General features: G+C 46.1%; 42 protein-coding genes, 1 rRNA gene and 1 pseudogene. 9 read left to right on the top strand and 35 right to left on the bottom strand.

Features of this window, described 5'->3' with window-relative positions; all coding sequences use genetic code 11:
• From DFR60_RS28880 to DFR60_RS28850, 6 genes are all read right to left on the bottom strand, one after another.
• Positions 1-95 (bottom strand): 16S ribosomal RNA (locus DFR60_RS28880); the annotation flags it as partial.
• Positions 96-730: 635 nt separating this feature from the next.
• Positions 731-2,839 (bottom strand): YARHG domain-containing protein, encoded by a 2,109-nt coding sequence (locus tag DFR60_RS28870; RefSeq protein ID WP_110326582.1) that lies wholly within the window; start codon positions 2,837-2,839, stop codon positions 731-733.
• Positions 2,840-3,169: 330 nt separating this feature from the next.
• A complete protein-coding gene (glnA, locus tag DFR60_RS28865) occupies positions 3,170-4,597 on the bottom strand; it encodes a type I glutamate--ammonia ligase (RefSeq protein ID WP_110326580.1) in 1,428 nt (475 codons plus the stop codon).
• A 169-nt stretch (positions 4,598-4,766) separates the two neighbouring features.
• The gene (locus tag DFR60_RS28860) at positions 4,767-6,734 is read right to left on the bottom strand and encodes a sensor histidine kinase (protein WP_110326578.1); all 1,968 of its coding nucleotides are present in this window, start codon (positions 6,732-6,734) and stop codon (positions 4,767-4,769) included.
• On the bottom strand, positions 6,731-7,411 hold the full coding sequence (locus tag DFR60_RS28855) for a response regulator transcription factor (protein ID WP_110326576.1): 681 nt from the start codon (positions 7,409-7,411) through the stop codon (positions 6,731-6,733). The genes DFR60_RS28860 and DFR60_RS28855 overlap by 4 nt, the downstream gene beginning before the upstream one ends.
• A gap of 63 nt (positions 7,412-7,474) precedes the next feature.
• Positions 7,475-8,491, bottom strand: a complete 1,017-nt coding sequence (locus DFR60_RS28850) for a GGDEF domain-containing protein (protein WP_110326574.1) — start codon at positions 8,489-8,491, stop codon at positions 7,475-7,477.
• A 272-nt stretch (positions 8,492-8,763) separates the two neighbouring features.
• Here DFR60_RS28850 and DFR60_RS28845 point away from each other — a divergent pair, with 272 nt between their 5' ends.
• Both DFR60_RS28845 and DFR60_RS28840 read left to right on the top strand, forming a co-directional pair.
• The gene (locus DFR60_RS28845; protein ID WP_110326572.1) at positions 8,764-9,342 is read left to right on the top strand and encodes a TetR/AcrR family transcriptional regulator; all 579 of its coding nucleotides are present in this window, start codon (positions 8,764-8,766) and stop codon (positions 9,340-9,342) included.
• A 90-nt stretch (positions 9,343-9,432) separates the two neighbouring features.
• Complete coding sequence (locus DFR60_RS28840; protein ID WP_146218638.1) at positions 9,433-10,008, top strand: hypothetical protein; 576 nt, start codon at positions 9,433-9,435, stop codon at positions 10,006-10,008.
• A 167-nt stretch (positions 10,009-10,175) separates the two neighbouring features.
• On the opposite strand, the gene DFR60_RS28835 is transcribed toward DFR60_RS28840, so the two are convergent.
• The 6 genes from DFR60_RS28835 to sufC all read right to left on the bottom strand — a co-directional run bounded on the left by DFR60_RS28835 (position 10,176) and on the right by sufC (position 16,031).
• A complete protein-coding gene (locus DFR60_RS28835; RefSeq protein ID WP_110326568.1) occupies positions 10,176-10,964 on the bottom strand; it encodes a hypothetical protein in 789 nt (262 codons plus the stop codon).
• A 117-nt stretch (positions 10,965-11,081) separates the two neighbouring features.
• Positions 11,082-11,513 (bottom strand): Fe-S cluster assembly sulfur transfer protein SufU, encoded by a 432-nt coding sequence (gene sufU / locus DFR60_RS28830; RefSeq protein ID WP_055656086.1) that lies wholly within the window; start codon positions 11,511-11,513, stop codon positions 11,082-11,084.
• Positions 11,503-12,723, bottom strand: a complete 1,221-nt coding sequence (locus tag DFR60_RS28825) for an aminotransferase class V-fold PLP-dependent enzyme (RefSeq protein WP_110326566.1) — start codon at positions 12,721-12,723, stop codon at positions 11,503-11,505. Before DFR60_RS28825 ends, sufU begins: the two co-directional genes overlap by 11 nt.
• Positions 12,713-13,777, bottom strand: coding sequence for a SufB/SufD family protein (locus DFR60_RS28820; RefSeq protein ID WP_110326564.1), 1,065 nt, complete (start codon positions 13,775-13,777; stop codon positions 12,713-12,715). The genes DFR60_RS28825 and DFR60_RS28820 overlap by 11 nt, the downstream gene beginning before the upstream one ends.
• Positions 13,778-13,797: 20 nt before the next feature.
• On the bottom strand, positions 13,798-15,204 hold the full coding sequence (gene sufB / locus DFR60_RS28815; protein WP_110326562.1) for a Fe-S cluster assembly protein SufB: 1,407 nt from the start codon (positions 15,202-15,204) through the stop codon (positions 13,798-13,800).
• A gap of 71 nt (positions 15,205-15,275) precedes the next feature.
• A complete protein-coding gene (gene sufC, locus DFR60_RS28810; protein WP_110326560.1) occupies positions 15,276-16,031 on the bottom strand; it encodes a Fe-S cluster assembly ATPase SufC in 756 nt (251 codons plus the stop codon).
• 205 nt (positions 16,032-16,236) lie between these two features.
• Between sufC and DFR60_RS28805 the strand changes: the two genes are divergently transcribed.
• The 3 genes from DFR60_RS28805 to DFR60_RS28795 all read left to right on the top strand — a co-directional run bounded on the left by DFR60_RS28805 (position 16,237) and on the right by DFR60_RS28795 (position 17,303).
• Complete coding sequence (locus tag DFR60_RS28805) at positions 16,237-16,656, top strand: RrF2 family transcriptional regulator (RefSeq protein WP_110326558.1); 420 nt, start codon at positions 16,237-16,239, stop codon at positions 16,654-16,656.
• Between the two features lie 121 nt (positions 16,657-16,777).
• A complete protein-coding gene (locus DFR60_RS28800) occupies positions 16,778-16,984 on the top strand; it encodes a class I SAM-dependent methyltransferase (protein WP_110326556.1) in 207 nt (68 codons plus the stop codon).
• A gap of 46 nt (positions 16,985-17,030) precedes the next feature.
• A complete protein-coding gene (locus DFR60_RS28795; protein WP_146218637.1) occupies positions 17,031-17,303 on the top strand; it encodes a hypothetical protein in 273 nt (90 codons plus the stop codon).
• A 157-nt stretch (positions 17,304-17,460) separates the two neighbouring features.
• Here DFR60_RS28795 and DFR60_RS28790 read toward each other — a convergent pair whose 3' ends face one another.
• From DFR60_RS28790 to DFR60_RS28780, 3 genes are all read right to left on the bottom strand, one after another.
• The gene (locus DFR60_RS28790; RefSeq protein WP_002599842.1) at positions 17,461-17,787 is read right to left on the bottom strand and encodes a cupin domain-containing protein; all 327 of its coding nucleotides are present in this window, start codon (positions 17,785-17,787) and stop codon (positions 17,461-17,463) included.
• Between the two features lie 85 nt (positions 17,788-17,872).
• On the bottom strand, positions 17,873-19,846 hold the full coding sequence (locus tag DFR60_RS28785) for an oxidoreductase (protein ID WP_110326553.1): 1,974 nt from the start codon (positions 19,844-19,846) through the stop codon (positions 17,873-17,875).
• A gap of 186 nt (positions 19,847-20,032) precedes the next feature.
• Positions 20,033-20,938, bottom strand: coding sequence for an AraC family transcriptional regulator (locus DFR60_RS28780; protein WP_110326551.1), 906 nt, complete (start codon positions 20,936-20,938; stop codon positions 20,033-20,035).
• A gap of 128 nt (positions 20,939-21,066) precedes the next feature.
• On the opposite strand from DFR60_RS28780, the gene DFR60_RS28775 reads away from it, so the two are divergent.
• Entirely contained in the window at positions 21,067-23,247 is a 2,181-nt protein-coding gene (locus DFR60_RS28775; RefSeq protein WP_110326549.1) for an alpha-L-rhamnosidase, read from the top strand.
• A gap of 112 nt (positions 23,248-23,359) precedes the next feature.
• Here the strand turns inward: DFR60_RS28775 and DFR60_RS28770 are convergent, their stop codons facing one another.
• The 4 genes from DFR60_RS28770 to DFR60_RS28755 all read right to left on the bottom strand — a co-directional run bounded on the left by DFR60_RS28770 (position 23,360) and on the right by DFR60_RS28755 (position 28,817).
• Positions 23,360-25,303, bottom strand: coding sequence for a sensor domain-containing diguanylate cyclase (locus tag DFR60_RS28770; RefSeq protein WP_110326547.1), 1,944 nt, complete (start codon positions 25,301-25,303; stop codon positions 23,360-23,362).
• 161 nt (positions 25,304-25,464) lie between these two features.
• The gene (locus tag DFR60_RS28765; protein ID WP_110326545.1) at positions 25,465-26,268 is read right to left on the bottom strand and encodes a response regulator; all 804 of its coding nucleotides are present in this window, start codon (positions 26,266-26,268) and stop codon (positions 25,465-25,467) included.
• Complete coding sequence (locus DFR60_RS31085; protein WP_243005212.1) at positions 26,249-28,099, bottom strand: histidine kinase; 1,851 nt, start codon at positions 28,097-28,099, stop codon at positions 26,249-26,251. Before DFR60_RS31085 ends, DFR60_RS28765 begins: the two co-directional genes overlap by 20 nt.
• 196 nt (positions 28,100-28,295) lie before the next feature.
• Complete coding sequence (locus DFR60_RS28755) at positions 28,296-28,817, bottom strand: nitroreductase family protein (protein ID WP_110326543.1); 522 nt, start codon at positions 28,815-28,817, stop codon at positions 28,296-28,298.
• 199 nt (positions 28,818-29,016) lie between these two features.
• Here DFR60_RS28755 and DFR60_RS28750 point away from each other — a divergent pair, with 199 nt between their 5' ends.
• Positions 29,017-29,388 (top strand): winged helix-turn-helix transcriptional regulator, encoded by a 372-nt coding sequence (locus tag DFR60_RS28750; protein ID WP_002599848.1) that lies wholly within the window; start codon positions 29,017-29,019, stop codon positions 29,386-29,388.
• Positions 29,389-29,496: 108 nt separating this feature from the next.
• Here DFR60_RS28750 and DFR60_RS28745 read toward each other — a convergent pair whose 3' ends face one another.
• A complete protein-coding gene (locus DFR60_RS28745) occupies positions 29,497-30,114 on the bottom strand; it encodes an L-2-amino-thiazoline-4-carboxylic acid hydrolase (RefSeq protein WP_110326586.1) in 618 nt (205 codons plus the stop codon).
• Between the two features lie 72 nt (positions 30,115-30,186).
• Entirely contained in the window at positions 30,187-30,987 is an 801-nt protein-coding gene (locus tag DFR60_RS28740; protein ID WP_110326541.1) for a class I SAM-dependent methyltransferase, read from the bottom strand.
• Positions 30,988-31,202: 215 nt separating this feature from the next.
• On the opposite strand from DFR60_RS28740, the gene DFR60_RS28735 reads away from it, so the two are divergent.
• Positions 31,203-31,703: an RNA polymerase sigma factor gene (locus DFR60_RS28735; RefSeq protein WP_110326539.1), complete on the top strand. Its 501-nt coding sequence runs from the start codon at positions 31,203-31,205 to the stop codon at positions 31,701-31,703.
• On the top strand, positions 31,693-32,946 hold the full coding sequence (locus tag DFR60_RS28730) for an anti sigma factor C-terminal domain-containing protein (RefSeq protein ID WP_110326537.1): 1,254 nt from the start codon (positions 31,693-31,695) through the stop codon (positions 32,944-32,946). The genes DFR60_RS28735 and DFR60_RS28730 overlap by 11 nt, the downstream gene beginning before the upstream one ends.
• 122 nt (positions 32,947-33,068) lie before the next feature.
• On the opposite strand, the gene DFR60_RS28725 is transcribed toward DFR60_RS28730, so the two are convergent.
• The 14 genes and pseudogenes from DFR60_RS28725 to DFR60_RS28660 form a co-directional block, all read right to left on the bottom strand.
• Positions 33,069-33,332 carry a DUF3795 domain-containing protein gene (locus DFR60_RS28725; protein ID WP_110326535.1) on the bottom strand — a complete coding sequence of 88 codons (264 nt, stop codon included), beginning with the start codon at positions 33,330-33,332 and terminating at the stop codon, positions 33,069-33,071.
• Between the two features lie 55 nt (positions 33,333-33,387).
• A complete protein-coding gene (locus DFR60_RS28720) occupies positions 33,388-34,299 on the bottom strand; it encodes a helix-turn-helix transcriptional regulator (RefSeq protein ID WP_110326533.1) in 912 nt (303 codons plus the stop codon).
• Between the two features lie 58 nt (positions 34,300-34,357).
• Positions 34,358-34,561, bottom strand: a complete 204-nt coding sequence (locus tag DFR60_RS30715; protein ID WP_207659587.1) for a hypothetical protein — start codon at positions 34,559-34,561, stop codon at positions 34,358-34,360.
• Positions 34,562-34,623: 62 nt separating this feature from the next.
• On the bottom strand, positions 34,624-35,121 hold the full coding sequence (locus DFR60_RS28710) for a hypothetical protein (RefSeq protein WP_110326531.1): 498 nt from the start codon (positions 35,119-35,121) through the stop codon (positions 34,624-34,626).
• An 8-nt stretch (positions 35,122-35,129) separates the two neighbouring features.
• On the bottom strand, positions 35,130-35,390 hold the full coding sequence (locus DFR60_RS28705) for a hypothetical protein (protein ID WP_110326529.1): 261 nt from the start codon (positions 35,388-35,390) through the stop codon (positions 35,130-35,132).
• 22 nt (positions 35,391-35,412) lie between these two features.
• Entirely contained in the window at positions 35,413-36,747 is a 1,335-nt protein-coding gene (locus tag DFR60_RS28700; RefSeq protein ID WP_110326527.1) for an RNA-binding domain-containing protein, read from the bottom strand.
• Between the two features lie 119 nt (positions 36,748-36,866).
• Positions 36,867-39,278, bottom strand: coding sequence for an AAA family ATPase (locus DFR60_RS28695; RefSeq protein WP_110326525.1), 2,412 nt, complete (start codon positions 39,276-39,278; stop codon positions 36,867-36,869).
• Positions 39,259-39,897, bottom strand: a complete 639-nt coding sequence (locus DFR60_RS28690; protein WP_110326523.1) for a hypothetical protein — start codon at positions 39,895-39,897, stop codon at positions 39,259-39,261. The genes DFR60_RS28695 and DFR60_RS28690 overlap by 20 nt, the downstream gene beginning before the upstream one ends.
• A complete protein-coding gene (locus DFR60_RS28685; RefSeq protein ID WP_110326521.1) occupies positions 39,894-41,501 on the bottom strand; it encodes a hypothetical protein in 1,608 nt (535 codons plus the stop codon). The genes DFR60_RS28690 and DFR60_RS28685 overlap by 4 nt, the downstream gene beginning before the upstream one ends.
• A 420-nt stretch (positions 41,502-41,921) precedes the next feature.
• Positions 41,922-42,173, bottom strand: a pseudogene (locus tag DFR60_RS28680) (flavodoxin); the annotation flags it as partial.
• A gap of 18 nt (positions 42,174-42,191) precedes the next feature.
• On the bottom strand, positions 42,192-42,704 hold the full coding sequence (locus tag DFR60_RS28675) for a nitroreductase family protein (protein WP_002599856.1): 513 nt from the start codon (positions 42,702-42,704) through the stop codon (positions 42,192-42,194).
• A 148-nt stretch (positions 42,705-42,852) separates the two neighbouring features.
• Entirely contained in the window at positions 42,853-43,725 is an 873-nt protein-coding gene (locus tag DFR60_RS28670; RefSeq protein WP_110326517.1) for a LysR family transcriptional regulator, read from the bottom strand.
• A gap of 65 nt (positions 43,726-43,790) precedes the next feature.
• Positions 43,791-45,437 carry an excinuclease ABC subunit UvrA gene (locus DFR60_RS28665; RefSeq protein ID WP_341458013.1) on the bottom strand — a complete coding sequence of 549 codons (1,647 nt, stop codon included), beginning with the start codon at positions 45,435-45,437 and terminating at the stop codon, positions 43,791-43,793.
• A 244-nt stretch (positions 45,438-45,681) separates the two neighbouring features.
• The coding region (locus DFR60_RS28660; protein WP_110326515.1) for an ISLre2 family transposase at positions 45,682-46,911 on the bottom strand (1,230 nt) is incomplete at its 5' end.

Raw genomic sequence — 46,911 nt, 5'->3', positions numbered from 1 at the left:
CATCCGAAAACTTCCTCTTAATCGCTTCGCTCGACTTGCATGTGTTAAGCACGCCGCCAGCGTTCATCCTGAGCCAGGATCGAACTCTCATGTTATAGTCTTCGACTTAACGAGGTATTTTCGAGTTTAGTCGAAACATACGACTCATTACTTAGTGAGGTTCTTTCGAACTTAGTAATGAGGTCGTTACCCCTTCGTTTGATCCGGGGTCAAAATCAACTAACTAGCTAATTTATTTCCCGTTTTACTTGTTGTTTGGTTCGTATACAATAATTGTATTCGTTCTGAATTTTCTCATTCAAAGCCATCAAACAATGGCTTGTTTTATTAGAATTTTCAGGGTTTTACATACTGTTCAATCTTCTGTTTTCAAAGTGCGTTTGCTGTCGATCTGTGTCAGCAGCAACTTTTATATCTTATCACAGTGATTTATTTTTGTCAACCACTTTTTTCATTTTCTTCAAAACTTTCTCAGCGGTTCCGCTGGAAGATTTTTGGGAAAGTTTGCCGCCGTTTTCAGCGGCGAGGTATATCATATCAAAGCAGCTGACAAAAGTCAACATGTTTTTTATTTTTTTATTTTTATTTTTTTGCTGTTCACTTGTGATCCTCCATAACAGATTGTGTTGAAAATTGTTTCCAAACAATTTCTGCATTATTTATTGCTTTTACCGTTATGCATCAACAGCTTAATCCTCTCATACTCTTAGAATTCTTTCACAACTGCAATTTATCCAAAAATATTCAATCCTTCAAACACATCCATATTCTGCATCTCAGTCCCGTCTGGCTGAATATATATGGAGCCTTCAACTTTAATCCAACCGATTTCTCCGGAGACTTTCTTTTTTAGACAAATCCATTTACGGTTATCCCCTCCCACAATCACAACTATATCTTCTGTCTGAATGATCGGCCCATTAAGACTGCCCTCCTTTTTATCATAAGTCGGAATCTCTATCAACGCCTTCACTTCATTACCATGTTCATAAAACTCTCGTTCTGTTTCCACCATTTTTCCGTCCTGCAATTGATACAGACGTTTCGTCATCCAACATTGCAGATGGATGGTATATTCATATGTATACACACCTTTAGCAGTAATTTGAATATTCCCCGGAAAACCTGGTATTCCCCACGCTTGCTTTATCTTTCCATTTACATAACTATAAGCAGTAATCCAACCATCATCGCCATCAACTCTGTCTCCCACCAGTAACTGTGTTTGTTTTCCATCCAGATTGGCTATGTATAACCAGTTATATACATTATCTTCCCCACGGACGATGCTGCTGTCCACTTGTATCCTGTATCCACTACAATGAATATCTGATTCAGACGTATCACCACTCTGAAATTGGATCTTCTCCTTTATACCATCTCCATCCAAATCATGCCATGATCCGGACACAATCGCAACTGGCAATTCATACTCTTGTCCTGGTTTCTTTCGATAGCCCCTGTTAATTTCATTTTGTACAATCAGCTTTATATTTTCCTTCTCAATGTCACTCAGCAGCTGATCTTCCTTTTCGGCAAACGTCATTGCATCATAACGGGGCAGATACCATGTATTTGAGGAAAATACTGCACTAAGAAACGGGTCCTCAAACATTCGGCCATGCCGCGCGTAGATCAGGTTACGATAAATGGAGAGCTCGGTCTGGCTGTAGTCATACAAACTCAATTCATCAATAAGCTGAGTTGAAGTATTTAGTCCGTACTCCATATCACCACTGACATCAAATCCATTTTCCAGGACTTCGCAGAATCCAGCCTTATCAAATTTATTCCCAGCCAGAATCAGACGGTAATCATTTTCCTCACATTGAGAGTCCCGCCCGGACAAAAACAGCATAATACTTCCATCTTCCAGAGTAATATCTATCCGATCCCGGGATTGGTTGGAGGTTCCCATATATCGGATATCTTCCATGTCTAAAAAAGCTTTAACCTGTGTCAAATCGTTTTTTTCTTCCGGCCAGCCAGTGGCGATAACCACCATATCAAGCGCACCATGCTCTGATTTATCCGCCAGTAATTCAATATATTCTCTGGTTCTCACAGTCTCAGCCAGCTCGCTGTCATCTGCTGAATGAAGATAATAGATTGTTTTCTGCTCTCCTCCTGACTCCATCTCAGAAATGCAGTCTGCCAGCTCCTCCGTCGTCACAGATTTCCCATTGACAGTTAATCCGTTACTGTTCCATCCATCTTCATACTCCAACTCTGCCACTAATACATTATCACGAACAGTCAGGTAACGGGTAAACTTCCCTTCCTGTGAATCCATAAGATAAACTTTACCTTCTTTATACAGAAACGTTGTTTCAGGACTTACATCTGTTCCCGGATTACTAATCCTGCAAGGCCCCATGATATTCATCAGACCCTGTTCTGGTGAATATCCATAGATTACCTGCTGATCAACCACCTGACGCTCCGAATCACCAGCATACGCACAATAAAGTTCTTGTTTTCCATCGCCATCAAAATCAATCAGCCTGATAATTGCAGTTCCATTCATAATCCCACCATTGTCGAAAGGTATACGATCAATTGCACCTTCTCCATGTAATAAGATTAACTGGTCTATAACGTTTAAGTATGCCTTTGCAGCCTCCTTAGTCACCCCATCACCTGTATCCACGTTCCTTTGCCTTATCGTTTCCTCTGCCGTCATTTCAGTCTCGATTGTCTCATGTACTGACTCCCTGAGCTGTGTCATTTCTTCTGGTAATGCATCCGGTGAGTCCGGAATGCCTGTCACTATCGTTTGGCTGCATCCACTAACGCATAAACTCACTGCCAGTAGTATAATAATAGCTTTATTATTCATTTGATTCTCCCACGATTTTTTTCACACACATCAATAAATGGCAACTTTATTTTACAATCAACCTCCATTAATGTTTGATTAGTCAAACCAAAGTTACCTATCATAATTATTAATGGCAATACCGATAGTAGCCCAATGATTTGCTTTCCTCATTCCATCTCCAGCTTTATCTGCTTCTTCTATCATTTATTGAATGCTTTCGGCAATGGAGGGACGAAATACTCCAACACTACTATATAAAAAATCAAAAAGCGGTTCCGGGAAACCCGAAACCGCAGATTTTCACTATAAATCTGGATAACTGAAGCAGCTCCCTGCATCACAATATGATTACAAATCAAAATATCTCTGGAATTCCGCCGGATGGGGAATCTGAGACAGTTCCCGACTCTCTGCTCTTTTCTTCTTAAGCCATATCTCAATCAGGCGCTCCGGGAACACGCCTCCCGCTGTCAGATATTCATGATCGGCCTCCAGGGCATGAAGCGCCTCTTCCAATGTCTTTGGCAGCGATTGGATCTTTGCTTTTTCTTCCTCCGGAAGATCATAGAGATTACAGTCAAATGGCCCCCAGCCATGTTTTTCCGGATCGATCTGATTCTGAATGCCATCGAGTCCCGCCATCAGGATCGCCGCATATGCATAGTAAGGATTCGCTGTTGCATCCGGATTTCTCAGTTCAAACCGTTTGGCCTTCGGAGTCTTTGCATAAGCCGGAATCCTGATCACGGCGCTTCGGTTGGATGTGGCATATCCGATGGTCACCGGTGCTTCGTATCCCGGCACAAGACGCTTAAAGGAGTTTGTGGACGGATTGGTAAATGCACATAAGGATGGGACATGTTTTAACAGTCCTCCTATAAAGTAGTGTGCAGTCTTACTGAGACCGGAATATCCATCCTCATCGTAAAAAACTGGCTCCCCGTCTTTCAACAGCAGCATATGGACATGCATTCCATTGCCGGCTTCTTTGTAAATGGGTTTCGGCATAAAGGTAGCAGTCCTTCCAGCCTGAACCGCGGCGTTATGGATCACGTATTTGATAATCATGGTCTTGTCCGCCATGTCCACCATATCGCCCAGCTCCACCTCGATCTCCATCTGTCCTGAGCCGCCTACCTCATGGTGATGGTATTTCACATCCACTCCCCACTCCTGAAGCATCATACACATTCTGCTTCTTAAAGTATAGGCTGTATCCTGAGGTGCCGCGATATGGTATCCGCCGCCTCCGGGTACTAAAAAGCCTTTGTTATCAGCAGACTCCCTGCCGCTGTTCCAGGCCGCCTGCCTGGTATCCACGGTAAAAGCCATACGCTGCGGCTCCACCATATAGCTGACATTGTCAAATAAATGGAACTCGAATTCCGGCCCAATCAGCATCTGGTCCGCGATTCCCTGTTCCTTCATATATTGAATGGCTCTCAGACTTACATTCCTGGGATACTGGTCAAATGGCTTGTTTTCCTTTCCTATGACACATACGTCTCCGCACATGGTCAGCGTTGGAATCTCTGTAAACGGATCCACCACAGCAGTTTCAGGGTCCGGTATAAATACCATATCACTCTTTTCCACTGGGGCATATCCATAGTTCGAACCATCAAAACCAATTCCCTGCGTAAAAATTTCTTCATCAAACCGTTCAACAGGAATGGTGATGTGTCTCCAACGGCCATTTAAATCCGTCATCTTGAAATCAATCATCCTGATTCCCTTTTCTTCGCAGATGCGCAGAACCTCTGTACTCTTTGACATAGTTTCCCCTCCAAATCAGATTGTCAGCAAAATTTGCCTCTTATGTTGATTCTACCATATTCTGGAGAAATTTTCGCCCTTTTAGACGACTTTTTGCTGCAATATTTTTCGTAGTTTTTTCTATGCCAATTATTCTCTGGCAGCTCCGCATTTCCAGGACAACACATGACTAAAATTTGATCCGAAATGTCGTGCCTTTATTCAGCAGACTCTCTACCTCTACCGTACCTCCCATCGCCTCCACAGCAGTCTTTACGATATATAGTCCCAGCCCGCTGGAACCGTCCTTTTCTCCGCGTTCCGGAGATACCTTGTAAAACCGTTCAAAAATATGTGGAAGATGTTCCGGTGCAATTCCCTCTCCAGTATCAGTTACTGTAAGCTCTGTGCAATCCCTGTTCTGCCGGATTTTAAGTGTAATGCTGCCGCCTGGCGGGGTATGGCGGAGGGCATTATAGACCAGGTTATCGAGAATGCTCCATATTTTATCAGGATCTGCCTCCACTTCTGTCCCCGCCTCCGCTTCTGCATAGAATCCCAGCCCGCTATCCCTTACCAGTTCCGCATATTTGCAGTCCGCATCCCTCATCAGCAGGGAGGCGGATATCCGTTCCATACGGTAAACAGCTGTGCCACTCTCCATTCTTGTCACGTCAAAAAGGTTGTGGATCAAACGCTGGAGATCCAGATTCTTATGATATGCGATCCCAAGGTATTCCGCACGTTCCTGCTCATTAACTACGACCGCATCATCTCCCAGCAGTTCCAGATAGTTGTTAAGCACCGTAAGCGGCGTCTTTAAATCATGAGATATATTGGCGATCATTTCTCTCAGTGCCGCCTGGGAAGCTGCCAATTGCTGATTTGCAACGCAAAGCTGTTCCGTACGCTGTTCCACCAGCTGCTCCAGATTCGCATTAATTCGTTCGGCCTCATTGCGCGCTTCCGCGTAATCTCTGGACAGCATAATACACTGACTAAGAATGAGAAACATGTTCGGCCCAATAGCAGGGACAAATAAATCTCCCTCAAATACGGTCTTTGTAACTGGTGCATAAAAGGTAAAGGTCACCAGACTGAACAGAAAGAGCAGACGATATGGATCGCGGCCAATTTTCCCTGACCGCAGGACCAGAATAACCGAAACTGCATAAGGAATAAGAATCAGGAACAAACTGGCCACGGCAGTTGGGAAGGAGGAACCTGGCCAGCAGATAACAGCAATCGGCAGTGCAAAGCCTGCAGCATAGATAACTCGCAGCCAACGATTTAAGCAGATGGAAAACGCCTGAAGCATAAAAAAACAAATGGACAGTCCGTTGAGGGCGAAGAACAGCAGATACATGCGGGCCGCTACCACTCCAAGCCCTCCCGGCAGAAAATATTGAGCTAAATTATTGGTCTCCATCGCCAGTCTCAGCACTGTAGCCACACAGATAAAACTGAATGTCAGATAAAGCCGTTCCCGGCGTCGGAACGCATATAAAAACAGATGGTAAACACCCATGAGCAGGATTCCGCCTAATGCAGCAGCCACCATAATACGCTGCCATAGAATGTGGTGAAGCAGCACGCTGTCACTTCCTATCCGGATCGGATAGAAAAGGCCGCCATCATACATATGAAAATTGGCGACCTGCACCACCAGTTCCAGAACCCGGTTCTGCGGGACGACCGCCACCAGATCGCTGCGTATGCTGGTTTTCGTCTCCCCGGCGGAAGTCCCCACCTGTCCGGCCCGGTACACTTCTCCGCCATTGGCCCAGATAACAGAGGCAGACGTAATCTCCGGAATATCAAGGAGCAATGGGCGGTCCGATCCGGTACTAATCGTCAGACGGTAAGTACCGTACCCCTGATCCGGATATCCAAGGGTTTTCCATGCATCTGGAAGCGAAACGTATTCCACTCCCTCCGCCCTGCCCTTTTTGAAGTCTTCAGGGGTATAAAGACGGCCAAAGTAAAATTCCCACTCTCCTTTCAGGGCATATATTTCTTTGTTAAAATCCGCGTTTTCGAAATTTATTAACCCTGCCTCCGCCTCCGGACCATCCGCAGTAAAAGGCAGGGACACTGTGAAGAACAAAGTAACACAGATAGATAGTATCAGAAGAAATATTGTGATAAACCGTTTCATAGTCTGGTCCTCACTTCTGCTTTGGTATAAAACTGATAGCCTTCTCCACGCACGGTGTCAATTCTGCCTACAAAATCGCCAACTTCTTCCAACTTCCGTCTCAGCCTGGCAATATAGACGGCCACCGAGTTGGCTGTATCAGGCTTTCCAGATCTCCACACCTCACGGTATATCTCCTCCTGAGTCAGGATCCGGCCCGGATTGCCTAAAAGATACAGAAATAATTCAAACTCCTTCTGAGCCAGCGGGATTACATGATTCCCCACAGTCAGGCTCTGCTGATGATGGTCTATGATAAATCCTTTCATTACACTTCGCCTCACCTGAGCATAGATCCGGGCTGCCAGTTCCTTCAAGCTGTATGGTTTGGTGATATAGTCGTCTCCGCCGGACATCAGCCCCCGTATCTTATCCTCCTCGTCGTCCATACAGCTCAAAAATAGAATCGGCGCTGATGTGAGAGCCCTGACTGCCTTACAGAGTTCAAATCCATTCAGATCCGGAAGCAAAACGTCTAACAGAATACAGTCATAGCTGTTCTGTTTCAGCCGCTCTAGGCCTTCCATCGCGCAGACAGCAGTATCAACCTTATACCCCCGGGCCTCTAAATATTTTTTATTTGTACGAAGAATGTCCGGTTCATCGTCAACGGCCAGCAGCCAATAGGTTTGTTCCATAGATTTCACTCCCTTCTTACGAACCGGCACATTCCGGCACCTGTTGCTCCTGTAGGGTAACGCTCATTGTTTCGGTACAGTCTGCTGCAGAGGATAAAAGCTGAAAAACAGTTTTACATCCGGCCGGTCCGGTACCAGCTTGCGAAATCTCCCCCGAATCCGGTTGGTGATTACTTCCATATCCTTACCAGCAGCCCCCGGTGTCATCACCAGAAACTGGCAGCTGGTATAGTATGTATAGATGTCGTTAAAACGAAGAGAGGACGAAATTCCCTTTTTTAATTGTTCCACAAGGAATTCCCTTTCATCGAGCTTTACGAAAGAACCGTATGCATCTGTCAGGGAAACCAGTATGATCTGAACCCGCAGACCAGTCCGGTCCAGGCTTCTCTCCAGGAAATGATAAATAGACAGAAATGTCTGGTAATCCTGACAGTAGGCTCCCCGGGAAAACACAGGTTCCTTCAGCTGACGGCGGATATACTTCATGTCAAGCGGGGCTTCCATAAGCTCTTCTCTAATTTGAAAGTCCGTTTTATAGTGCTCCATGGATTCTTCATAAAAATTCAGGTATTTTTTGCTTTCTGCCTTACCGAATCTCAAGGCAAGATCCGCACGGCTGTAAAGCGTCTGAAATGTATCACCCGCACGAGCCTGATCCGCTCCCATGGTTAACTTCAGATTATTGCCTACTCCCATTTCCTTTCCTATCTGGAGTGCCCGGCTATAGAGACTCTCCGCCTTGCTAAGCAACATATCTTTTCTGTATTCACCCGGTATAAATACGGCAAATTCGTCTCCTCCCATACGCCCTATGATATCCCTTTTAAAAAAGAGACAGCTAATTGCATGAGCCAGTTTCTGAAGAACTTTGTCTCCGGTCAAATGTCCATATATGTCATTAATGCGCTTAAAATGGTCGATATCCATCATAATAAACGCGCCAGAATTCTTTATTCTAAGTTCCGTCCCTACATTCTCCTCTACGGCTCCTCTGTTGAGGAGCCCTGTCAGGGAGTCTTGAGACACCAGTATTTTCAGACGGTCATTTTCTTCCTGTAACTGATCCATTCTTCTCATTGCTCTCTCCTCCAATCCAATCCTTCGATTGTTCCGGCATCGCATGTCTGGTCCTTTGCTTTCAGCCAGTAATATGAACGATTTTATTCATAATCCCTTAAAAGACGAAATGCGAATGCGTTTACCACGCATTCGCATTTCCTGTATTTATATGGTTATTATAGCAGATTATCGGCAATTCCACAAGAAGAAATATAGAAATAAGCTTGACAGTTTCCATTTACAAGCATATAATTATACTGACCAGTCAGTACAACTTCGGAGGGATCACAATGGCAAGGACAAGCAAAAAAGGCTTAATTATGAAGACTGCAAAACAACTATTTGCTGAAAAAGGGTACGACGCCACAGGCATGGAGGAAATTGCTTCCAATGCCGGGGTACCCAAGTCTCTCATCTACTACCACTTCAAAAGCAAGGAAGATCTGTTAAACGCTGTCATTAAAGAATTTGTTGACGAATACAATGAGATCCTGCATGACAGCCGGGCTGAGGGGATTGAAAAGATATCCGTGTACATGGAATTTCTCAAACAGAATCGGGACTGCGCCAGAATTCTCATGAGCGAGTCTTTAAAAAACGGAAGCAGCCAGACGATCCTGTATCAGGTGCTGGCTCCGTTGATGGAGATCGATGGGGAACAATCATCAGACAATCCGAAAATGGACCATGCCCACTGGCTGACTGAATTCTTCACAAGTATTCTTCCAAGTATACTGTTTGTCTGTTATGAGGAGAGCTGGTGTGATTACTTTGGCATATCGGCCGGTCAAATGGAAGAAGAATATTTTACGGCTTACAGACTGACGCATGGGGCTTATCATGAGCATATCCACAAAGTGAGTAAATGAGAAATGATATAGGACGGGAAACAGAATAAAACCAAAAAGATGAAATCAATTACAAAATAAAATTCAGACATAAACAGGGAGGACACACGAATGAATCAGGAACAAGTCCAAGCATCACAAGGCAGATCCAGATCTATGCATAACATCTTTACAGGTGCATTCAGCCTGCTTCTTTTTATCGGGATTGCGGTATGCGCCATCTGTGATACAGCGATTTCACGATCGTTCACATGGTCGCTATATCCGATCAGTGCGATTGTCTTTACATGGCTGGTATTCATCCCCATGATCAAATTCGGTAAAAAAGGAGTTTGCGGTTCCCTGCTCATGTGCAGTATTTTTATTGTACCGTTTTTGTATGTGCTTCATAGACTGATCAGGGTCAGCGATTTATTTTTTCCAATCAGCATCAATATGGCTTTCATTGGAGTTGTGTATCTGTGGTGTATTTTCTTTCTGTTCAGGGTATTCCGGACACGGAAATTTCTGGCGTCAGGAATAACTCTGATGCTGGTAATTCCTGTCGATCTGTTCGTTGCATTTACTCTTTCCAGATTCATCGCCGAGCCGTTCAATGCATGGCATTTAACAAGTTATTTTACAATTGCAGTAACGGCCATGGTACTTATTATAATTGATTTTTCCAGGAAACGGGAGCGGGAGTAATTATACAAAAAATCGCTGAAGTCTCATGACCTCAGCGATTTTTCTGTTTGAGGAGTTTTTTACAGCCCCTTTTTCATCTATGCTTTTACACCAGCACTCCAGAACATACACTTCATGACCGCTATTCTATGATCAGCAATAACACCGTCCACCAACCGCATTTCTATTTACTGATAAATATTATTGATCTTCCATACACCATTAAAACGATACATCGATAATCCGGAATCCCCGCCCATCTGCACGCCTGCGTCACCGACATTGGTCAGCTTATCCACATCCGTCCGGTCTATGGCATCTCTCAGCTTTTCCGTAAACAGCTTATCTTCGCCCATTGTGGCTAATTCCTGCGGGTTTCTTATTTCTTTTAAATTACCATTTTCCTGGACGATCGTCAAAGGATAGTTGCACAGCTTTGCCATGGTGTCCATATCCTTGTATGAAAATGTCTTCTGGATCGTGACTGCTGCCTCCTTCATGTCTTTTATCGCCAGTCCATTACCAGCCGCGGTATCCAGATAAATACTGTTTACTTTCCATTTCTTCTTGAATTTGTACAGGTTCAGGCCACTGTCTCCCCCCATCTGCGCGCCTGCGTTCCCCTCAGCCTGAAGCTTCGCTGCGTTGGTGGAGGCGATCGCATCCTGCATTTTACTGCTGAAAATCAGTCCGGAGTCCAGTTTCTTAAACGCCGCCTTGTCTTTGATCTCCACCAGGGAACCGTCTCCGTAGACGATGGTCAATGGGAAATTACATAATCCGGCCAGCTTCTCCATATCTTTGTTCTGAAATGCAATCTGCACTGCCTGGGCCGTATCCTGAAGGCCGGACTGGGACTGCCTCGTTCTTGACTTCGCTGCCATCACCACATTTCCCGTAGCCGCAAAGGCCGGGACAGACGGCACTGCTCCTGCAATCGCCACCGCACACATACAAATCACTGCAAATCTTTTCATAATGAATACCTCGTCTTTCTATTTTCTTATTACAAACGATTAGACGTCTGGTATTGGTGAAAAAGTTTCAGCAATTTTCATTTTATGGATAGAAATGGAAAAATCAGATAGATCGGATCAATTCTCCTGTCCCTCCAGTATTTCCTCCAGAGTCCGCCATCCCAGCACCGCGCATTTCACCCGGGCGGGCATATGGGCAATGTCCTGCAGGGCGGCAGCTTCCTCCAGCGCCTCTAAATCCGCCTCCCCTGCCGTGCCCCGAATCATCTGAAAGAAGTTTTCAGCCAGCTTCACGGCCTCTTCCTTTTTCTTTCCGATCACCAGGTCCAGCATCATATCCGCGGAAGCCTGGGAAATCGCGCATCCGTCGCCCACGAAGGATCCATCCTGGATTACTCCGTCCTCCACCTTCAGCTTTAGCCAGATATCATCTCCGCAGCTGGGGTTTACGCCCTCCAGCACCAGATTGGCATCCGGCAGATCGTGCTTGTGAGCCGGACGCAGATTGTGTTCTGTCAAAATCTCATTATAAAAACTTCTATTCTCCATATCCCATCTTCCTCCTGATTCCGGCTGTGCTCTTCAAAAATGCCTCAATCTCCTCACGGGTATTATAAAAATATATGCTGGCTCTGGCAGCAGAATTGACCTTTAAATATTCAAACAACGGCTGGGCACAGTGATGCCCGGCGCGGACGGCAATGCCATCTGCATCCAGAATCGCGCTCACATCGTGAGGGTGAACGCCATCTATGGTAAAGGTCAGGATTCCACAGTGTTCTTCCGGCCGCTCAGATCCCAGGACATGGACGTGCGGTATCTGCTTAAGTCCCTCCAGGGCCATCGTTGTCAATGCCAGTTCCCGGCGATGCACCTCATCAAATCCAACACGTTTCAGATAGCGGATCGCTTCCATAAGCCCCCAGGCTCCCGCCGCGTTGACGGTGCCCGCCTCAAACTTATGAGGCACCGGGGCGAATACGGCCCCTGTTCTGGTGACAGAGTCGATCATCTCCCCTCCGGTGAGGAAGGGCGGCATCTCCTCCAGCAGTTCCCGTCTCCCGTACAGCACACCGATGCCCATGGGCCCCATGAGCTTATGGCCTGAGAAAGCCAGAAAATCCACACCTGATTCCTGTACATCGATCGGCATATGGGGGGCGCTCTGTGCTGCATCCACGACCACGACAGCCCCTCGCTCCCTGGCCATGGCCGCGATCTGGCGTATGGGGTTCTCACACCCCAGCACATTGGACACATGGGCCACAGCGACCAGCCTGGTACGGTCAGTAAATGCCGCCTCCAGACGTTCCTGCGTAATCCGGCCGTCCGCCTCGCACTCCAGAAATCGTAAAACCGCTCCCGTCTTTTCAGCAGCCATCTGCCAGGGCAGCAAGTTACTGTGGTGCTCCATGATACTTACCAAAATCTCATCCCCGGCCTTCAGCCGGGACAGTCCATAGCTGTAGGCCACCAGGTTCAGGCTCTCCGTAGTATTTCTGGTAAAAATAATCTCGTCGGAGGACGGCGCGTTAATAAAGCGCCGCACTTCGTCTCTGGCTTCCTCCAGACGTTTTGTGGCCTCCATGCTCAGGGCGTAGAAGCCGCGCATGGGATTTGCATAGCTGTGCTCATAAAAATCCCGCTCCGCCTGGAGTACACAGGAGGGCTTCTGAGCCGTGGCCGCACTGTCTAAGTAAATCACCGGATTCTCCTTAAGCAATGGAAAATTTTCGCGGTATGGATTTTTATCTTCCATTTTTCTCCACCTCCTCCAGATAATCCTGCACCATCTGCTCTGCGGCTTCGTCGCCAATCTTCCGACAGACGGCGTCCAGCCGGGCCCTTGTTATCATTTCAGCGGCAGCCTCAGGGCTCATGCCTCTGGAGCAGAGATAGAACAACAGTTCGTCATCCAGTCTTCCGATGGTGGCTCCATGGTTTCCCTGGACATCCTCCTCTGCACAGAGAATCAGGGGAATGGTCTGATTAATCACGTCGTCTCCCAGAAGCAGCACATCCTCCTTCTCCTCTCCCTCTGCTCCGACGGCTCCAAACTTAAAATCAATGGTTCCGCGGAAGAGCTTAAACGCCCGGTCCCTCAGCACGCCTCCGGCCAGAATCCGGCTCCGGGATTTCTCCCCCCGGTGGTTCGCCACGTAGTTCATGTCAAACCGCTGGCTGTCCCTTCCCAAATAACACACATCGGCGTTCATCGTACTCTCTTTCCCTGCAAGGTCTGCCTGGCAGCCCGCGTAAGTCTCCGCACCGCCCAAAAACAGCTGGATTACCTCCACGGATGACCCCTCACTGCAGCTTCCGCCGATATCGCTCAAAAATGTATAGCCGCTTCCCAGAAGCTGGAGCTGGATCAGCCTCAGTCTGGCGTTTTTCCTGACCCGGAACCGGGTCTGGACAGCGGTCAAACCCGCAGCCTCCGGTGCAGAGGTGAAATCCATAACCACGGTTAGATTTTCGCCCTCCCGAACCAGAAGTTCCACGGGCTGGAAGCTCTTTGCTCCGCCGCCGCAGACGAAATGCAGCGCGGCCCGCCGCTCTTCTTCCGATGGCCCGGACTGGATCCGGATCGCGTCTGTATTCGCCTCCCGCGCCAGTCGGTCCATATCTTCTCCCATCCCGGTGGCAATGGCCGAGAAATCTTCTCTCCACGTAACCGCTTCCGTGAATCCTTCCGTGATTATCGTGGGGGATTCCCCTGCCTCTATCTCATTTAAGCCTGCCTCATTCATTTTCAGCCAGTTCCAGGTCCTGGCCGGCAGCCTGTTTATCTTCAAATCAAGTCCCTGTCCCATAGGAGACCTCCTTTCCTAAACTAACCAATACTTCCCTTCATCTCCAGCCGGATCAGGTTATTCATCTCCACGGCGTACTCTAATGGCAGTTCTTTGGATACATTATCCGCAAATCCGCTGACGATCATTGCCCTGGCGTCCTCCTCGCTCAGTCCTCTGGACATGAGGTAAAAGACGGCCTCGTCGCTGATCCGCCCAATCTTTGCCTCATGGCCGATGTCCGCGTCCGGGGTCCGGATATCCATAGCAGGTATCGTGTCTGACCTTGATATCCGGTCCAGCATCAGGGACTGGCAGGAAACAGCCGATTTGCTGTTCTTCGCCCCCCTGGCTACCACCACGGAGCTGCGGAAGGTGCTTACGCCCCCGCTCTTGGATATGGATCTGGTGTTCATATAGGAGGTCGTCTCCGGAGCGGCGTGAACCACTTTCGCGCCTGTGTCCAGATTCTGCCCCTCACCCGCAAAGGTGATTCCGGTGAACTCCATTCTGGCCCCGCGGCCCTTTAAGATGCTCATGGGATATAAGTAGGAAACATGGGAGCCAAAGGAACCGGACACCCATTCGATGGTGCCTCCTTCCTCCACCTGGGCCCTCTTGGTGTTCAGGTTATACATGTTTTTAGACCAGTTTTCAATCGTGGAATAACGAAGCTTCGCATTCTTTCCCACAAACAGTTCCACACAGCCTGCGTGAAGATTGGCCACATTATATTTAGGTGCGGAACATCCCTCGATAAAGTGAAGGTCCGCCCCTTCATCCACGATGATCAGTGTATGTTCAAACTGCCCCGCTCCCGGCGCGTTCAGCCGGAAATAGGATTGCAGCGGTATTTCCACGGACACTCCCGGCGGCACATAGACAAAGGACCCTCCTGACCAGACGGCCCCGTGAAGCGCGGCAAACTTGTGATCCGAAGGCTTCACCAGCTTCATGAAATGCTTTTTCACCATTTCCGCATATTCCCCCTTCATGGCGCTTTCCAGGTCCGTATATACCACTCCCATCTCCGCCACCTCCTGGCGGACATTGTGATAGACCAGTTCCGAATCATACTGGGCTCCTACGCCAGCCAGGGATTTCCGCTCCGCCTGGGGGATTCCCAGACGCTCGAAGGTATCCTTGATCTCCTCCGGCACATCGGACCACTTCGTCTTCATCTTTGTGTTGGGGCGCACATACGTGGCGATGTGGCTCATATCCAGGCCCTCCAGGGAGGGCCCCCAATCGGGAACTCTCATATTATTGTATATCTGAAGGGACTTTAGGCGGAACAGTTCCATCCAAAGCGGGTCCTTTTTCTCTTTTGAGATTTGCTCCACGATCTCCGGCTTTAAGCCTTCCTCTATACGGTAAACATCCGTTTCTTCATTTCGGATGTCGTAAATACTTCTGTCGATATCATTTACATATGTTTTTTCTTCCATCTCTGTCTTCCATCCTTTCCGGATGCGCGGACTGGAGTGTATCTGAAAAATTGCTTTTCGTCAAACTCTCTCTAACAGCCCGCCTGATCCAAATATTGTTCAAACCCATGTTCGTTAATCTGTTCCACCAGGGAACCGTCCCCTGTCTTCACGATTCTGCCGTCTACCATAATGTGGGTTTTGTCCACACGCAGAGACTCCAAAATCCGGGTGCTGTGGGTGATAATCAGAAGACCTCCGTCCCGGCTCTTCTGGTACTCTTCCACGCCCTGAGACACGGTTCGGACCGCGTCCACGTCCAGACCGGAATCCGTCTCATCCAGTATGGCCAGACTGGGCTTTAAGAGCAGAAGCTGAAGAATCTCTGCTTTCTTTTTCTCACCGCCGGAAAACCCTGCATTTAAATCGCGGTCTCCATATGCCCGGTCCATCTGTAGCAGTTCCATGGCCTTCTCCAGCTCCTTGCGGAAATCCCACAGCCGCACTCTGGCGCCCCTGCGCTGTTCCACAGCACTGCGTATAAATGTGCCCAGCGGAAGGCCCGGAACCTCCAGCGGATTCTGGAAGGAAAGAAACATTCCTGCCTTAGCCCGTTTATCGGCCGGCTCTTCGTTTATCCGCTTCCCCTGAAACCAGATATCTCCTTTCGTCACTTCATAGCGCGGATTCCCCATCAGTGCGTAACCCAGCGTGGACTTACCCGCTCCGTTCGGCCCCATCAGCACGTGAGTCTCCCCCTTTTTAATCTCCATATTAATTCCATGCAAAATCTCTTTATCTTCCACATTGACTGATAATCCATTTACTTCCAGCAATTGTTTTGACATATAGTCCTCCATTCCGCCTGAAAAAGGCTTTTCGCTCAATAACCTACTTACTCACTTGGTTATATTCATCATAATATCATAAACCTACTTTGTCAATAGGTTTATAACTATATTTGCTATTGATTATCCTATTTACCTTGTTGTATAATAGGATTATATAACCAGTGCCGCCCGGTACTGGTATTGCGGAAGGGAGGAGTGTCAAATGATGATTTCAACGAGAGGACGTTACGCGCTGCGGGTTATGCTGGATCTGGCACAGCAGAACACCGACAGATACGTTCCTCTGAAAGAAATTGCGAACCGTCAGGACATTTCCGAGAAATATCTGGAGATTATCATAAAGGTACTCGTTCAGAATCAGCTTCTGGCCGGCCTGCGCGGAAAAGGCGGCGGTTACCGCCTGACGAAAGAGCCCGGCGAATACACTCTGGGCGAGATTCTGCGTCTGACAGAGGGAAGTCTGGCCCCAGTCGCCTGCGTGGAGGAATCCTATTCGGAATGCTCCCGGCTTGAATGCTGCCTGACGCGGCCTGTATGGCAGAAACTGGATACGATCATTAATGAGTATCTGGATGGGATTACGCTGGAGGATTTAATCAAATCGCCTCAGAAACTGGTGTGAAAAGGAATGGATGGTTGTAATCAGTGCAATTAAGGAATAGACGGACTTATTTGTACATGGTAAAATGCAGGCTGTTGGAAACGCTGGCAGATATGCCAATTAATCGTTCCGGAGGTGCATTATGGAGAAAAACATCATCAACTATTACAACCATTACGATGAAGACGGAAGGCTGTTTCGCAATTACAGTCACCAGGTTGAATGGCTGACTACCCTGTACTATTTTAATCGTGTCCTTCCCCCTCACAGCAGGATATTTGATGGCTGCGCGGGAACCGGGAATTACGCCTTCGAACTGGCCAGAAGGGGAAATGCTTGCCTATATTAATTTCATGGCAGCATTACATCTAAACCTTAACGTCAAACTGGAGAATATGGAGGATGTGTTAAAATTCTACAGCACCAGAGGTGAGGACGATCCTTTTACCTATTTGCTGCCGGAAGAGATTGAAAAGACTGCGCATGACCATCAGCTCAAAATTCTTCATCACCTGACATCAGACGGCACGGCTTATATGAGAGGGGAACAGCTGAATAATTTAACAAAGGAGAGCTTTGATCAGTATATGAAACTGCATTTGGAGACTTGTGAATATAAGTATATCCTGGGGTATGGGCTGCATGGACTTATTATTTTGACAGCATGATGTTCCAGTTATTCCATGTTAAATTTATAATTTACCGATGGCCGCAACCCTCAATTTTTATTTGAGGGATGCGGCCATCGGTCTTATACTGCGGTGACATCATTTTTTTCTGCACACTCTATAAGTTTTCAGAGTTTAACACACCGCCTCTTTAGCCTTAATCCAAGATAATCAATGCCATAAAGATCAGATCGTCATCTCCTGTATTCACCAATCCATGCCCTCTGCCCGATGGAGTAAACGTCACATCACCGGCAGTTACCGGACGTATTGCGCCATTATCGTTATAATCTCCTTTTCCCGACAGAATATAGTATGTTTCGCTTTCTCCGTGATGTTCATGGTAACCGAGAGAACATCCTTTCCCGATTGTGACCTCTGCATATAAACCGCATTTCCCGTTTAACTCCTCTTTTCCTAAAATGTGCTTAATCACGACACAGCCCTCTCCGCCGCACATATTCTCGATTTTTTCTATTGTCATCTTCCGTTCCTCGCTTTCATCATTTTTATTCCAGAAGCCTGCCGAACTTCCGGTCCACCTGATTCTGCTGACGCAGACAGCTTTTTTACTGCAATGTATAAGCCGCTTCAAATCCACTTCTTACGGCTCCTTCAATTCTTCCAACCTGTTTCGCATCTCCTGCGACGATTACCTTATCACAGATTTCTTTACACGCCTGTTCCAGGGGATTGACAGATCTTATGCCCATGGCAAGAACTACGTAATCGGAAGGATACTCTTCGAAAGTGCCGTCCTCCAAATGTTCCAGAACGGCCGCATCCTTCTTAATCTCTGCCAGTCTGGTCTTTGGTTTGTATGTAATATCATACTTAGAAAGTTTGTCCATAGCATCCAGATAGTGCTGGACGTAGACGCCCTGTCCAATGGAATCCAGCATCTCCACAATAGTCACCTCATTGCCCCTGGCACACAGAAATTCCGCGGTTTCCAGTCCGGTGGCTCCGGAGCCGATCACGGTTACTTTCCGGCCTTCCAGCACCTTTTCGTCGCAAAGCACCTCTTTGAAGGTGACCGCATTCTCCAGATCAGAGCCGGGGATGGAGGACGGCTTGATGGGTGTGCCTCCTGTAGCCAGTACAATAGCGTAAGGAGCATAGGAGGCAATCCGGCCGGCATCCGCCTCCGTATTTATGAGAATCTGTACATCATATTTCTTAAGCTGCGACAGCTCATATTCCACGATCCAGTCCATCTTCTCTTTATGAGGCGGGCGGTCCGCAATGTTGATCTGGCCGCCTGCACGGCCTTCCTTTTCCAATACAACAACGTGAAAGCCTCTCTCTCCCAGCACGCGCGCCGCTTCCAGGCCACCGACTCCGGCTCCCACAACCACAACCGTTCTTCCCGCGCCGTCTTTCTCATGAGCCGGATATTTACACTCTCTGCCTGCCCTGGGGTTCACCGCACATTTGACAGGCCCCTTCCCGGCAATTGTATCACTGACGAGAGTCTCAAAACAAAACGTACAGGAAATACAGCGGTTTATCTCATCTTCGCGCTCTTGCACTGCCTTTAATGGCCATTCTGGATCTGCCACAACGGCACGGCCAAGTCCGACAAAATCGACCATCTCCTCTTCCAGCATCTTCTCCGCAAACCAGGGTTCCTTCACCATGTTCACGGCGATAACTGGAATGCTTACAGCTTTTTTCACAGCCAGGATTCTCTGCGTCCGGCAGCCCTGCGGGTAGGTGGTTGGCTCCGACAGGGAATTAAAGGATTCGTAGATTCCATTGGATACATTGATAAAATCCAGACCCATTTTTTCCAGTTCCCTGCAGACTTTGACACCTTTCTCCAGGGTCAGATACTCCTGTACGCCATTGGGCGCCAGCAATTCATCGACAGTCAGCCGGATTCCCAGCGTAAAGTCTGCGCCGCATTCCCGACGGATCCCCTCGATAATTTCTTTCACAAACTGCAGCCTGTTCTCAAAGGAACCGCCGAACCGGTCCGTTCTCTGGTTGGTGTAGGGACTCAGAAACTGGGAAATCAAATAGCCATGGGCACCGTGCAGTTCAATCCCATCTACTCCCGATTTTTTCGCTCTCACCGCGCCAGCAACGAATTTTTGAATAACGCTTTCCGCTTCCTTTGTTGTCATCTCATGAGTTTCCTGCTGACAGACTCCGCAGGGCCTGTTGGAGGATGACCAGACAGGGACGTTTCCGTTTAAGTTGGAGAAGGTCTCTCTGCCTGGATGATGAAGCTGTGCAAAAACTTTAACGCCTTCCTCATGCAGCGCTTTCACCGCTGCTGCCATAGGTGCGATCTGTTCATCTCTGGCAACACTGGCCTGCCAGGGCGCCGCCACACCGTGCTCATCATCAACCCTGGTATTCTCCAGGACGATAAGGCCGACTCCGCCTCTCGCCCGTTCCATCAGATAGGCCAGAAAATCTTCACCAATACACTGCCTGTCGTCCGACACTCCCATCGCCAGGGCACACATTACAATCCGGTTCCTGATTTTTACGTTTCCAATACTTCCTTCTGAAAATAACCGTGGGTACTTCATCTTTGCTCTCCTTTCAATTTTCAAACTCAGTTATGTAATAAAAAAAGAGGCCATAAAGGACGTAAACGTCCCCCCAAGCCCCTTTGCTGCTTCAATTATATAATGGCATTTATAGATTGTCAACAAAATAACAAACAAATCCGGCAGCCGAATGCGGCACCGGCGGCAGGGAATCAAACCGTAAAATCAGTACTGCATGGCAGCGGCAGCAGTTTTCCTGTACTCCCCAGGCGTCATGTTCAAGGTCCTTTTAAACAGCGTACAGAAAAATTTTACATCCTCATACCCTACAGACCGCGCTGCCTCCTGAATACACAGATCACTGCCAGCCAGCAGCTCACAGCACTTCTCAATCCGGATCTTCTGCAGGTATTCCAGCGCGGTCATTTCCGTCTCCTGACGAAATTTCCGGCTGATATACTGCTGGCTGTAATGGTATTCCCGGCAAAATTGCTTCAGTACGGCCCTTTCCCTGTAATTTTTATCCAGATACCGGATCGCTTCCAGCACCGCCGTGCTCCGCGGCTGTATCTCCCTGTCATCCTTTTTGCTGTCACAGATGATTTTCCGTATGGTCAGAATCAGAATCTCGGTCAGCCGGCACCGAAATACCTCTGTGTATCCCACTTTTTTCTCCTGGTATTCCTCCTGAATTCCCAGGATCAGAGGCAGAATACGCCCCTCCTCATCATGGAACACCCGATTCGCGGAGGTCTGCCCGAAGCACCATTTATAGTAACGGATCAGAGACACCCGCAGTACTTCTTCAAAAGACCGGCAGTCCGCCAGTGTATCGTCAATCATCTCGGGCAGAAACAGGCAGTTAATCAGAGTAAAATCCCTGCATTCCCTGTAGCTGTGCCTGCTGCCGTAATCGATTATAAAATAGTCTCCGGCCTTCACCTCACCGGATCTCACCTCTCCGTCCGCATCACTGATCGTATGCAGCGCGCTGCCTCCTGTAATATAGGCCAGTTCAAAAAAATCATGGTCATGCATCTCCACGTCCTGCTGGCAGAAAGGCATTACCACGATCTTGTCCTCACGCTCCATTGTAAGTCCCTTCAGCTCAATCGTATTCCTATCTCTCATAACAGGTTAAATTCACCCCCCTTTTTAGTCCAAAACAGTTCTTTTTATTCATATTACAATCTGGTATCCTAGAAGTCAAGACAAAGTATTCTGGAAGTCAAGACAAACACGAGCAGGAGGAATTCATTATGGATTGGAAAGCAAAATGGCTCAAGCCGGCCAATGATTTCGGAAATGCGGCTCCCGTATTTTCCACAGACTTTGCGCTGTCACGGACTGTAAAACAGGCCCGTCTCTTTATCACCGCTCTGGGCGTATATGAAGCCGCACTTAACGGCCGCAGGATAGGCCAGTTTGTGCTGGCTCCCGGCTGGACTACCTATTACAAAAGGCTTCAGTATCAGGAGTATGATGTGACGGATCTACTCAGGGCGGAGAACCATCTGACTGTCACCGTCGGAAAGGGCTGGTATCACAGTCCCATGCCCGGCTTTTCCGCATCGGACTTTCAGAAGGGCCTGGCCGCCCGCCCCATGGGGCTGCTGGCACAGTTGGAAATCACCTATGAGGACGGACAGCACAGCTTCATCGTCTCAGATGAAAGCTGGTCCGTTTCCGAAAGCGCGGTCCGCTTCTCTGAGATCTATGACGGAGAGATTTACGACGCTTCCTTTATCCCTCCATGCTCCGTGGCGGCCGAGACCTTTAATGGGCCATATGAAACGCTGATCGAACAGCAGGGCGAAGAAATCCGCGAGCAGGAACGGATCGCGGCGGTCCGCATCTTTACGACTCCCAAAGGCGAAGTTGTGGCAGACTTCGGGCAGGAAATCACGGGTTACGTGGAAATCAGTGTAAATGCCAAAGCCGGGGAAGAGATCCGGCTTTCCCACGCAGAAGTTCTGGATAAGGACGGCTGTTTTTATACGGAAAATTACCGCAGTGCCAGGGCGGAATACTGCTGTATTTGCCGTGATGGACAACAGAGCTGCCAGCCGCGCCTGACCTTTTTTGGTTTTCGCTATATTCGGATCGATGCATTTCCCGGCGGTCCCGGTGCGGGGAAACCAGAAAATTTCACGGCGGTGGTCCTCCACTCCCAGATGAAGCGAACGGGACGCTTAAGCTGTTCCAATCCTCTCTTAAACCGTCTCTTTGACAACATCATCTGGGGGCAGAAGGGGAATTTTGTCGATGTCCCTACCGACTGTCCCCAGAGGGATGAGCGCCTTGGCTGGACCGGAGACGCCCAGGTATTTGTGCGCACCGCATGCCTGAACTATGATACCGAAAAATTCTTCACAAAATGGCTGGCTGATCTGGCTGCCGACCAGGGAGAGGATGGCTATGTGGGCCATGTAATCCCGGATCTGCTAAAGAAACAGCCTGCCAGCGCCGCCTGGGGTGACGCAGCTGCGATCTGTCCGTGGGCAGTATATCTGGCATATGGAAATTCAGAGATTCTCTCCCGCCAGTTTGAGTCTATGAGAAAATGGGTAGATTATATCACAGCGCATACCACCACGGAATATCTGTGGACCGGCGGTGTCCATTACGGGGACTGGCTGGGGCTCGATGCCCCATCCGGCAGCTATAAGGGTTCGTCCAGAGAAGACTTCATTGCCTCCGCATTTTACGCGCATTCGGCTTCTCTGGTAATTAAGGCCGGACTCGTTCTGGGAAAAGACATGGCAGCGTATGAAGCGCTCCTTCATAACATTGTATCCGCGTTCCGCAGGGCCTATCCGACTTACACGACGCAGACAGAATGTGTCCTTGCCGCCCATTTTCATCTGGCCGAAGACTGCCAGGCTGCGGCGGATCAGCTTGCGCTGATGATAAAAGAATGCGGAACAAAGCTCCAGACAGGCTTCGTCGGAACGCCCTACCTGCTGCACGTGCTAAGCGATTACGGCCACACGGATCTGGCTTACTCCCTTCTGCTGCGTGAACAGTATCCGTCCTGGCTGTATCCGGTAACAAAGGGGGCCACCACCGTCTGGGAACACTGGGATGGAATTATGGAAAACGGGGATTTCTGGAGCAGAAACATGAATTCCTTCAATCACTATGCCTACGGGGCTGTGGCGGACTGGGTATACTGCTGCGCGGCGGGAATTACCCCGGCAGAGGGATATCCGGGATACAGTAAAGTCCGGATCGCCCCCGCCCCCGATGCACGTCTCGACTGGCTTGAGGCCTCTCTCGACACGAGGCATGGCCGGATTATCTCCCGATGGAAGAAGCAGGATTCGCTCTGGCGCTATGAAATCACAACACCGGTAGACGCGGAAGTTGTGATAGACGGAAAAACCTTCCTCGTGAGTGCCGGAAGTTATATTTATCACAGCAGCATACAGTTGGCCTGACGAATGCTTTAGCGGCGGCGGAGACATCCGCCGCCGCTTCCGTATCACCGCTCTGAGCTGTCCGCTATTGCTTCCGTATCACCGCTCTGAGCTGTCCGCTATTGCTTCCGTATCACAGGTCTGTACTGTCCGCTACTTTCTCTCCTGTAAGCTCCATGATGGTAAATCCGTTTTTCCCATTCTTCTTCGTCTGATACAGTGCGGCGTCTGCACTTTGATAAAGCTGGTCAAACCGGTTCCCCGCCTGTGACGATATCGAAATTCCGATGCTGGCCGACACCTGGCAGCTTGACTGCTCTTTCGTACAAACTATCTCCAGCGCTTTCGATAATTCAGCGGCTTTCTCTTCCAGCCAGCGTTCACTTGAGTATGGAATGAAGACAACAAATTCATCGCCGCCGATTCTGCCGAGAATGTCATCCTTTCGAAAATGTTCCCGTATGGCTTTGGTAAAACTGCAGATACAGTAATCCCCGAAGGCATGGCCAAACCGGTCGTTCACCTGCTTAAAATTATCGATATCACAGATAAAAAATGCGTATTTCTCCTCCTTCTTTTCTACCAGCTGTTTCTCGATCAGCCGCTCCGTAGCCGTCTTGGTAAGGAATCCAGTCATTTCGTCTGTCTGTGCCATCAGCTCTTTTTTCTTTTCCTGGTCGATATTTTTCCGGTAGGAAAACATATGCACACTGCAGTCTTCCTCGGAATAAAACAGATAGGTCTCCACACGCATCCAATGGTAATCGGCTCCGTCCAGTGTAAACAGAAAATCATAGCTTAAATGATTGTTCCCGGCCTCGTATTCCCTGATCGCATTTTCCGGGGCAAACATCTCTATGTAGCCTTTTCGGTATTCCTCTTTAATCTGCTTTTCAGCGATGATTCGCAGGCCCTGGTCAAACGGGACACCGCCTGCGCCAAGATTCGAAAAGTAATCTTCTGTTGTTTTTCCCACATAACAGTTTTTGGTAAGATTCAGTTCGTAGATGCTGTCATAAAGCTGTTCTGTGGCCTCCTTAAACATTGCCTGCCGTTCCTCCACCAGCTTTGTAATCTGCAGGTTAAATTTGCGGATAACAGACGTGATGATGACCAGGATGGCAATGACAACCAGAGCAAGAACGAAACACGTCTTATAAAGCTGCATATACATCTCTTGAATAATCCTTCCGGTATCCTGTTCCACAATCAGCATCCACGACAGTTCCGGTATATACCGGCTTACCACAAAGCTCCTTTCTTTTTCCTCTGTACCGGTGTTTGTCCAGAGTTCCAGGTTTTTTGTATCCTCATACCAGCTGAGAATCTGATCCCGGATGCCCTCCTGACCGTAAATCTCAAACCAGTCGGCCGCCTCGTACCCGGTATAGGAGGTGGAAATCTCTATCTCGCCGTTTTCATTGATCAGATTGGCTTTGACGTTGTAAGTATCTTCATAATTCTGAAGCAGTTCCTTAATATAGTCCATCCGGATTCCAACGCCGACGATGCCAATTACCGCGCCGTTTGTGTCCTGTATCCTGCAGTTTACAAATGTCGTGATTTTATTATCCGCACCGCTCACTTCGTCATTGTCCACATTCAGCGAATACTCCTTATTACTGTCCAGCATATCAAAATACCAGGTATTTTCTGGATTATCCCGTTCCATCACACGGTCAACCCCATTAAAATTGTAATACCTTCCGGAGACAGTCGAAACCAGAAAGACCGAATCAAAACCATATTTTTCCCGATAGGTCTTTAAGTACTCCTTTGTTGTCTCCTCATAGGCCTTGTCAGCCAGATGAGAAGGCTCTTTCATTAAATGCTCGACCAGCAGGCTGTCGTGAGCCATCGTCAGTGATATATTGACCGGCTTGGAAAAGAGGGAGGATAGCTGATAATAGATCCCTTCCGTGGATAGTGAAGAGACCTGTTCAATGTTATTCAAAGATACCTGATAGTTTGCCCGGTAGCTGAAAACAGCCGTAGTAACAAATCCGGCAATCAGGATTATACTGATCAGCAGGTTTGTCCTTAGAAGTTTATTCTTATTCGTTTGAATGGATTTCATCCGTTTATCTCCTTTGCGTAAAACAGTTCAATAGAACGCTTGTAAGTCTGATTATAGGAAGCAGTCCTTACACAGTTCTTACAAACCGAGTCTTTCTGGGCAATAAAAAAAATTCCGGCAAAACTGCTACTGCCAGCCTGTCGGAATTCACTCCATACCTGTCATTTCCTATTTGTTTTCTGCTCTACCAGATTACCAAGCGTAAACTCTGCCCAGCTGTAATTGGTCATATATTCACCTGCAAATACGTTTAACTGTGTCAGGTCACCGCTGATCGCCGCATAATAGTCACAGTCGATCTCAGATATATTAACGCCGATCGTTCTTCGGCTCTTGTTGATAATATTCTGGATTCCTGCCTCCTTCAGCGCCTTCATCAGCGTAAAAATGACTTGATGCACATTGTTCTGGGCCGTGCCGTCACACGGCCGATCCTCCCATAAGACAGAAGCAAGCTCCGATACCGAAATCCGGGCTCCTCTCCGATCAATCAGATAGGCCAGACATTCCTTGCTTTTTGCCCTGGGAAAGTCAAGCGGTTTTCCATCCACAAAGACCTCAAAATTGCCGAATGTCTGTATGCGGACCCGGTGTTCCGGAATATGCGGAAGAGGGAAACGCAGATTGTCAAGCTCTTCCCTTAAATCCTTTTCTCTCACCGGCTTCATTAAATACCCGCTTACATGAAGCTGAAAGGCAGTCTGCATATATTGGGAATAGCCCGTGACAAAGATAATGTTGATCGTGGAACAAAGCTCCTTGCATTTTACCGCCAGGGCAATCCCATTTAACTCTCCCATCTCAATATCCAGAAACGCGATATCTGCCTGATTTTCAGCCAGATAGGAAAGGACCTCCTGGGAATCGGAAAAACTGACGATTTCCGCTGCCGCTTCGACCCGCCTAAGCATGGTGACAAGATTTTGCAGAGCCAGCTGTTCATCATCAACCGCTATAATTTTCATTCACACAATTCCTCCTTTGCGGCAGTATAAGTTTTATTTCAGTACCGGTGCCTATCTCACTTTTTACTTCCAGTCTTCCGTCACACATCGCCTCCAGCCTGTCTCTCACATTTTCCAGCCCGATATGAGTTCTTCCGTCTTCTTTTTTTTCACTTATATCAAATCCCACGCCGTCATCCACCACAGTGATGACTACCGAACCGTCTGTCTTCCCGCTCCGGATTGTCAGACTACCTCCAGCTTTCTTTTGAGTGATTCCGTATCTCACCGCATTTTCCACAATCGGCTGCAGAGTCAGCGGCGGCAGCATAAAGTCCCGGTATCCGATCTCCCATCGGATGTGGATGCGCTCTCCATAACGCATTTTCTCCAGATATAGATAATCCTCAATATGGTCCAGTTCTTTTTCAAATGGAATCAGCCCCGTATTGGAAAGGGAATCCAGATTTCCACGCAAATAGTAAGAAAAATGTTCCAGCGCGTCCGATGCTCTCTGTGGATCTGTATCGCAGAGCTGCTTGATGCCAACCAGCGAATTATAAAGGAAGTGCGGCTGTATCTGAGAAAGCATGATGGATATGCGGTTCTGAGACAATTCTTTTTCCAGTTCCAATGCCCGTTTTTCATTATCCATACTCCGTCGGATACGGAGAAGAATAAATAAGCCTTCCAGCACAGAAAAGAAAATAAGCCCCATCCCGAAAAAAATGCCTGCCTCCAGCCACTGGGCAAAACCATTGAGTATTTCCAGTATTCCCAATACTCCGAGCGGAAGCAGAGCCTGCAAAAATGAGATGAGGGCCCGCTTTTTCAGGACCCGGACTTCGTAGCTCAGGCAGAAGATCAGAACCAGTGCGACAGCAATATCCAGCATAGAGAAATAATCAATACTCCCAAACCAATCCTGAATCCCTTTCATCTGGAGCATGGCTCCAACCAGCATGGCCGCCAACAGAACTCCCAGCGCGCCATACATCGTCTTTTTTCGCCATCCGGTAAGATTTCCATTTACAAACAGAAGGAGAAATACTACAATCCCCTGAATCGAACAGGAGTACAGGGTGTTGAGAAGCACAGGGTATGGCAGGAACAAAGACAGCGCCGGCGCCAGCGTCGCGAACCAGACGGCGGAAGACAGCGTACAAAATCCCAGCCAGACAAACTGAAGGCTGCCGCGAATGTGCAGCAAAACCAGGAGAATGCCGGCAATAAACAGAAAAAGCGTGAGGACCAGAAATATCGTTCCAACAGCCAGCAGCCCTATATCTTTATGTACAGCCTCAAAAACCAGGGCCCGCTCACTGCCGGTATACATATGCCAGAGCAGATTGTCAAACTGGATAAAGTAGGCGTTACGGTAGAGATTGCCGAAATTGAGTTCCACCTCATCTTCCGCCGTAATACCGGGTGATACGAAGGTATACCACAGGTTTCCAATAGACTGTGCGGGATTTCCATCACCCTCCCGCGGGCCAAAGGAAAAAGCTTCCTCACCATTTATCCGCATGGTGACCCATAGCTGGCAGATATTAAAAAAGATCTTTTCTCCCTCCGGAATATCTCTTGTAAAATGTCCGCGCACCGCAATGTCCCGCAGCTCGCGGTAATCGAATTCTGTCTCTTTCGAAAGCGGCTTCCATTCGCCGCCCTCTTCGCTGTACTCGCCCTCGACCGCTACGGGATACACTCCGCCGCCGCTCCAATCACAGCTGAGGTCATAGTGAAGCGCCTGCTGCAGCATAGCGGCAAAAACTCCGAACAGAATGATAAGCAATAGAAAAAGGGGCAGGAAAAGCCATGTAGATTTCGTATACTTTTTTATTCTATGCATGAAAAGGCCCCCTTTGATCTGTGTTTGTGTCTTGCATTGTCTTGTCTTGATTTGTCTTTAAGTATATCTTAATATTGCTCAAATATTATAACATGTTTTGGCAAAAATAATAGCGTATAATAGCAAAAACGCCATTCTTACATTTTTAATTGAGAATGGCGTTTCTGGTATAAAATCATAATTGTGGATCATGTATTCAGGAAAATTTCTCGTATGCAACCAGCGTATCCAACGGAATCCGTGTCTTCCCATGTCTGTCCGGATCCGCCGGTTCTTCATCAGCATATCCAATCACAAGGATATTAACCGGTTCCAGGTTCGCAGGAAGGTTGAATTCCTGTGAAAGAATATCCGGCTTAAAATAGCATACCCAGACAGTTCCCAGTCCTAATTCTGAAGCCTGCAGCATCATGTGATCGGTGAGAATAGAGGCATCGATATCTCCAGTCTGCTTCTTATCAAACGGACGGGTCCACGCTGTGCTGTGATCGGCGCACACGATAACTGCCAGAGGTGCATTGTATATGTTGGCGGCCTTTTCGATTTTCGCCAGGCCCTCCTTTTCCTGTACGACAATCAGCCGCACAGGCTGCAGGTTCGCCGCTGTCGGTGCAACGTGGGCCGCCTCCAGAATCAAATCCAGTTTTTCCTGTTCCACCTTCAGAGACTTATAGCTCCGGACCGAATACCGTTTCTTCGCGTTGTCTAAAAAATTCATATGTAAAACGCTCCTTTCCTTTCATCTTCTATATGACCTGTTTGATATAGCTGCATGCAGTGGGTTGATGTTTCCATCAACTTCAGCTATAATTATAACACTGATTTTCCTTTTAACAAGTATGCACTTTTAGGGTATGCAGTACCTAAAAAGATACTGTCTATCCGTATAAAAGGAATCGATAGAAAGGAGCTTTCTCATGAGATGTCCCAGCACTTACCATTGTCCAGTTGAGGCCACGCTTGAGTTGATCGGAGGAAAATATAAGGCCCTGATACTCTTTCATCTGGTGGAAGGCGCCCTCCGCTTCAGCGAGCTTCACCGCCTGATTCCACAGGCGACACCGAAAATGCTGACCCAGCAGCTGCGCGAGCTGGAAACGGACGGTTTGTTAAGCCGCACCGTCTATCCTGTTATTCCTCCAAAGGTAGAGTATCAGCTCACTCCTTTTGGGGAAACGATCTTACCGGTTCTGGAGGCTATGTGCAGCTGGGGATCCGATTATTTGAACAAATCCGGCAGCAAGGCCCCCTTTTCCGCGGCTATCAATACAGAAATGCAGACTGAATGACAATCAGCCTGCATTTCTTATTTCAAAGAAACGTTCGTCCCATGAAACAAAAACCCCAGAGGACAGCGGGTCCCGCTTGGCGGACTCTTTATCTCAAGCCCCTGAAAATCACATATTTTTTACTGTAATCTTAAAATCACAGCAGGTCCCTCCGTCTCCCAACGTCTGGGTTCTTCCCCATTCAATCCTGGGATGCATGCTGCCATAGCATATATCATCCGCATGGCAGTATGCCCTTACAATTTCCTCACAGCCATAGGCTTTACAGATATCGAAATATGGACACTTTATCATGTCGAATCTCAGTTCCTTATTTGTTGTCTCATAGTAAACCGCCTGAAAGCCTGCCTTCGGACCAAAATTCGAGCGGGTCATGGATTTGAAAAACTTTGGAACGAGCCTGCAGCATCCGGGTATCTTCATCAGCTTATGAAGCATATCCGCCATGCGCTGGCTTCTCCATGCATAATAATCCTCGATGAAATCCGCAGCATGCTCTCTCGATTCTCCGTTGGCAGTCAGTGCATCAAAGGCCGCTATCCCCGGATAAATACGCTCTCTCGTATGCATATACATGGCCTTTGGCTCCTGTGCGTTTTCTTCGCAGATCTCCCGGTACCGCTTCCACGCCATTGCCATAATCGATGCCACTTTTTCACCTTCATAGCGTTTAGAGAGGAACGGTGCCATCTCTGCCAGAAATACATTCTCTTTCTTCTTTGCCATATTGATCCCGCCTTTCTTTCTGTCGCACAGCACATCCGGATATAAAAAGCCGGTTACAGGCTTCATGCGCCTTTATGCATCTCGCCTTTTATATCGATAAACAGCCAATCTGTCGTTGCAATCCTTCAGTTTAGGCAGGGAGCCAAACAGCCATCCGCGAAATGTATAAGTCTTCATCACATCATTAAAGCTGTTTTCCCGCAGCAAGGTCAGTCCGGGGCACAGCGCCTCCAGCTCTTTTCCCGTCTTGGTGCCCCAACGGAAAGTAGCATTGGTACTCTTTAAGGTATCATGATGTTTGGCCTGCTTTACAGCCATCGGCGGCATCAATTCCGCCAGCAGCACAAATTCAGAAAATGCACCGGCGAGTATGGAAAGCAGTGTCTTCACCTGTTCCTGGCTAAAATACATCAGCACTCCTTCAATAATAAAAATCAAAGGTCTCCCCGTTTCAACAGCCTGGGTCCAATCCGCCTTCAGGATAGAGCCTGCAATCTGATGAACCCTGTCACTTTCCGTAAAAAACTGCTTTCTCACCGTCATCGCATCCGGCAGGTCAATGTCATACCAAAGGATTCTTCCGTTATCAACACGGTAAAATCTCGCGTCCAGGCCGCAGCCCAGATTCACGCAAACCGCCTCCGGATATTTTTCCAAAAATTGCTTTAGCGCCTGATCAAACATGATGGTTCTGGCCACGACGCCCTCATGACTCATAAACTTATCGTATTTTTCTGTGTCCATTTGCAGCTGTTTCATGATTTCCACTGCTTTTTCATCTCTGATCCTGGCTTTCTGTCGAAGGGTCTCATTGGCCTTAATTACCAGGGGGATCAACATAGTTTCCTGTACAACTCCAAGATTTGCTGTCATTTCTTTATTTGTCCTTTCCAGTTTTTGCTACGGAACGCAAGTTAGTATATACTAACCATATATTACCATAAGACCGCACGGCTGTCTATTGTCTGTACATGAGAACCTTTCGCAATCACAAACCAGACTGTTGATAAAAAAGTATTTTTCGTGTAACCTTTCTTTATCACAAACGTTTATAGGATGATAAGGAAAATAAAGAAAGGGGGGCCGCGGTGAAGAACGAGACGCTGGAAAATATTTATCTTACTTATTACCATGAGGTTTACTTATATACGCTTTCCCTGTGCGGCAATGTCCATATGGCCGAGGATCTGACCAGCGAGACATTTTATAAAGCGCTGCTCTCCCTGGAAGGCCAGCGGCAGAATGTAAAGTTCTGGCTGTTTAAAGTGAGCAGAAACCTGTTTTATGACCGGCTGCGCAAAGATGCACGGCTTGTGCCTGAACGGACGGATAAGCCGCCTTTGAGCGGGTCTTCCGACATCGTGTGGGAGCAGATGCTGAAAGGTGAAGAGGCCAGAGAACTCTACCGCGCTGTATTAGGCCTTCCGCCCAGATACAGGGAAGCCATCTTTATGTTTTACTTTTTAAACTACAACATTAAAGAAATAGCAGCTCTGACCGGTCAGAAGCCAGGTGCGGTAAAGACAGCGCTTTGCCGGGCACGCAAGCAGTTAAAAATAAGTCTGAAGGAGGAAATGTATGACATTTAAGGAAGTGTTTCAGCGATACAAAGAAGGAACCGCCTCTTTGGAAGAGATAAAATTCGTAGAGGAGGAGCTTGAGAAATTCGAACTTCTGGAAGAATACACCCTGGCGCAGGTTGATGACAGCTGCCCGGGACTTCAGGAACTCATGACTGAAAGTGATGAAAATGAGATCAGGGGAATTAAAAAGACGGTGAACCGGAAATTGCTGAAAAGCATTTTGATTTCTTTTCTGGCAGCGGCTGTCCTGGTTCTGCTCTCCGGCCCTATATGCAGCCGTATTTTCTATAATCCGAACCGCGGTTATCAGGAAACGTATGGCGGAGACGGTCAGTTTTTTATTGATGCGGCGGTATTTACCGAGCTGCACTCTCCTGGCTATACGACGAATTGGGCCAAGGCGGTCCCCGGCTTTCCGGGCAGCTATCATGTGGAGATACGCCAGAGCAATCTCTTCCACGGTCGCGAAGAAACATTTTCCGGCAGAATCGTGCGGGGGAAAATGGCGGGCAGCGAATCTTCCCTGACCGGTTACTATTCCAATATTTTAAACCGGACAGGGTCTGTACTGGAGACGTACTGGCATTTTCCGCCTATGAATGCATTTGGCCGAAAATTAGAAACCTTCTGCTCTACGGATGAGGATGGAAACGATGTGTATCAGCAGCCGCAGGAGGAAATCGACAGCCAGTTAGAGCAGCTGGAAGAGCTTCCTTCCTCCTCTTGGGCCGCCGCCTATATCACCTTTGACGCCCCCATGTCCCTGGAGGCCTTCAGCAGTCTGTATCGTCAGTGGGTGGCCGATCAGAGCAATCTGGATATCACCTATGCAGCCGTAACCTGCAGTGAACCAGGGTACAACATGAACGTCGCCGGATTTGACCCTGGTGGAACAGGTGTATTCTCAGAGGCAGGTGTCTATCCGGAAGAAATGTATCCATATCTGAGACCAACGCCGGCCAGAGAACTGAAAGCCGAAGAAGCACTGGCAGAAATCTGGGAACAGCATTTTACTTCCATGCTGCAGTATATGTCTGACAGGCCGCAGTTTTTAACAGCCATGGCCGATGTAAACGGGATCGGCCAGGAATATTACGAAGAACTGGCTTCCTATGTGAAGGATCATGGCATTCATGTTTTCGGCGTTATGATTCAGGGAAATGTAAGCCAGGTGATCTCCTTTGCAGAGCAGGAAAAGGTAGATGGTGTGTATGTGGAAGACGCGAAATTATCCGCGCTTTCACGGTAACATATCACAATCAATTTCTAAGCAAAAACTGTCAGAGTAATAATAAAATGCAGGCGTAAGATTAAGAGGACAGGCTTGTCCGATCTTACGTCTGCATCTATTTTCTTTCATGAAGGTAACATTTACCTTCCCTGGTTCCAGCACCTGCACTGTTCAATCCGCCTGCCGCCGTCTCCCTGCTCTTCATCATATGCAAATTGCTTCAGCAGCTCACAGGGAAAGTCCCCGCACTGGCCGCAGTGCTCATGCTCCCGGGTCTCGCAGCAGGTTTTTACTGGACAGCCGTCACCCCAAAATGGCTTATCAATATGTACGCAGCCTTTACACCCCATCTCCTCCTTATAACCACACAAACTGCACAGGATACCGCATCTGGATTCAATCATTATAAAATCTCCTTTTTGATTTCCATTATAGCAGAGGGAACATGACAGCTATGGGTCATGTCTCCCGGTATCTCTGCAAAATATTTTCAGACTGCCGTCGGATATCCGCCCTCAGTTCTTCCGGTTCCAACACGTTCACCTGATCGCCAAAGCTGAGAATCCACTGCCGCATGTTCTCATAACTCGCAAAATCCCATTCGAACAGCAGCCCCCCGCTCTCGCAAGGCACGTAGCTGTCCCTGCCGTATTCGTCAATCAGACGGTGCCTTTCCGTTTCTGTAAATATTGCCTTCAAGCGAATCGTATGAGAGGAAAAGTAAGCATCAAAATCCAGCCGTTTCTCCGGAATCTCGCGCGGAACAAAGTTTTCCTCCAGGACTGACAAGTCCCATAGGCGGTTCAGCTTAAAGAGACGGTAATCGTTTCTGCTGTGACAGAATCCAAAAATGTACCACGAGGACCATTTGAAAATCAGCCGGTATGCCTCAATTCTGCGCTGGCTTTCCCCATTTTCACTGTAGTACTGGAAAGAGATCATGCGCCTGCACCGGACTGCTTTTTTAATCAGGTCGATTTTGTATGTCAAAGCGTCGTGGTAATGGGACGCAAGGTCAATCACCATGGTATCGTCAACGATAATCTGCCGTTCCCTGCTCGACAGCTTTTCCATAATTCCACTCAGGTATGCGTTTGAGGATACGCTGTCAATGCCTTTTAAACCGGTTAAAATGGTCTGCAGTTCATCCTGTGTAAAGAGCGTCTTGTCTATCTTATAGCTGTCTGAGATGGAGATGCCTCCGTCGAATCCCTGAATCGTGACCAGGGGAATCCCGGCTTTACAGATCGCTTCAATATCCCTGTTGATGGTTCTTCTCGAGACCTCAAAACGCGCCGCCAGCTCCGGAGCGGTCACTTTGTCCTGCTGCAGCAGGATTGTAATAATTCCAATTAAGCGTTCGATCTTCATATTTTTATCACCCTATGACATTGTATCACAGGAAACATGACATTACATAGTCATGAATTTAATTATATTTCTCTGCCCAGTCCTTCAGTTCCTTTACTCCTGCCTCAGCGTTAAATCGCCTGCCTTCCATCAAAACAGCACCCTTACAGGACCCCTTCAGCTCTGCATTTGTGAGACTCATAACACGAAGATTATCTGGAAATTCTCCGAGATGGCTGGTTAACAAATCGAGTTTTTGATCCAGATTATCAATTTCATTCACAACTGGATATCTCTTCTTATAATACAAGAGAATCGGATTAGAAAACTCGCCGATACAATCTGTTACTTGCAGATAATGCAAAAATGACGAAATAACACGTAGCTTGTTATTATAACTTTCGGCAGAAATATGCTGCATAGACAATTTTTTAAATAATCCCCTACAGAACGATGTTCAATATCTGTTATATTCTTTTCAGAATCTTCGCAAAATCTCAAGAACTCTTTGATATAAGTATGATGAATACGGATGGTTCCTAAATTTAAAGAAGTGACCGTTAAGAGATATTTCAGATATCCTTGCAGGCTCTGACGATTCTTACTAAAATGAATATCTAAAAAAGAAAAACTTTCAATAGCATTGCTTCGGCTATATCTCTCTGACGAAATATTCAGTCTTTCCGTAAACCAGACATTGGCTTCCCAATTTATTTCCTCTGCTCTCAGAAATAATACCTTACAGCAAAAAAAGGATAAATTTTTTAGACTCAAACAAGGATTGCCATATTCCTCTTTAAACATACAAAAGTATTCCTGCTCTTGATCCAACTCCATTTTCATGATATCTCTCATTCCATTTTTTCAGTATAGCAAAACAGGCACTTGAGCGGAAGCAAGTACCCGTTTCGTCTCTCTTCTTTGTTTTTTATTGATTTTACAATCTCATTCAGAAGTATTTCTATCTGCATTTTGACCTTTTCGTCAAGAACATTTCTAAAATCCCAGTATAGAATTCTCTGCTCGAACTCTTTTTCAAAGGCTCTGGCAACAGTATCACTGAAATATTCCGGCAGATAGATTTCCTGATTAAACGGAAGTTTTTTCTTCATATCTTTTTCTCTGAGCAAAGTTCTATTTTACAACCCATTGTCCTAATCTACGCCCACCAACACGTTCAATCATTCCATCTGCCTGCATCGTTTTCATAAGACGTTTTATTTTACGTTCGGAGCAATCAAGTGTGAGTGCAATCTGTTGCTGCGTTATATATGAGTTTTTGCTTATCACAGAAATTATTTTTTCTTCCAAAGTGCCATTTAAAGTGCCATCCAAAGTGCCATTTTGTCTTTTTGGCACTTTAGTGCCCATGTAAGGTGTAAATTTTACCATAATATCTTCTAAGTGAAGCGTATATTCCGGCATTGGAACACCATGTTTTTTACATGTCTCGCAGATTTTTTCTATTCCTCGTCCCCATGTTTCCACATATCCTGCCCTGAAAAAACCATTGGCTATATTGGGGTTGTAGGGCTGTGAACGATGTCTTTCCATCAAAGTTTCTACTGTCCAGCCTACCGGAAAGACACAATCGTTACTGATGTATACCGCATCCTCGTGTATCCGAATCTGTATCGGAACTAAAGCCGCATAATTGGAATGTATAATTGCATTATATACCGCTTCCCTAACTGCCGCTTTCGGAAGAGGATAGGTCTCAATTCTAGTGACATTGTCGTAAGATATGATGGCTTTCATATATTTCAGATAAATCAATTCTATGACCCTGTCCGCCTGTATAAACAAAGAGCCATGAATCTCATCCTGATAGCGCAGATCAGATCCTTCGCCAAAATATCCGATTTTAATATATGCGCCAGTAACCCATTTTTCCGGATTGCGATGGAATAAGAGAATCGCTGCCTGTTTCAGCTTACCATGCTCAAGAAGACCGAGGCTGTCCAGAAGCTGTTCGTTGCTCATGTTCAAATCTTTTTCTGTCATACGGCCACTACGCAAAGCTTCTCGCCGGAAAATGTCAAAACTCTCTTTATCCAGATCTTCAACTGTAACACCATCCACCGGAACCGCATCCCATTTATATCCCGTTTTAGATAGTAAAAACTCCGTCAAAGCGGCTCCCTTAAGAAGCTGCTTTGTACTGCCACTGCGATAATGATATTCTCCCTTATAATTTACCGGATAACTGCTTGGATTCACACATATTTCAATGTAATCTTTCCCATCCTGTGTCAGCAGATTAACATCCACGATAATGCCAAGGATATCCCGCACTTTATTGGGGATATCTTCCAGCAGCTTTTTGCTGTCTGGTACGCCAATGACATTGCCGTTGTCATCAGTTCCAATATATATCTTGCCGCCTTGAGCATTTGCAAAACCACAGATCCATTTCAAATACTCATCACGCCAGGATTCTTTCCATTCTGTGTTTTGGTTTTCTGCCATATTTCCTCCACTTAAACATCAACAAATTAATTAGCTATAATCTAAGTATTTTCAAGTTATTCTTCTATGTCATAAAATTTATTATATTACATAAATAGTTATTAAAACCAAGCGACTCTCTATTTTCTGTCTCTAAAATCTCGAATACCGATTTCTTTATAAGAAATTTTACAACTCTCCATTTTATACTTCATCAGTCCCTCTATTCTCTTATCGCATGTCACAAAAAACAATTGCTTCATTACACTATTCTTCCTTGAAAGCTGATATTTTATAAAATCCAAAAAAGCCAGCATATTAATATCATCCATACATGCTGTAATATCATCCACAAAGTAAACCGGGATTTTCTCTATTCCACTCATTCTAAATATATTGCCTAAGAAATAGGACAACATAAACACACTCAGCTGCCCATCACTAAACATATTTAACAGAGAATATCCATTTTCGTCCAAAAGAGATACCTCTCCTCCCTCTTCATTTTCTATTTTTATCCCCTCAATTTGCACATCTCGAGACAACTTCCGAAAAATTTTATACAAATATGGGCCAACCTGTGCATATTCCTTTTTCTTCAATTCCGTTTTTACACTATTAATCTGCTTTATACGTTCTTCTGCATAAATATTGAATTGCTTTAATTCCTTAATTTCTTCCTCCAGCCGTTTATTCTTTTTCTCTGCATCCTCTAATTGTTTCAAAACATTCCAATAGGTCTCATTATTCCGATAACTTCTTAAAGAATATATCTTGTCCGACAATAGTTTTTCATTATAGATAAAATCCTCCGGAACTTTTTCAATACTGCTTCTCATCTCCATCAACTGCGTTTCCATTGTTTTGTTTTCTGAAGAATAATTTACGATTGCAAAAACCCGATTCAGTTCATCCCGTAGCTGCTCTTTTTCTTTTGAGGGCATCACAAGAACTTTATTATTATTGATAGCTGCCATAACTTTTTCAATTGTATCCAAATTCTCTATACAATATTTTTCTTTCCTCTCGTGCAGTTCATTCACTGTATCAAAATACACCGTTGACTCTTGGTAAAGACTGGTCAAATACTTCGTTTCTTTTTCTGCATTTTCTATCGCTTGCCTTAATACAATTTCTGCTTTTCTTATCTGCTCTAATAATAGTTCTTTTTTCTTCTGTTCTAAACCATCTCTCTCTTTTTTCTTTTTTACAATTAAATCCTTATTCTCTGCCAGGTACTCCCTCGCCAGTTTTGCAATTTCCTGCTCTTCTATATAATCAAAGGCTTCTGATCCGCATACTGGACAACACACTATGCTTCCCAGGTTATTTGTACGCATCTCTTCCCGATACTGTATTAAATTTTCTCTCCCAATAGTAATCGAGGACATCACACGTAAAACCTGATTTCCTTTTTCTAAAGTACCTATTTCATGATTCAGATCATCTAATTGTACTTTTATTCCGCTCAATTGCTCTTTGCTTCCAACCCAGTACTTTTCCGTAAAATCTTCGCTTTTAATTTCAAACAGTTCACTACAATATCCTTCTAGGTTTTCTTCTGTCAGCCTGATTTCCTTATACTTTTTCAACACACCTTCTGCTGCCGTCCGAATGTCTTCTTTGTATGCATTTTTCTTTATGGCATCCACAATGACTTGACCTTTGGTTCGCAGTTCATCTACCAAAACATTCAGTTTCTTTTGATACTTCTCTGTTTCTTCACTCTCTTTTATCCGTTCTAATAGAACTACCGCCTGCCTATGCCCCAAATCATACAATACTTCTAACTGGCTGTCGATTTGATCCCTTGTCATTTCTCCCGCATTTGTCAGTTCCGCATCATACATTTTTTCTTTACAATATGGCTTAATATCTTTGTCACTTTCATAATTCCTCTTAATTGTGCGATATGACTCCAGTGTTTCTTCCTTTACTTTATCGTTTTTTTTCACAGAAATTCTCTGTTCTATATCTGCTTGGTATATAACTAAATTGTTTACTACCTTCTCTGCTTCCGAATAATCCGATGAGAAATCTTGGAATTCATTTTCCATATCTTTTCTTTTACTTTGCAGAAAATTATAAGTTTTCTGCATATCGCAAAAATGATATTTATAAAATGTTTTCTTATCTATGATTTTGGCAAGTTCAACCTCCGGATCCTTGATTTTCTCGTTATTTATCTCTATTTTAATTGCCCCATCGTTTTCCAAAGTATCTTCTGACTGCTTCCGTGTAATGATATATTCTTCTTCCGCTTCGGGATTAAACATTTTGAGTGTAACAACTGTTTCCTCCCCGATATGATTTTTATTCTTAAGAATTGCATCTCTGTTACGTTTTCTTTCATTTGCATTTGTATTACGCTTTTCAAACGCATATTGCAGACGATAAATGTTTCCTGTAAAACACCACTCAATCGCATCTATGAGTGATGTTTTACCATTTCCGTTTGGCGCTGTTAATATGACCAATGATTTATTATCAAACTGAAATTTATGTTTCTCTAATCCCCGAAAATTTTTAATTTCAATTTCTCTCAGCAACATTTTCTTTTAACCACCCTTCCATTGCCAGCCACTCATTCTCTTGAAAATTATACTTGTTTTCTCCTGTTTTCTGCCGCCGTTGTTTCTCCCGTTTTTTATACATAAACCCCAATACCTCTGCAGATGGTAGCAAATTCTCCAGCTTTTGCCGCTCTTCTTTATTAATTTCTGCACTTTCTAAATCTCCGAACCAAAATGGAAGCAGCATCTTGTCATTATCATCCAGTTCATCATCTTCATTGCACTTAACAAATATTTTTCTTGAAACAGAAACAGATTTCTCCATCTTCTTTTCCACAGCGCCCTCATACAATAATATCTGGGTAATATTATACTGCAACTTTCTGATTTCTTCCCTGAACTGCTTAGGCGTAAAATTTATAAATGTAAGAATTTTATTGTCCCACAGATTGCAGAACCTTTCCATGTTTTCTACATCACTTAAGCGTAAAATCAAAAACAGCTCATCCCCGCATTCACTTAAATATATCTGTCTCAACTCATCAGGCACTTTACCTTCAACACAGAAAAAATCTAACTTTGTCTTTCTTTCCCCATCCTTATCCATATCTATCAATTCTGTATATTTATATTTTTGAAAACATTCCTGCCATTTCACTTTTCTTCTTCCCCCTTAACACATGTATTAGTAAAAATTGTTTCTTCACACACCTCTGTCTGATTCCAACAGCCGTCCTCTATCACTATGCATTCCATACACTCAATTCGGAAACATTTTTCTTCTAATGCTGATACCATATGTGCTTCTTTAATCTGTGATATATCCATATCATATTTATAAATTCCATGATAATCTCCGCACATATACCACTTCTCTGGCTGAAACTCTCTCATTCTGGAAAAAATATTTGCTAAAGTCCCCCCTGCGTTCGGTCTTACTGCTGGAGAAACAATTGTAACTGCCTGCACCTCCTCCTTCGGAAAATGCAGACTGATATATCGTTCCTCACCGGAATCAATATAGTGCCGAGGCATTAATCTCTCCTTTTGTGATTCTGTTAGATGAGATTCCTGCAATAAATCTTGATTTATATTCATCATAATTTTCCACAAATATCTCAAAAAGAATTCTATTTTTTCCCTATGCTCCCGAATGATACCATACTGCTCACTGATACTTTTTTCTTCATACTTCTCCAATCTCTTTGGAGACATTCCACTGACTGTGTTTAACAATTGTAGCCGCCCATTACTGTTACTAACGAGCTGCCTCATCCAATCTGCTGTATTCTCCTGTATACATTCCAATAATTTTATCTGCTCTTCGCCCATATTCGGACTTCCTGTCAGAATCTCATCCGTAACATCCAAAATAACACTCTGTAAATATGCTGCTATTCTTTCGTCTGTTTCTACACACAAATTCTTTCTCAAATATTCCAAAAACTTCTCTCTTGTACACAAAATCTCTTCCAGCAAATCCGTTCCGTTAGTCTTTTCATTGTATTTTCCTTGTATGTATTGAACTGCTAATCCAATTAAAATGCTTGTTTTCTGCTCCTTATCCAAGATTATGCATTCTGGAAAATTGATTTTCTCTAATTCTTTTGCTACCTCTTCCCTGTATTTTCCTATTTCCTTATAATTGGTGTCAATCTCTAAATCGTTTATAAACTCCTTTATGGTATCATTACTTGCATACTTCTCAAAAAACGCATTCTCTGCTTCTTCTTTATTCCTTGCATACACCTCTTTTTCCAGCCATTCTTCGATATCCTTTGAGCTCTCTACTATAGTCTTATCTTCTTCATCTGACTCAATCCCCTCTGAATTCTCCGTCGTTTTCTTATCTTCTTTATTTGGCTTAATCGCCTGATCTTCATTCTTGATATAACTCCACATCTTATTTTCAGATGGTTTTCTCATCTTGTGTGGATAATAAGCTGCCAAAACCGGCTTTATTTTTTCATATCCTAACAACTGCATCCGCAAGTATTGATAGTACAACTCCCTCATAATTTCATTTTTTACTATCCCACTGCTAGGATAATATTTTGCCTGAATGACATATGTTGCATCTTTTCCAAAAACAATAACATCCTCTATATATTCTGAACACACTGACTCTGTTGATGGATTCACTAACCATCGTATTGCAATCAGATCCTGAAACAAAAAGCCCCGAATTTTACTACTTGCGTCTCTTTTGGCTTCTCCCCTATATCCTTTTCTAATAATTTGATATTTTTTATTCTTTTCCATTGTCCACCTACTTATTTTATCTGCTTGATTACTGCCCCATATATGAACTATATTTCTCTACCCATTTAACAAGATAAAGTTTTAAAGTTTTCCATTCTTTGACTTTTATTCCATGAATAAAAGTGGACACCATAAGTCTTTTTTCTCTTATTTCAAGATATTACCATTATTATAACGCATATTTAAAGGAGCTTCTACTTCTATTTCTTTTTTCTCATTATATATAAATAAGATTAGTATTTAAAGATTTATACAATCAAAAATGACCTGCTTTTGAAATATACTTCCAATGCTGGTCATTAACAATTTCTCTGTTACTATATACACATTTTTTCCTATCAACTGTGTCTTCTGTACTTATATTCCCATCTTTTCTCACTGTATGTACTCTATATACACCTAAATACCATACTCCAGTTTAGGAAATCCCACATAGATAACTTCATACCGCCCCATATGCTCAACTTTATTCGCGATCTCCGGCCGGAAAGACTTGTCGCTCATTTCCACACTGCTGCGGCTCTTCTTATTAGTCCAGTCCAGATCTGCGGCAGTATACTTCACAGCAGGTTCAATCTCATGTAAATCTGCCCCTATAGCGGAGGCCAGCGCCTTTGCCAGCCTTGCAGTTACACCGCTGGCCGAAAAATATGCAACTAATACTCTGCTCATTTTTAAATCCTCCGTTTTCTAAATATATGTAACTGTTTCTGATATTTTCCTGCGCTGTGTATGCGCAGCAAGCGGTTTTGATCCCTTTTCCGCATATCCAATATCAAGAATCATAAGGATCTCCTCATTCTCAGGCAGTCCCAGTTCTTTTGCTGTTACTTCCGGATCAAAGAAATTAATCCAGCAGCTGTCGACGCCTGCCGCCTTTGCAGCCAGCATCATATGAGTCGCCACAATAGCTGCATCTTCTACGCCGGAATTACGTGTTTCACCGGGGTAGGTAAAAACATGATTCTTGTCAAATGCCACCACCATGACAGTAGCTGCGCCATATCTGCAGGGAGTCACCTTGTCAATTTTGGAGAGTCCTGCTTCTGACTGAACAACATAGATACGCTGTTCCTGCAGGTTTTTCGCCGTTGGTGCCAGTCTGCCGGCCTCCAGGATCATATTCAGCTGCTCCCTTTCGACTGGACGGCCATCAAAATTCTTACATGCGTAGCGATTCTTAATTACATCAAAAAATTCCATTCTCTATTACCTCCTTCTGAAAATAGATGCCGCAAAGATTTTTCATTATTCTCTATGCTGCACCTATATATTAATTCCATTTTTCTATTATGTCTAATGCTTATAATTCATTATTAGGAATGCTTATTTCGTATGACTAATAAGACTGTTATCGATAAGTTTCTTTCACGTACCGGATAAAAGCGTTTGTTGCTTTTGAACAGGGCTGTTGATCTTTCCATGCAAGTACGGAACTGAGTTCCAGCTTTGGATCAAACGGTAAAAACTTCATATCTTCATAATAGCAGTCCAATTTTACACAGATTGCTGCCCCCTTCCGTTCCCTGGCTGTGATCACTGCATTATAAAGCAGATTATAATTTACGCAGGATTCCATCTGTTTTGCAAAATCTCCGGACCATCCCGCAAGTTCGTGATGTACCGGAGTGTTCAGATGAACGGTTACAACCTGTGTTCCCACGAGGTCCCCCGGCTGTATGACATTCCGTGAGGCAAGCGGGTTATCCTTATGAATCAGAACTCCCCACTGTTCTTTCATTTTCATTCGGATAAAATCGTATTTCACAATACTTACCGGCTCTAAAAGAAGCCCCATATCCAGAGCACCCTGTTCCATCCGTTCTTTGATGTCTTCATTATCTCCGCTGTATAATTCAAATTTTACGAGTGGACAGCACTCCTGAAAACCGGTTATCAGCTTTGCCACTTCCTGCACGCTGCGTATTTCACCACAGCCAATCGCGATGACACCAGACAGAGTTTCTTCTTTCTGAGTCAGTTCCTCCTGTGCTTTCTCTGCAAGATTCACCAGTTCCTGTGCCCTGCGGCGGAAAATCATACCTTCATCAGTCAGATAAACACTATGGTTGCTTCTCTGAAACAGCTTTACTCCCAGTTCTTCCTCCAGCTGCATGAGCTGGCGGGATAAGGTTGGCTGCGTAATATGCAAAAGCTGGGCAGCCTTCGTTATATTTTCTTCTCTTGCAGCCATGAGAAAATACGACAATATACGAATATCCATCTCCATCTCCTTTTACTGGCTTCCCATTTTTCCCAGAATCGTAATATTCTCGGAAATCTGCACCTCTATTTCATAATCTTTTTCAGATACTTCCCTGTAAGGCTCTCCTCACTCCGCGATATTTCCTCCGGCGTACCGGCCGCCACGATCCGGCCTCCTGCATCACCGCCGCCCGGCCCCATATCCACCACATAGTCGGCATTGGCGATCATATCCAGATCGTGTTCGATGACAATAATTGTGGCTCCGGCATCGATGAACTTCTGGAATACACCGATCAGCACCCGCACGTCGAGGGGATGCAGGCCGATGGTAGGCTCATCGAACACAAACACGGCATCATCCTGGGCCTTGCCGATCTCCGATGCCAGCTTCAAACGCTGGGCCTCGCCTCCGGACAGGGCAGGCGTCGCCTCCCCCAAGGTCAGATAACCCAGGCCTAAATCAGCCAGGACCTGGAGCCGTTCTCTGACCTTTCTCACATCACAGAACCGTTCCAGCGCCTGTTCCACCGTCATGCCCATCAGCTCCGGCAGGGATATGCCGTGGGAGCGGAACGCATCCGCTTCCTTTCCATATCGGGAACCGCCGCAGTCCGGGCAGACAATCTCCACATCCGGCAGGAACTGCACATCCATGGTGATCTGCCCGGTGCCCTCGCATCCTGCACAGCGCAGGGAACCGGTATTGTAGGAAAAATCACTGACCCTGCATCCCTGTTCTTTTGCCTCATGGGTGGCCGCGTAAAGTTTTCGCAGCTCGTCCAGAACGCCACTGTAGGTCGCCACCGTTGACCGGACATTGATTCCAACCGGCGTTGAGTCAATGAGGCTGACCCGCCTGATTCCGGGTGCGTCAGCGGCTTTCACATGATCTGGCAGCCGTGTGCCGCCGCCGGACGCCTGCAAAGCAGGGATCAGGCTTTCCAAAATCAGGGTCGTCTTACCGGAACCGGATACGCCGGTAACCGCCACCAGCCGGCCTTTCGGAATATCCAGGTCAAGGGCGTGAACCGTATGGAGCGGAGCGGTTGATATTCTGATATGTCCCTGTTCAAACATTCTCTCCGAAGGAGTCCGTTTACGGATTAGAACCGGTTCCTCTCCGGTCAGAAATCCGGCAATCAGCGAGTCCGGCGTTTCTGCCACGTCTTCCAGACTTCCCTGCGCCAGCACGTTTCCCCCATGCTGCCCCGCTCCGGGTCCCATCTCAATGAGCCAGTCGGAGGCCTTCAATACCCGTGTGTCATGGTCCACCAGTACAACGGAATTGCCGTGAGCGATCAGATCGTCCATCATACCGAGCAGTCCATCCACGTTAGCCGGATGCAGTCCAATCGAGGGTTCGTCCAGCACATAGAGAACTCCCGTCGTCCGGCTTCGCACTGCCCTGGCAAGCTGAACCCGCTGACGTTCCCCGGTAGAAAGCGTATCTCCCGCCCGGTCGAGGCTTAAATACCCCAGCCCCAGGCCGGTCAGCCGCCTGGCCGTATGCAGGAACTGGCCGCAGATGCTCTCAGCCATGTCCCGCAATTCTTCCGGCATGGATGCAGGCACGGCCTTCACCCAGGGAATCAGGGCATCCAATGTCATAGCGGCGGCTTCCCCCAGTGTTATCCCGCAGAGCAGGGAAGAGCGCGCCCTTTCATTCAGCCTGGTTCCTCCGCAGACCGGACAAAGCTCCTGCTTCAGAAATTTCTCCACCCGTTTCATGCCCTTGTCATCCTTTACCTTCGCCAGGACAGTGTAAATATATCTTCGGAATCAATAGGGTAGAGTTCACCAATGATGCTCTGATAAATTATCAGGCAATGACTTGTGAATCTAATATACCTCTTTTTTGTATTCTAAGCAAGCCCACTTTCCTGGTTGGGCTCATTTCGGCTGGTTCCTCTTGACTACGGTCTTCTTTGTAAGCAGGTGGAATTAGCCTCCTTCTCACTTTTTTCGCCACTTTCTATAGTCCCCAGATGTGGGCATTAAAGTAGATGGTTTTTTTACTTTGCATTGTCATGCTGTGACTGACTGCCTCTGTATATTTTCCTAATTCTTTATGACGGTTCTTCTCTGACTTCAGCACCTGGTCTGCGCTTAGAACTTCATACTCACTTCCAACTGCCTTTGCCTGCTCCTGTTTCTGATATCTTACCAATTCCAGCATGTCACCGCCATTCTGCTCATATGCCCTCAACTGGCACATGTTTGCTGCTCCACGGCTGCTCCAGCCCATTGGCCGGGAACTCATCCTGCTGGACAGCACATGGCTTACATGGCCTTCTGTACTGCTTCCTGTTACCCCGTCCCTATGCCTTAGACGCAGTCCCGCTGCCGTCCAGTTTGAAAGGATATAGTCTTTCGCATCTGCTACTCTTTTTATTCCCGTGTCGTCCGTCAGACATTCCTCCAGCCGCTCTATTATCTCTTCAAATTCCTTTTTCGTCTGGTTCCTGATTGCTCTCCTTAATTCATTCGCCGCATCTTCACGGCTGTCCTTCATATGGCTGGTCAGCTTTGTCAGATACTTTTCCAAATGGAATTCATCAAGCACACAGGTCACCCCTTCCAGCCGTTTCATTCCTGACTTAATCCAGCCTCCGCCATCGGCATTCAGATAGATTTTCTTGACCTTTTCCAGGTCATAATGGTCATTTATATACTCATAAATCTCATCCCAGAATTGATTGTTTTCCTCCCCATGGCTGACTCCGCAAAAGTAATACGGATTAATCAGTTTATGTCTCTTGCTTTGGGGGGCTTCTTTTTCAATCCCTTCATGTATGTAGACCAGCTTCGTGATCAGGCTGTTATTCTTCTGGTGGTTTTCATTTTCTGTCAAATCTCCCTTTTTCTCCCTGAATTGGAGTGATACATGATCTTCATCCGCCTCGATGTAAAGATATTCAACTGTTTTTTTCTGTTCCGGCTGTTTTTCATTTTTAGGGAACTTGAGCTTGTGTATCTTATTCTTTACGGTTTGCTTGCCTACCTCTGCAGTCAGGCTGGTTTCCTCTCCTCCCCGCCGGTAGGAAGTCTGGACTGCCTCTTTCAGCATCCGGGCCTGGGCATCCTCTGTAAGCCGTTCTTTTCTTCCCAGCCCCAGAATCCGGTCAAGAAGATATTCACTGTGGCCTGTTTCTTTATTCGTAAATAAAGTTTTTCTAAATGTAACTGCTCCCAGTGATGTGAT

The sequence above is a fragment of the Hungatella effluvii genome, assembly GCF_003201875.1.
GTDB lineage: Bacteria > Bacillota > Clostridia > Lachnospirales > Lachnospiraceae > Hungatella > Hungatella effluvii.
Note: the sequence above shows the minus strand (reverse complement) of the source record. Positions and strands in the feature narration are given on the sequence as shown.

Excerpts from the sequence above, each read along its gene's own strand:
- sufU (WP_055656086.1), bottom strand. The coding sequence starts at position 11,513 with ATGGAGAATAGAAGTTTTTATAATGAGATTTTGACAGAACACAATCTG.
- DFR60_RS28820 (WP_110326564.1), bottom strand. The coding sequence starts at position 13,777 with ATGGGACAGGGACTTGATTTGAAGATAAACAGGCTGCCGGCCAGGACC.
- DFR60_RS28825 (WP_110326566.1), bottom strand. The coding sequence starts at position 12,723 with ATGGAAGATAAAAATCCATACCGCGAAAATTTTCCATTGCTTAAGGAG.
- DFR60_RS28665 (WP_341458013.1), bottom strand. The coding sequence starts at position 45,437 with ATGAAACGGGTGGAGAAATTTCTGAAGCAGGAGCTTTGTCCGGTCTGC.
- DFR60_RS28730 (WP_110326537.1), top strand. The coding sequence starts at position 31,693 with ATGACATTTAAGGAAGTGTTTCAGCGATACAAAGAAGGAACCGCCTCT.
- DFR60_RS28670 (WP_110326517.1), bottom strand. The coding sequence starts at position 43,725 with ATGGATATTCGTATATTGTCGTATTTTCTCATGGCTGCAAGAGAAGAA.
- sufC (WP_110326560.1), bottom strand. The coding sequence starts at position 16,031 with ATGTCAAAACAATTGCTGGAAGTAAATGGATTATCAGTCAATGTGGAA.
- DFR60_RS28720 (WP_110326533.1), bottom strand. The coding sequence starts at position 34,299 with ATGAAGATCGAACGCTTAATTGGAATTATTACAATCCTGCTGCAGCAG.
- DFR60_RS28840 (WP_146218638.1), top strand. The coding sequence starts at position 9,433 with ATGAATCAGGAACAAGTCCAAGCATCACAAGGCAGATCCAGATCTATG.
- DFR60_RS28795 (WP_146218637.1), top strand. The coding sequence starts at position 17,031 with ATGGAGGATGTGTTAAAATTCTACAGCACCAGAGGTGAGGACGATCCT.
- DFR60_RS28710 (WP_110326531.1), bottom strand. The coding sequence starts at position 35,121 with ATGAAAATGGAGTTGGATCAAGAGCAGGAATACTTTTGTATGTTTAAA.
- DFR60_RS28740 (WP_110326541.1), bottom strand. The coding sequence starts at position 30,987 with ATGACAGCAAATCTTGGAGTTGTACAGGAAACTATGTTGATCCCCCTG.
- DFR60_RS28785 (WP_110326553.1), bottom strand. The coding sequence starts at position 19,846 with ATGAAGTACCCACGGTTATTTTCAGAAGGAAGTATTGGAAACGTAAAA.
- DFR60_RS28675 (WP_002599856.1), bottom strand. The coding sequence starts at position 42,704 with ATGGAATTTTTTGATGTAATTAAGAATCGCTACGCATGTAAGAATTTT.
- DFR60_RS28745 (WP_110326586.1), bottom strand. The coding sequence starts at position 30,114 with ATGGCAAAGAAGAAAGAGAATGTATTTCTGGCAGAGATGGCACCGTTC.
- DFR60_RS28790 (WP_002599842.1), bottom strand. The coding sequence starts at position 17,787 with ATGACAATAGAAAAAATCGAGAATATGTGCGGCGGAGAGGGCTGTGTC.
- DFR60_RS28725 (WP_110326535.1), bottom strand. The coding sequence starts at position 33,332 with ATGATTGAATCCAGATGCGGTATCCTGTGCAGTTTGTGTGGTTATAAG.
- DFR60_RS28755 (WP_110326543.1), bottom strand. The coding sequence starts at position 28,817 with ATGAATTTTTTAGACAACGCGAAGAAACGGTATTCGGTCCGGAGCTAT.
- sufB (WP_110326562.1), bottom strand. The coding sequence starts at position 15,204 with ATGGAAGAAAAAACATATGTAAATGATATCGACAGAAGTATTTACGAC.
- DFR60_RS28845 (WP_110326572.1), top strand. The coding sequence starts at position 8,764 with ATGGCAAGGACAAGCAAAAAAGGCTTAATTATGAAGACTGCAAAACAA.
- DFR60_RS31085 (WP_243005212.1), bottom strand. The coding sequence starts at position 28,099 with ATGCATAGAATAAAAAAGTATACGAAATCTACATGGCTTTTCCTGCCC.
- DFR60_RS28835 (WP_110326568.1), bottom strand. The coding sequence starts at position 10,964 with ATGAAAAGATTTGCAGTGATTTGTATGTGTGCGGTGGCGATTGCAGGA.
- DFR60_RS28780 (WP_110326551.1), bottom strand. The coding sequence starts at position 20,938 with ATGAGAGATAGGAATACGATTGAGCTGAAGGGACTTACAATGGAGCGT.
- DFR60_RS28750 (WP_002599848.1), top strand. The coding sequence starts at position 29,017 with ATGAGATGTCCCAGCACTTACCATTGTCCAGTTGAGGCCACGCTTGAG.
- DFR60_RS28805 (WP_110326558.1), top strand. The coding sequence starts at position 16,237 with ATGATGATTTCAACGAGAGGACGTTACGCGCTGCGGGTTATGCTGGAT.
- DFR60_RS28685 (WP_110326521.1), bottom strand. The coding sequence starts at position 41,501 with ATGGAAAAGAATAAAAAATATCAAATTATTAGAAAAGGATATAGGGGA.
- DFR60_RS28870 (WP_110326582.1), bottom strand. The coding sequence starts at position 2,839 with ATGAATAATAAAGCTATTATTATACTACTGGCAGTGAGTTTATGCGTT.
- DFR60_RS28800 (WP_110326556.1), top strand. The coding sequence starts at position 16,778 with ATGGAGAAAAACATCATCAACTATTACAACCATTACGATGAAGACGGA.
- glnA (WP_110326580.1), bottom strand. The coding sequence starts at position 4,597 with ATGTCAAAGAGTACAGAGGTTCTGCGCATCTGCGAAGAAAAGGGAATC.
- DFR60_RS28765 (WP_110326545.1), bottom strand. The coding sequence starts at position 26,268 with ATGAAAATTATAGCGGTTGATGATGAACAGCTGGCTCTGCAAAATCTT.
- DFR60_RS28770 (WP_110326547.1), bottom strand. The coding sequence starts at position 25,303 with ATGAAATCCATTCAAACGAATAAGAATAAACTTCTAAGGACAAACCTG.
- DFR60_RS28775 (WP_110326549.1), top strand. The coding sequence starts at position 21,067 with ATGGATTGGAAAGCAAAATGGCTCAAGCCGGCCAATGATTTCGGAAAT.
- DFR60_RS28700 (WP_110326527.1), bottom strand. The coding sequence starts at position 36,747 with ATGGCAGAAAACCAAAACACAGAATGGAAAGAATCCTGGCGTGATGAG.
- DFR60_RS28860 (WP_110326578.1), bottom strand. The coding sequence starts at position 6,734 with ATGAAACGGTTTATCACAATATTTCTTCTGATACTATCTATCTGTGTT.
- DFR60_RS28850 (WP_110326574.1), bottom strand. The coding sequence starts at position 8,491 with ATGAGAAGAATGGATCAGTTACAGGAAGAAAATGACCGTCTGAAAATA.
- DFR60_RS28695 (WP_110326525.1), bottom strand. The coding sequence starts at position 39,278 with ATGTTGCTGAGAGAAATTGAAATTAAAAATTTTCGGGGATTAGAGAAA.
- DFR60_RS28705 (WP_110326529.1), bottom strand. The coding sequence starts at position 35,390 with ATGAAGAAAAAACTTCCGTTTAATCAGGAAATCTATCTGCCGGAATAT.
- DFR60_RS28855 (WP_110326576.1), bottom strand. The coding sequence starts at position 7,411 with ATGGAACAAACCTATTGGCTGCTGGCCGTTGACGATGAACCGGACATT.